Raw genomic sequence first — 57,671 nt, forward strand, 5'->3', positions numbered from 1 at the left:
GACCATTTAGCTTCGTATGTTATAATTTTCGGAAGTTCATCGGGCAATCCGTCGAATCGTATCTCTGAAATAGGAAGGATCTGATCACCGAGTATTGCAACATTCAGCTCCCGGCCTTCAATATACTCTTCAATAATTACTTCCTGTTTGTATGTAGAGAACAGGTAATGGAGTCTCTGCTTAAGCGATTCATGATTCTCTACAACAGAGAACTCGGAGATGCCGATACTAGCATCCTCGCGCGCAAGTTTTAATATTGCCGGGTATCTGAGTAATAATTCTTTTGGAGTGGGAATGTGATTTAATTTTGCTATGTAATGTCTCGGTGTTTTTATTCCGTGCGAATTCAGAATCTGTTTTGTCCTGGATTTTACCAGGCAATTGCCAAGACAGATCGGATTGTTTCCTGTATAAGGGATTCCTAAAAGATCGAACAATCCTGCTACATAACTCTCAAGATTCGAAACACCTTCAACTGATTCTACAAAATTGAGAATTACATCGGGTGAGTAATTATTTATTTTTTTAATTGCGGAACGGACATCGCTGTTTACCGGAAGTGTTTCTACACTTATATAACGTTTCGAAAGGATTTTCTGTATACTGTCGATCTGTTTCAGGAAATCGCGCTCGGAAAGATCGATGTTCTGATTTTCATCAGATATCTCCTTGCCGAGATAGTTGTTATAAAAACGGGTCGGCTCATTAAAACAGATTAATATTTTCCGGTCTACATTCATAATAAATTATGTCTCTTTGCCGCGGTTAAAAGAACTTTGTTTATCATCTCGTTGTATGTCATTCCGTTTGCGCGGGCAGCTTTCGGAAAACAGGAATTGTCTTCGGGCTTTGGCAGAATTCCCGGAAGCGGGTTAACTTCTATAATATTCGGCACACCTTTTGAATCCAGACGAAGATCTATTCTGCTCCAATCCCTGCATCTGAGAACCCTGTAAGTTTTGAGAGCAACATCTTTAATCTTCTTTTCAAGCTTTAAGTCGATTTTTGCAGGACATGTGAAAATATTAAGAGGATTCTCTCTTGTATCTACCACCCACTTGGCTTCAAAAGAATATATCGGCAGCAGGTTTCCGGGGAGCTGATCAAAATTGATCTCAACTATAGGAAGTACTTCAGTATCCGAATTATTTCCCAGTATGGCAACCGTAAACTCTCTTCCCGGAAGATACTCTTCAATAATAAATGGCTGATCGTATTCGGCTAGATTTTCCTTCAATCTTACTCTCAGGTCATCAATATTATTGATATATGACGAATTAAATATTCCTTTACCCGAGCCTTCAGAAACCGGCTTCATCATTACAGGAAAAGAGAGATTGAAATCCTTTAAGTCATCCACACTTTCAGCGAACATAAAACGGGATGTAGGTACGCCGTTATAAGCAAGCACTTCCTTCGTTCTCGATTTGTCGAGACAGGTGGTAAGAGTTAACGGATCCGAACCGGTGTATGGGATTGAAAGCATATCGAGCATAGCCGGTATCTGAGCTTCGCGGCTGATTCCGTTTGCACATTCGGCTACGTTAAAAACAATCTCGGGGCGCAACCGGCGGAATTTTTCGAATGCATCTTCGTTTGCTTCTATCATTGTTACATCGTGATGGAGTTCAAGAGCGTCTTTGATTGCGTTTATTGTTTCGAATGTATCCCACTCGGCATATGTATCGTTGAACTGAGAAGAATTTTTTGATTTAAGAGAGAGTTGTGCGGATTCGAAAGAGGATTCTTCCGGTTTGACATTATATGTAAGCGCTACTTTTAATTTTTTATTTAGTTCCAAGGAACTGATACAGAATTCCTTCCAATCTTTGCTTACTAATATAACTATTAAAAAATTTTTTGCAAGTTTGGGAGCGAAATTTTTTTTTGGTGTGAGATAGAGATGTCGTTAAAAAATTTTTGCGGATCTCGGGTTCATGCGATCTGTGACAGAAGAATGTTGCTCGAGAAATTTTCCCGGAGATTTTTTTTTATGACTGAATTTTTATCCCTGTCAAGTGTAGGATCGTCGTTTATAATTTCAAATGCAGTCTCGCGGGCGGAAACTAGAAGATCAAAGTCAGAAACAATGTTGGCATATCTGAATTCTGGAAGACCGCTCTGCTTCGTTCCGAAGATGTCACCTGTTCCTCTCAGCTTCATATCGACTTCTGCCAGATTAAAACCGCTTGAGTTGCTGATCATCGCATTCAGTCTGATGATCGATTTGTTCCTCTCTATCTGTTCCGGCGAAAGATAATCGAAGTTAAAGCTGAACTGACCTGTTTTTACTGCCAGATCATCCTTCGTAATTAAAATGCAGTAGGCCTGCTTATCGCTGCGTCCAACTCTTCCGCGAAGCTGGTGAAGCTGCGAAAGCCCGAACCTGTGGGCATCGTTAATTACAATTATGTTCGCATCGGGCACGTCGATTCCGACCTCAATAACAGTGGTCGAAACCAATACATCATATTTCTTTTCGGCAAATTCGGACATCACTTTTTCCTTCTGCCGCCAGTTCATCCGTCCATGTATCAAACCGATTTTTAATTCCTGGAGATGGTTCTGCTTAAGCTCGTTATAGTAAGTTTCGGCAGCTTTCAGTTCAAGCTTTTCGGATTCATCAACAAGCGGGTAAACCATGAACGTCTGGTATCCCGCACGGGATTTGTCGATTATAAAATCATATACATCATTTAATTTTTTCTCACCGCGTAGATAAGTCTTGACCGGTCTCCTGTTAAGAGGCATCTGATCGATAATCGAAACATCGAGGTCGCCGTACAAAGTCATCGAAAGGGTCCTTGGGATAGGAGTTGCTGTCATAACAAGTACATCCGGCTGGATCCCTTTTCTTATAAGTCTTGAACGCTGAACCACACCGAAACGGTGTTGCTCGTCGATAACCACCAGCCCGGGATTGTCGTATTCCACGTTCTCTTCTATAAGCGCATGTGTCCCGATAATTAAGTTGACTTCACCCGATTTAATCTGTTGCAGAAGTTTTTTCCGTTCGGATCTACTCTGTCCCCCTATTAGAAGTCCTACCTTCATTCCGAACGGTTCAAGCATTCCGGTAATCCGTTTATAGTGTTGATCGGCGAGAATTTCGGTTGGGGACATAAGAATTGCCTGGTAGCCATTTGAAATGGCTATAAAGATTCCAATGAGTGCGACGATCGTTTTACCGCTCCCAACATCCCCCTGCAGCAGCCGGTTCATCGGACGGTCACTTTCAAGATCCTTTCGGATTTCAGAAAGTACTTTTAATTGCGAGGCAGTCAGACTGAATGGTATTGAAGCAAGAAATTTTTTTAACGGTTCGCTGCGGACTTTAAAAGCAATTCCGTTCCCTTTTTTCTTTAGAAATGATTTTCGAAGAGCAACCATACATTCGAAATAGAACAACTCTTCGAATTTTATCCGTCTCCAGGCAGTTTCAAGCAGATCGGTACCGGAAGGGAAGTGAAGATTTTGTATAGTTGAATTTATGTCAGGAAGCCCTTTTGCCTGGATTAAATCTTCCGGAAGCGTTTCCGGCATGTTGCCGGAATAATTTTCTACGGCAAAGTTAATTATCCTCCTCAGACTGAAATCACCCAGGTTTGCTGTCCGTAGTTCCTTTGGAACGCGGTAGAAGGGAATAATTTTACCTGTATGTAAAAAATCCTTCGATTCCTTTTCGGCTAACCTGTCGAAATCAGGATGAACGAACTGAAGATGTCCGTATTTGGTAAGAACCGGTTTTGCAGAGATTGCATAGTAATCACCGGGATTGAATATGTCCTTAAAATATTTGATACCCTGAAACCAGACGCATTCAAAAAATCCGGATCCGTCTTTCAACCTTAATTTGAAGATCTGTTTTTTACCGTAGCGGATTAAATCTCTGCTAACTACTTCGCCGATAATTGTCACTTCACCTTCGTATCCTTCACGGATATGCTGAAGTACTTTAACACTGTTCAGAATTGTTGAACGGTCCAGGTATCTGGAGGGGAAATACATCAACAAATCCCTGATTGTATTAATGCCGATTTTGGCAAATGATTCCGAACGTTTGGGTCCTACCGATTTCAAATATTGAACGGATTGCGAAAGAATATCGGGCATATAGAAATTTTGTTTTGTTTCCGGTTAAATATAATAAATTAAACTTAAGGTGGGAAAAGGGAAAAGCAGATTACTCAAGCTCGGGTTTCATATCCCGGGTCATGAGTTCGTAGGTTACTTTGATCGGGTCTCTATCCTCAAATAAAATTTTATAAACCGCCGAACAGATCGGTGTGGGAATTTTATGCTCCTGCGATAACTGGTGAACAGACCTGCAGGTTTCAACACCTTCGGCAACCATCTGCATCGATTTGAGTACATCTTTAAGTTTCTTTCCCTTGCCGATCTGCTCGCCTACAAATCGGTTACGGCTGTGCTTGCTCATACAAGTAACAATAAGGTCGCCCATACCCGAGAGACCTGAAAAGGTTTCCGGTCTGGCACCGAGACCTATACCGAGTCGCGAGATCTCGGCTATTCCGCGGGTCATAATAGCGGCTTTTGTATTATCACCGAATTTTGCGCCGTCAATTATTCCTGCGCCCACAGCAATTACATTTTTAAGAGCTCCGCCATATTCAACCCCTAACAGATCGGTTGATGAATAAACGCGGAAATACGAAGTAATAAAAGCCGATTGAATCTGTTTGGCGGTATTTTCATCTCTGGACGCTGCAACTACAGCAGTAGGGATTTTACGGCTCACTTCTTCGGCATGACTGGGTCCGGAGAGGACTCCTACCTGCGAATCGCTTAAATGCTTAAGTTCGCTTTTAATTACCTGGGAGACAGTAAGTAGAGTCTCCTTTTCAATTCCCTTGGCCACACTTACAAAAGTCGTATTGCTGAAATCGTATCGTTTCATCTGGTGCATTACACCCCGGACAAACTGAGAAGGGACTGCAATGACGATCATGTGTTTGTTTACAGAACTCTCTTCGAGAGAGTGTTCTATATTTATTTCTTTAGGAATTTTAATACCCGGCAGGTAGATTTTATTTTCGCGGGAACGGTGGATTGTCTTAGCGTAATTTTTTTTGTATTCCCATAACGTAACCTGATGGCCGTTATGATGAAGAAGAATAGCTAAAGTGGTACCCCAGCCACCGGCTCCGAGAACCGATATTCTCATAGTCTAATTATTTCTTGTTGAACAAAGAGATCTTGCTTTCGCTTCCTTTAATAAGACGGTCGATGTTCTTCCTGTGTGTATAAAGCACAAGAAGTACCAGACCGACCACAAAAGGAAGAATAGTCTGGTATCCGGGAATTTCGACACCGAAAATATTCTCTCTTACCACCAGAATTATTGGTAGTGAAACTGCAGCCATCATTGAACCGAGAGAAATGTATCTGGATAGAGTAACTGTAAGAGTAAATACTGCCAGAGCTAAAAGCATATCAATTGTTATGAGTGTAATAAGGAATCCAAGTGCTGTAGCAATTCCTTTACCGCCTTTGAATCCTGCAAAGACTGTCCAGATGTGTCCTATTACTGCTGCAATACCACAAATTATCTGAACCAGAGTGAAATCGTCGAATGGAGTTATGTTACTGAATGGAAAACTATCAAGATATAGACGGGCAACAAGTACTACAGCGATGGCACCTTTAAAAGCATCGAGAATGATCGTTAGAACTCCCCATTTCCATCCCAAAACACGGAATACATTTGTACCGCCGGCATTTCCGCTACCGTGCTGCCTTATATCAATACCTTTTAATAATTTACTTAGAATTATACTCGTAGGAATAGAACCAACCAGATAGGATAAAACAACTACAAAAATTAAATTAAGCATTACTACCGCCAGAAATTTGTCGAAAAATTATACAAAATGTACTTTATAAACAATTAAAAAGAGCACACAGTTCACTCATTTTAGTATCTGACCGAAGAGTTTGAGATCGTCGTCACTGGTTATTTTGAAATTAAAACTCGATCCTTCTACTATTTTCACCTTAAAACCGGCATTATAGACAATCATCGACTCATCAGTCCCAAGGAAACCGTTTTTTTCGGCCTTTTTAATTGAGTCAATAAAAATATTGTATCTGAATACCTGGGGTGTCTGGACGTAATAAATTTGATTACGATCCAAATAAGAATCTACATCGCTGTTCCCTTTAATTAGTGTATCCTTTGCTTTAATAGCGACAACAGCGCTGCCAGATTCCATAGCGGTGTTAATCGAATTCTCTAAAATCTCTTCAGAAAGAAACGGCCTAACAGCATCATGAACAACTATAATATCATCTCCGGAGGCATTCAAGGATTTAACTGCATTAAAAACAGAATATTGTCTTTCACTGCCACCTTCAACCGGATCCCGCATTTTTGTAAAACCGTTTCGGATTTTTATTTCGTTTATAAGTGGAAAAAAATCCCGCTGTGCTGAAACTATTATTTCATCGATCATTTTTGATTGTTGAAAAAGATCGATAGTATAGGCAATAAGTTCCTTTCCCTTGAACCGGAGATATTGTTTGGGAAGCGGGCTTGAAGTCCGCAACCCTTTCCCTCCGGACGGTATTATCGCAAAGACTTTCATCAGACTATCAGCATTGCATCGCCATAACTTAAAAAGCGATATCCTTCTTTCATAGCTTTCTTATAAGCTTTCATAATAAAATCGTAATCAGCAAAAGCAGCGGCAAGCATCAACAAAGTTGATTCCGGCTGATGGAAATTGGTGATCAGCTTTTTAGTTATCTTAAAGTCGTACTGCGGGAAAATGAATTTATCTGTCCAGCCGAAATTCGGTTTGGAAAATCCTTCGGCAGTAACGCTGCTTTCAAGAGCTCGGCAGGTACTTGTTCCAACAACAAATACATTTTTCTTATCCTGAAGGGCCTTGTTAATAACCTTTGCTGTTTCATCGGGGACTTCGAAAAATTCCGAATCCATTTTGTGTTTTGTAAGATCTTCAACCTCAACCGGTCTAAATGTTCCAAGGCCTATATGTAGAATTACCGGGACAATTTTCGCGCCTTTCTTTTCAACCTTTTTAATTAGAGCATTCGAGAAATGGAGACCCGCTGTAGGAGCGGCAACCGATCCGTCCACTTCAGCAAAAATAGTCTGGTAATCATCCTTATCCTTTGGAGTTGTATCACGTTTAATGTACGGCGGCAGAGGGGTATGACCAATTTTTTCAATTGCTTTAAATATATCACCGGCATCCTCGTTGAAACGGACAGTCCTTCCTCTGGAAGTTGTGTTATCAATTACCTCGCACCAGAGTTTATCATTAAAATAGATCCGGTTGCCGATTCTAACTTTTCTGGCCGGGTCAACAATAACATCCCAGATATTCTCTTCCTTATTCAGTTCACGAAGAACAAAGACTTCTATTTTAGCATTTGTTCTTTCCTTTTTACCGAATAAGCGGGCCTGCATCACTTTAGTTTTGTTTACAACAATCACGTCTCCTTTGTTGATAAATTCCAGAACATCGGAAAAGATTTTATGTTCGATTTCGCCGGTTGCACGATTGAGCACCATCATTTTTGCCTTTTCGCGCGGGGAGACCGGGTGTTTGGCAATCGCAGTTTTAGGTAGATTATACTTAAAATCTGATAACTTCATCTATACTCCTTTTTTAATTTCTGATCGGTCCGTTAAAACGGAAACGAAGAATCTTCCAGAATTTATTTCAGATTCCTCGTCCTCCCGACCGAAGCCGGGAGGATTCAGAAGAACTTCATTATTTTTTCTTATTTACTTTTTTCTTTGCAACGGATTTTTTAACAGCGCTTTTCTTAACAGCCGGTTTGCCGGATTTCAATTCTTTAGCAACCGCCTGTGCGGCAGCTAAACGTGCTATCGGTACACGGAATGGAGAACAGCTTACATAATTTAGTCCAATCTTGTGACAGAATTCAACCGATTTGGGTTCTCCGCCATGTTCTCCGCAGATTCCTATTTTAAGATCCGGCCGGGTTGATCTTCCGCCTTCAACAGCTATCTTCATTAATTTTCCGATGGCATCTATATCAATCGATTCGAAAGGATCGCCAGGAAGTATTTTCTTTTCTAGATAATCCGGCAAGAATCCGCCGATATCGTCACGTGAGAAACCGAATCCCATCTGTGTTAAATCATTCGTTCCGAATGAGAAAAATTGAGCTGTTTCAGCAATCTTATCTGCAGTTAAACATGCTCTCGGAATTTCAATCATTGTTCCTGTAAGATGCGGAATCTTTTTCAAACCGAATTTTGAAGCTACTTCGTCATGAACTTTATTGATGATCTGATACTGATGATTAATTTCATTTATATGGCATGTTACGGGGATCATAATTTCCGGGAAAGGTTTTTTACCTTCTTTAAGGAGTTCAGCAGTCGCAACAAAAATTGCTCTTACCTGCATCTCGGTAATTTCAGGGTAGGTAATACCAAGACGTACTCCGCGGTGACCCATCATCGGGTTATTTTCATGCAGAGAATCGGCACGGTCGTTCAATTCCTCGATCGAGATCCCCAGGCTTGCGGCCAGTTTTTCTCTTTCGTCCAAACGTGTCGGAACGAATTCGTGAAGAGGCGGATCAAGTGTTCTGAATGTAACTGCATATCCGTCCATTGCATCGAGAGTACCTTTAACGTCTCTAAGAACAAACGGGAAAAGTTCGTCGAGGGCATTTCTTCTTTCGGCTTCAGTTTTAGAATGGATCATCTTACGGAGTTTGAACAACGGTTCTTCGGAATTTTTTCCGTAGAACATATGCTCTGTTCTGAAGAGTCCAATACCTTCAGCGCCGAATGCACGTGCTTTTGCTGCATCTTCAGGGGTATCGGCATTTGTTCTTACTTTCAATCTTCTTACCTGGTCGCAAAGTTTCATGAAAGCCTGGAAATCCGGATTCTCCTCGGCGGCTTTCTTCATTGGCAATTCACCAATGTAAACAGCACCCTTAGAACCATTTAATGTAAGCCATTCACCTTCGCGAACGGTTGTTCCGCCAGCAGTAAAATATTTTTCTTCATAATTAATTTTAATTGAACCTGCGCCGACAATACAGCACTTACCCCAGCCGCGAGCGACGAGAGCTGCATGGGAAGTCATACCTCCGCGTGCGGTAAGGATCGCCTGAGCGGCACGCATTCCTTCTATGTCTTCAGGATTTGTTTCTTCGCGTACAAGAATAACTTTCTTGCCTTCCTTTGCCCACTTAACAGCGTCTGCTGCGGAAAATACAACCTGTCCGCTTGCACCACCCGGTCCGGCGGGTAATCCTTTAGTAAAAGCTTTGGTAACTAATTCAGCATTCGGATCGATTATCGGATGCAGTAATTCATCGAGCTGCGAAGGATTCACACGCAAAACGGCTTCTTCTCTGGTAATCAGTTTTTCTCTAAACATATCGAGGGCCATCTTTACAGCAGCAGGACCGTTTCTTTTTCCTACGCGGCACTGAAGCATGTAAAGTTTTCCTTCCTGAATTGTGAATTCAACATCGAGCATGTCGCGGTAATGTTTTTCGAGTGAACGCTGGATTTTATGGAGCTGCTTGTAAGTATCAGGCATTCCGGTTTCTAATGAAGGGAGGTGAGAAGTATGATCGGTTTTACCGACTTCATTGATCGGATTAGGAGTTCTAATTCCTGCTACCACATCTTCACCCTGGGCATTGGTAAGCCATTCTCCGTAAAAATAATTTTCTCCTGTTGCTGGATTACGAGTGAAGGCAACACCGGTTGCCGAAGATTCTCCCATATTACCGAAAACCATCGACTGAACGTTTACAGCCGTGCCCCAGCTATCCGGAATTCCTTCAATTCTTCTGTACGAAATAGCCCGTTTACCCATCCAGCTCTGGAATACAGCAGAGATAGCTCCCCACAATTGTTCCATCGGATCTTCCGGAAATGGTTTCCCGAGAACTTCATTTACTTTTGATTTGTAAATCTCGATCAATTCTTTCAGATCATCGGAAGTCAGGTCGGTATCGTTATGAACACCGCGTGCTTCTTTCATTTTGTGGAGTTCTTTTTCGAGCTGGACTCGTACACCCTGGCCTTCAGCAGGTTCTATTCCGGCAGCCTTTTCCATTACAACGTCGGAATACATCTGGATTAATCTGCGGTGAGAATCGTAAACGAATCTCGGGTTAGCTGTTTTTGCAATTAAAGCTTCACGGGTTTGATTATTGAGTCCGACATTAAGAATAGTTTCCATCATACCGGGCATAGAAGCACGTGCGCCGGATCTGACTGAAACAAGCAGAGGATTAACCTTGTCGCCGAATTTCGCACCCATTTCTTTTTCAACTTTTGCAAGTGCGTCTTTAACCTGTTTGTCAAGTTCTTTAGGATACTTTTTGTTGTTTTTGTAATAGACTGTACAAACTTCAGTTGTTATTGTAAATCCTGCCGGAACAGGGAGACCGATATTAACCATTTCGGCAAGGTTAGCACCTTTTCCACCGAGAAGTTCTTTCATATCAGCTTTTCCTTCGGCTTTCTTCCCGCCGAAGTAGTAGACATACTTTGCCGTTTTACCTATTGCCATTTCTTAACCTCCAATTGATAATGTGATTTCTTATTTATTCGCTAATCTATCTTTTAGTAATTCTTCAAACTTTTCTTGGTTCTCGAGCATTAGTTTTATCTTTAGATAATAGATGTCTATATCGTCAAGGTCTTTTGAAAATTTGAAGAGTTTTACTGCATCCTTCTGTGTTGTCAGAACAGAATTAGCATTTGTATCGTAAAATCTTTTTCTTATTTCCTGAATTTCTTTCAATGTATAATTCTTATGATCAGGCAGAAGCATTTTATTTTTAATGTCGATCCTGTTGTTTTCAAGTATGCTCAGAAATGAATGGGGTCTGGCAATTCCGCAAACTACAAGACTCTTCTGACCCTGGAATTCTTCAAGAGCAAATTCATGATGACTCTTAACATCAAAAATTCCGGTAGCTATATAATATCCGTAGAAAATTGTTTTATTTCTGAAATATTCATTCAGTTTCTCAGGTATTTCAGCTCTTTCAGAAAATTTCCTGTTTATGATAACAATATCGGAACGGGACAGGGAGTCGAACGGCTCGCGCATTAGTCCTAAAGGAAGAATTTTTTGTTCTATGCTTCCTGTTTTCAACATGAATCTCTGATCAACCATAACAATATCTATATTTCTATGAATCCACCGGTGCTGGAAAGCATCATCAAGTATAATAGAATCAACACCGGAGTCTGCGATCAGTTTTCTGGCGCCGATTACCCTTCTTTCCGAAACAGCGGTGGCGGCTTTTGCTTCGTCGGATACCAGATACATCTCGTCTCCGCAGTCGTCAACAGTAGTAAGAATTTTATTCCCGTCGGAGACGAACAGATAGCCGTACGAGTTTCTGCCGTAACCTCGGCTTAAAATCCCGGGTTTTCTGTTGAATTTTTTCAGGAGTTCTGCCAGAAAAATTACCGCTGGTGTTTTACCGGAACCTCCTACAGTCAGATTACCTACTGAAATAACAAAAGCATCGACCCTGGTTATTTTGAATATGCCTTTGTCGAAAAGGTAATTCCGTACCTTTACTACGAAAGCGTAAACGATAGTAAGCGGTGATAATATAAGTCTGATTAAATTAAGCACTTTTCCTGTGCGTCCTTTTGAAGCCTGTTAAGTAATTCTTCACATTCAATTATTTTTAACGATGTATCTTCATAGCTCATATCTTTTCCGAAATAGATCGGATCGGAATATATTGCTGTTACCCTGCTGAAGGGGAGTGGCAATTCAAATTTGTCCCAGCTCTTGAAAACTATTTTCCTGCTGCAACCGATGCCTGCAAGTATAAGGGGGACATTCCCCTTTTTAGCTGTTACCACCGCACCGGCTTTCATCTTATGAATTGGCCCGGTCGGACCGTCCGGGGTTATTGCAAGCGAAAAATTCCGGCCGATCAATTGAAGCAGCATTTCGAGCGCTTCGTTCCCGCCGACGTGACTTGAACCCCTAACGACTTCGTACCCCCACTTTTTAAGAACGTGGGCAAGAACATCGCCGTCTCTGCTACGGCTTACAAGTGCCGAACAATTATTTTTCCTGTTCAAATACCATCCGATAACCATCGATCCATGCCAGAATGCAAATACAAAATTCTTATTACCATCGGCCAATCTTCGAACATTCACTCCGTTTTCAATATTAATTTTTACAGTAGTTAATAGAACATTAACCAAAAAACCGGCTGACCTGACACCGGCAATCCTTAGTATTTCTTTTACCGAGTTGCTAAGCTTCATTTAATTTAGAAAAAATTAATTCGGCTGCCCGTTTTGATGCACCAATGCTTCCGAGCCTGGATTTTATGCTGCCCAGTTTAGTTCTAATCGTTTCATATCTCGAATTATCCGACAATATTTCTTTACTCACTTCATATATTTTCTCAACATTTACTTCTTTCTGAATAAGCTCGGTTACCACCGTTTCCCCAAGAATAATATTAGCCATAGCAATGTTGTTTATTTTTACAAGCATTTTACCCAGGTGATAGGTAAGTGCATTTGTTGAATAGACAACAACAAAAGGGAGCTCAAAAATCCCGGCTTCGAGTGTAGAAGTACCTGATTTTATAATTCCGAATTTTGAATATTTCAGAAGGTCGTATCTATTCCCTTTAACAAGTTTAAAGTCCTTTATTTCCGATAATCCGTTAAAAACATGCTCGTCGATATTTTCCGCGCAGGCCACAACAATCTGCAGATTAAATTCATCGGCCAAATGCTTTGCCGCTTTAATAGAAACGGGAAAAAGTTTCTTTATTTCATGTTTACGGCTTCCCGGCATAAGGAGTAAAATTTCCTTTCCCTCTTCCAGTTTCAGCTTTTCGAATAATTCCTCTTTCGAAAGAAACTGATAACTGTTTATCTGTTCTATCAGCGGATGCCCGACATAGACAGCATCCACGCCGTTCTCTTTATACAGTTTCTCTTCAAACGGAAAGACAACAATCATTTTATCGATCAGTTCCTTAATCTTTTTAATTCTACCTATTCCCCATGCCCATACCTGCGGAGAGATATAATAAATAATTTTTTTCCCCGGTTGCTTTAGTTTTCCGGCCATTTCCAGATTGAAACCGGGATAGTCTATCAATACAACAGTGTCAATACTTTCCTGCTTAATTTTTTTCAGGATTTCAGTCTGAACTTTTCTGATAAACGGCAAATGCCTCAGCACTTCAATAAATCCGAGGAACGCCATCCGTTTAATATGAAATAGCGGCTGCATACCTTCTGCAATCATCCTGTCGCCGCCTATTCCGGATATCTTTAATTCAGGATCCAGCTTTTTTAATTCATGAATTAAAGATGCGCCGTGCATGTCGCCCGATGCCTCTCCCGCTATGATCATTAATTTTCTCAAGTTGTAATCCAGAAAAGAATTACCAGGATAATAACAGTTAACGAGATAGCCTGCAGAGTTCTTCTTTCGGATTTTAATCCCATATGAAGTTTAAACGGCGGTTGTTCCAATCCGGGATTATGATATTTTGTTAATGTAGGAATCCATCTCGGTACTTTATTGAAATAATCAGTATACATGCTGCCGAATTTTTCACTTAGAAATGATTCCTCCTCCCGGATAATATAATGATACTGAAAAATGAAAAAGAAAGCTGCGACAAAAAGCAGATACGGATAAAGAGCCATTGACATCACGCCGATTCCCGTATAAATAAGGAGATTCCCGAAATAAAGAGGATTCCTTACATGGGCAAACGGACCCGAGACAACAAGATAAGTACCTCCGACACCTCCGCCCGTAGTTCTTGTTTCGCTGCCGGCATAAGAGACGCCCCATAAACGGAAAAATTCTCCAATCAGAACAATTACAAATCCCACTATCATACTCGTGAGAGTCGCTTTCTGAAAAATTATCATCAGTAAAAGGAAGGGGAGCGGGGTATAACTCCTGTATTCAAAAATCTTTTTAGAAAACTCTTTCATATTTATCCCTGGATGTAAATTTCTTTTCTCTTAAGTTCTGCCTGATGACGTTTCTTCAGCCGCTTTTTGACTTTAAGCTGATCCATTTTTTTTATCACATCGCTGAAATTTCCAAAGGGGAAGTAGGTAATCCTATTCGATTCACAATATTTCAGAAGTGAATTCTTAGCAAAAATAAAATCGCAGAATTGAGCAGGACAGACATCTGACCACCCGTCGCCTATGTAAACAGAATATTCATCATCGGAGCTGAAATTTAAAATATGATTCCGCTTACAATTAGCGCAGCGATCGCATTCCGAATCGGTATGTGGAAATTGAGGAATAAGTTTTCCGTTCTGATTCGAAACCCTGTTTGAATATACTTCAAGGTGAGACAATCCTTCTCTCTTAAGAATATGATCGATGTAATAACTGAGTCCATCGCTAAGAATTCTGATCTCGAAATCATTTGATTTGCAGTAACCAACAAACTCTTTAAATGTGGTGTCAATATCCATTGCATTTAGAAACTCACCGAATTTTAATTCATCAAAACCGATTAACGTATCGCATAGGAGTTGCCAGCTCACCTTTGCGTTTATCTTTTCATTTATCCAGTCTTCAATAATTTCCCGTGCGCGTTCCGGATTACCGAATTTTAAAAACATTGCTTCGCCGACATCATTCTTTGTAATTGTGCCGTCAAAGTCAACAAATATTTTAAAAGTTTTGTCGTTCATTAAACTAATATCATTCCTGAGTATCGGGAATTTCTTCGAACCTTACACCCACCAGTTTAGATATCCCTTCTTCCTGCATCGTAACGCCATACATTGTCTCTGCAGATTCCATTGTTCTTTTATTATGCGTCACAATGATAAATTGTGTCCTGTTGCTGAATTCTTTTAATAGTTTTGTAAATCGATCGATGTTGGCATCATCGAGAGGTGCATCAACTTCGTCAAGAATACAGAACGGACTCGGTTTTACAAGATAAATGGCAAAAAGGAGAGCCGTTGCGGTAAGAGTCTTTTCTCCTCCGGAAAGTAATTCAATGGAAGTTGGTCTCTTTCCTTTCGGCTTTGCAATTATTTCAATTTTTGCTTCCAGCGGATCTACGTTTTCTTCAAGAATAAGATCTGCCTCATCACCCGGATTGAAGAGGGTCTGGAAAATATTTGTGAAGTTCTGCCGGATCTGATCGAATGTTTCTATAAACAGTCTCTGGGCTGTATCGTTTATTTCGTTTATAGTTTTGATAAGGTCCCTTTCCGATTCAATCAGGTCGTCTCTCTGCTTGTGTAGAAAATCGAGGCGTGTCCTTTCTTCCTCGTATTCGGAATATGCAAGCAGGTTTACAGGTCCGAGATTCTTAAGTTTGTCTTTAAGTGAATGGACCTCTTTTGATGTCTCTTCGAAATTGAACGAATCAAGATCGTCAAAATGTTTCAGGACTATTTCAATTGAATAATTTTCGTTGATATGCTGCTGAATGTTTTCCAGGCGGAAATTCAATTCATTAACCTTAATTTCAAATGAATGGATTTTATCGGAAACCTCCTGTCTTACTCTTCTAAGATCATTCAGCTGTTTCTCATATTTACCGGCTTCTTCTTTGAGTATTTTTAGTTTATTCTCAATTTCGCCAGCTTCATTTACAAGTACAGAGCGAACTTCATTAATTTTTTCAAGTTCTGTCCGGGTGGAATCAATAGAGACGGTGAGATTCTTTGTTTCACTGCTGTTAATCTCCAGATCCGATTCACGTTTTGTGATACCGTTATTTATCGAAATACTATCGTTCCTGGACCTGTTTATTGAATCGAATGTGTTTTTTATCTGTCCTTTAATACGTTCCAATTCGAGTCTAAGACTGTTTTGTGATTCAAGAATTACATTAAATTCCTGTTCCAGTTCCTGCAATGAAGTTTCGCTTCCGGAAATTTCTTCATCCAGGTTATCCTTGTTGTTCTTTAGCTCGGTTAATAGTGAAGTAAGTTCGTTTAATTGTTTATCGAGCAGATTGGATTTTTCTACAAACTCATGAATCTCTTTTTGTGAAGATTCAATTTCTTCATTTGCCTTCTTATGTTCAAATTCAAGCTGAGAAATCTGTTTGTCAATATTTGCAATATCATTAGAGATTAATTTTTCGCCGTCGCTCAGATTTTTGATATCTATTTTGGAAAGTTTCAATTCAGTTTCGGCTATAAGCGATTTAACCTTTTCCAGTTGAGATTCGTGCTTCGGATATTCTTTTTTAAGATTTTCGAGCATTTGTTTCCTGCCGAACAGGGTTTCATCCTGCTTGGGCATGGAACCTGCTTCAATAATTCCGCTGCTCTGAATTAGATCTCCATCTAGTGTCACAAAACCGAAATCGGGGTATTTATTTTGAAGCCTTATTGCGTCTTTCAACTCCGAAGCAATTGCAATTCTCGAAAGGACCTGATCGAAGTATCTTTTCCACCGATCATCAGTTTCAACAAAGTCTTTTGCCCACCCGATAAATGAAGCTTCTTTCTCGATTTTACGGATTTTTCTGCGGATCGAATAATCCGATAATTTTTCGAGTAAGGATTTTCTACCATTAAGGTTATTCTTCAGCAGGTAAAATGATGCTTTGCCTAGATCGTTATTCTTCAGATAGGTGATTGCTTCCTGTAATTCGTCTACGGTTTCAATTAGAAGGTTGTTAAGGACTGATTTTAATCCGGCTTCCAGCGCGAATTTGTATTTATCCTGAGTATTGCCGACGTAAGCAAATATATTCTTTTCGGAACTACTCCACTCTTTATTCTCAAGCAGGACTTTGGATCCTTTTGAAATTCCTTCAAGATTGGAGATAAGTGTCTGCAGGAATTCGATCTTCTCTCTAAGGCTTGTAAGTAGTGATTTTTCCTCAATCTCTTTTTCTTTTAATGAGTTAAGAACTGATTCTAATTCGGTTTTTTCTTTTTCTCTGAGTGCAATCTGAAGTCCTGCTTCAGTAAGTTTTTTCTCTGCTTCTGTTTTTTCATTAATTAGTTCTTCAACAAATCCAACCGTCTTAGCTATTCTATTTGTAATGTTCTGAATCTTTACATTAAGTTTTTCGATATTGGAAGAATGGGACTGAATTTCCTTCTCCAGTGCTGACTTCAGATTTTCCTTATCGGAAATATCCTTCAGGAAATTAAAACGTTCTTCAACAAGTTTTTTTAATCCGGCTCTCTTTTCTTCAAGCGTATTACGTTTCTGGCCGATCAGAGATTCGTTTGTTTCTATCTCAATTGATTTTACCGATTCTGTCTCATTTAGGGAGACGGACTCGTTCTCAAGATTTTTGATATCACCATCAATCTCAAGGAGCCGCTTTTTCAGCTCTTCAATTTCACTGATCAATCTGTTGTGATTGTTTTGAAGAGAATTAAATCTCTCTTCGGACACAGAGATTGTCTTCTGGGCCTGGTGCAACTGGTCCGTATTGGATGAAATTTCGTTTCGTTTGTTCTGGAGTTCTGATTCGATGGAATTTATCTGATTCCTGAAAACTATTAATTCATTCTCAATAGTCCTGATATTGCCGTCTGTGGTATCCTTTTGGGCAACCAAGCTTTCGATCTCACACTTCAATTCAGCATTCTTTCTGTTGTAAAGTGCAAACTCACGTTCGGCAAGGTCGATTTCCTTGTCGCGCAAAACCGATTGGATCTGGTTGTGTTGATCGGCACGTTTGGCCTGACGTTCGAGAGAGCGGACTGTTTTTTCTACTTCAGAAACTATGTCGTTTACACGTGTAAGATCAGCTTTAACATCCTCAAGTTTTTTTAAAGACAAACGTCTTCTCAATTTATATTTATTTACTCCTGCGGCCTCTTCGAACAATCTTCTTCTTTCCTCAGCTTTACTGCTGAGAATAGTTTCTACCATTTTCAATTCAATAACGGAATACGCGTTTGTGCCCATTCCGGTATCCATGAAAAGGTTGGTAATATCTTTCAACCGGCAGATATTTTTGTTAAGCAGGTATTCGCTTTCGCCGGATCTGAAAATTCTTCTTGTTATTGTTACTTCCGAATACTCGGTAGGAAGTATTCCGCGGTCGTTTACAAGTGTGAGAGAGGCTTCCGACATTCCCATCGGTTTGCGCTCGCGTGTTCCGTTAAATATTACGTTTTCCATTTTATCGCTTCGGAGAGTTGTTGTTTTCTGCTCGCCGAGCACCCAACGGATGGCATCCACAATATTTGTTTTGCCGCAACCGTTTGGGCCAACTATTCCTGTTATCCCGCGATTGAACATAATATTTGTTCTATTAGCAAACGACTTAAAGCCGAAGATTTCTAATTTTGATAAAAACAATTTATCCTCTAAAAAGAGATCAAATTATATTGCTTAATGGAATTGGTGATGTAGTAAATTGTAGAACTTGATAATTGGAAGTAAATTAAAGTCCCACCGATTATCACGACAAAGAGAATTAAACCGTAGAAATAAACCGCGAATCTTCTTACATCAAAAAGGATATGGATTCCCTTAAGCAGTCTTTGAAAAACCCATAACCAGAATAAAATTATGAAGAGTAATACAATCGAATTAAAACCTCCCGCAGTCAGAATTTTATAAAGAATCAATTCAACCGGAAGAAGAATTGTAAACGGTAGAATTGACCAGACGATCATAAAAAATATGCTGCTGAATTGTACTTTCGTTTTAATTAACAGCGAAGCTGCTTTTACAAATATACCTATCAGCAAAATCTTAATGATTATAACAAAAAACATGATTAGAAAACTCTTTTCGGGATTCCATGCCGCATAGCTGAAGCTTTGAAGTATATATGGTTCGCCGAAAGAGAGAAGTATCTTTTCAGCAAGTAAATTTGTCCTTAAATAGTAGAACAGAATTGTGAAAAGCAGCGAAATTGATCCCGCTTCAACAAGCAATAGAATAAAAGTATGAAGACCGGAAATAATTCTCCTATCCCGAATATCAGCAAAGAAATTATATGGTCTGAACAATGCTCTGGAGCAATCCTCCCGGAATTTCTTCCTGGTATTAATTAGTAAGGCCATCACAATCGATAAACCCAGAGCAATTAAAATAAAAAGTAGTTTATTCTCATCTTTAACACTTCCAATCGGTATTGTTACTTTACTTTTATTGTTAAGCCTGGAAGAAAGTACTTTGTAAACAAGGTTATTTGGATTGGGATTTTCGTTGAAAATTCCAAGTTTATATTTTGCCTCATCAGAATATCCGGAATATAGTGAAACGAAATCACCAGAATAATTGAATAGTGTGTTAATAAAAAAACCGGATGATTTACTTTGAAGGGATAACTCGACAATCCTGTCAAAATACTTAGCTTGAGATTCGGTTGAATTTTTAACCAGATAGCCGCCTGAACCACCGTAATAATTCGGATAATTAACTTCGGAAAAGAAATAGGTGTTTGAATTGTCCATTTCCGAAATATTTTTGAGAATATTTTCTACTATATCCGGATGAGTGGAATAAAGTTCTATCCCCGCAAGATTTAAACCTTCAATTTTCTCTTCCTGAATACCTAAGAAGGAGGCATAATAATAAGACGATCTTTTTCCGTTGATAATTTTTTCAAGAAAGTTACCTGTTATAAAAGAATTGGATAGATACGAACTACCTAAGCCGAAAATAACAGGGCTTGATTTATGAGAATAGGTTTCGATTAATTCCCGTAATCTGTTTGCAGCTCTTAATTGGAATTCTTGATTCTTTAAAATTTCTTCCGGGATTGAGTTTAACGGAAGCTCAACAAAAGCGAAGAGACCGAATTCCTGACACAACTCTATTGCGTAAGGATTTGGATATACCTTTGAAAACCTGACGGAATTAAAACCTGATTCTTTTATAAACTTTAAATCTCTCTGTAATCTTTCAAAATTACCTGTTCTGCTTAATTCATCTTCATTGGCGAGGTAGGTAATCCCCTTGAACTTGAAAGGAGTGTTATTGAGTGTGGTATTATTTTTTAAAAAGTCAATTCTAAAAAAAGACAGTTCCTTCTCAGCTTTATCAATAACCTGATTATTGTTCAGAAGTGTCAGTGTCGCAGTATAAACATTCGGAGTTTCGTTAGACCATAGCACGGGAGCAGAAATTGAAACAGATTGCTGAAAACTTGTTTCACCGCCATTGTTTGCCGGTACTTGTAAGTCATAAGAATATGTGCTGCCCGAAAAATTCTTAGGTACCAGTTGAAGCTTTAATTCCATCCCTCCTTTGTTCAAGGTTTCTTGAGCAATAAGATTCAGATTCTTAAGTGTAACGCTAAGTCCTCCACGGGCTGAGGAGAGTGTAGGATCGATTGAGTAATCCATTTTGAAAGAGGAAATATGCATTTTAGGAAGAATTTCAAGATAGATATTCCTTAATATTCCTTTGGTATTTCTTGGGAATAAAAATCGTTGATTTACCGGAATCGATTCATCTGAATTCAGTTGCGTGTCGATTTTGATTTGTAACTTATTCGGCAGATCGGACTTAATTATATCTTCGGGAAGATCCATTTCAAATGGAATCTCGCCACCGGATTTTTTAAAAATATTGTAACCGTTTAAGGAAATCTCAACAAAATAATTAATTCCCGCAAAGTGAAGCTTGAATACCGAATTCTCAATTTCAGTTTGAGAAAAGTATAATTCTTTTTCAAGGATAAGAGATTCCGTTCCTTCAAAAATAAAAGGAATTGTTGTGTTTATTGCCCCAGTTTCCTTTCCGCTTGAAAATACCCGCCACTCACTGTCTAACAGTTTAATTAAACGGGGTGAAGATGACATAACAAAAGCAGAGTCGATTTCCAGAGGATGATTAATCAGTGGTTTTATTCGAATTTGTGCGGTTGAAAAGGAGGAAATTAATAGAATCGAACAAAATAGGGCGAATCTTGTAATTTTTGTCATTTTATGGTGAATTATCCAAATAAACCCTTAAATATACTAAAAAAATGAGGGCATTTCAATTCAGGATTATTGGAAATTCGCCTGTTTTCCAATCATTTTAAAATATTATTCGGTTGATTCAATAATTTGGATAAAAGATTCAGCTTTTAAGCAAGCCCCTCCAACCAAAGCACCATCAATATCCGGCTGGCTCATTAAACTCTTTGAATTTTCAGGTTTAACACTTCCTCCGTATTGTATTATTAGAGATTCCGAATATTTTTTAGAATAAAGTTTTGCAATCAATTTTCTGATAAATTCATGTACTTCCTGTGCCTGTTCTGGAGTTGCATTACGACCGGTCCCGATAGCCCAAACCGGCTCGTAAGCGATGATGAGATTATGCAAATCATTTTCACTTATTTCCGCTAAACCTTCTACTATTTGTTTCTCGATAACAGAAAATGTTTTGTTTTGTTCTCTTTCTTCAAGACTTTCTCCTACACAAAAAATAGGATTCAAATTATTTTTTAAAGCTGCTTTTATCTTTTTGTTAATCAATTGATTTGATTCAGAAAAAATTGTCCTTCTTTCAGAATGCCCTAAAATTACATATTCACAGCCAACACTCTTTAGCATCGAAGGGGACACCTCACCGGTAAAAGCACCGTTTTCTTCGTAATGCATGTTCTGAGCGCCTAATAGAATCTCCGTATTCTTTACGAGTGTTTTAACAGTATCTAAAGAAATGAAAGCGGGACAAATTATAATCTTAGTACTAAATTTTTTTGTTCCAATTAGATTTTTAATCTCCGAAACCAACCGGATTGATAACTGAAGGTCGTTATTCATTTTCCAGTTTCCGGCCACGATTTTTTGTCTCATATCAAACCTGATTTAAGATTGATTAAAAAGCTGCTAGTTAACAGCTTCTACTCTTTTAATTCCGGGTACTTCACGAATTAGGGCTCTTTCTACGCCGGCGCGTAGTGTCATTTGCGACATCGGACAATTGACACAGGCACCTGTGAGTTTAACTTCAACAATACCTTCTTTAGATACATTAACTAATTCTACATCACCGCCGTCAGCTTTCAGATAGGGTCTTATTGTATCAAGAGCTTTTAAAACTTTTTCTTTCATCACATCAGTCATTATTCTCTCCTTTACAAATATCACATAGAGATTTCAATATTAGGGACTTTAGCATTAATATTATTGATGCTAATTTGGGCTGCCAGATTTTTACTTATCTCAATAATTTTCTGTGCTTCTTCGCTTTCAGGAGAATCGAAAACTATCGGTTTGCCGCCGTCTCCCCCGACACGAATGTTAGGATTAATAGGTATAGCCCCTAATAATGGAATAGAAAGTTCACTTGCCAACCGGATTCCTCCGCCTGTACCGAAAATATCATATTTTTTGCCTGTATCGGGAGCGATAAAATAACTCATATTTTCAACAATCCCAAGAATGGGTACGTTAACTCGCTGAAACATTCTGATTGCTTTTCTAACATCTATTAAAGACATATCCTGGGGAGTTGTAACAACAACAGCACCGCTTAAAGGAATTGTCTGAACTAAAGTAAGCTGGATATCTCCGGTTCCCGGAGGTAGATCGAAAACCAGATAATCGAGTTCTCCCCAGTGGACATCCGACATAAATTGTTTAATTGCACCACTTGCCATTGGACCGCGCCATATAACAGGAGCGTCGTCTTCAATCAGAAAGCCGATCGAAATAACTTTAATTCCATAATTTTCCAGCGGAACCATTTTTGCGGTTTGTGCGTCCTGAAATATTTGAGGTTTATCCTTAATACCAAGCATCAAAGGAATACTTGGTCCATATATGTCTGCATCAATCAATCCGACTTTTGCACCTAATTTTGCAAGTGCAAGGGAAAGATTAACAGCAACGGTACTTTTGCCAACACCCCCTTTACCACTTGCTACAGCTATAGTATTTTTTACTCCGGGCAATAAAGAATTTATTCTATTGTCGGAATTACCTCTTACCGATGCCGTCATTTCAATCGAAATTATATAAGAATCAGGAACAACATTTTTGATAGCCTCAATACAATCATCCTTTATCTTATCCTTCAATGGACAGGCAGGGGTAGTAAGCTCTACAACGACATGAATTTTGGATTTATCAACATTTATTTCTTTAATCATATTAAGTGAAACCAGATCCCGGTTTAAATCAGGATCGTTTACTTTCCTTAATGCGGTCAGTATGGTCTCTTTATTAACTATTGACATTAAGAACTCCAGAAAATTTGAACGTAAAAATAGGAATTTTTTGGCTTCCTTTACAGATGCAGAAATTTGTACGGATGATGACTGCTAAAAAAACATTAATGTGAGCTTGATTTTTTTTTTAAGTATACTTAAATTAAAAACAACAATTACTTAAATATATGTCTACAGTTTCAAAAGAGAATTATCTCAAGACTATTCTAAACCAGAGGATGACGATGGGAAACGGTGCCACTACATCACAAATGGCGACGGATCTATCGGTATCTAATGCAGCTATCAGCGATATGGCAAAAAAGCTTTCAAAGCAGGGTCTGGTCAATTATGAAAAATATAAGGGGATGGAATTAACATCCAAAGGTGAAAAAATAGCGCTGAAGATAATCAGGCGGCACCGATTATGGGAGCTCTTTCTAATGAAGGTGCTTGGATTAGGATTGAGTGAAATTCACGATGAAGCGGAAAAATTAGAACATTACAGCTCCGATTTTCTCATAGATAAGATCGATCAGTTTTTGAATTATCCTGATTTTGATCCGCATGGCCATCCTATTCCCAAAAAGAATGGAACTCTTCCTAAACTTCCCAACCATATAAAATTATCGGATACTGAAATTGGGAATAAATATGAATTTGTTAGTGTGAACGATAAAGACAGTGATTTGATTAATTACCTTGTTAAAGCAGGTCTTGTATTAGGTTCAAAACTCGAGGTAATTGATAAACTTAGCTTTGATAAATCACTGACCGTTAAATTCAACAATACAGAACTATCACTAAGCAAAAAAATTACTGATAGTGTTTTTGTAATCCTTATTAAAAAAACAGATTGAGTAATTTATGAGTCCAATATTAATCCTTTCGATCGGAGCCGCTTTCGTCCTGCTTTTAGTATTCTTTTTTTATCCGGGGAAAGGCTTGACCGACAAATGGAAAAGATTAAAAAGGCAGGATGAAAAAATGCTTCTTGAAGATGCATTGAAGCATTTATACGACTGCGAATACAAATCAGTCGATTGTTCGCCGAGCAGTTTAAGCGGTAATCTGTCAATTTCAATATCCCAATCAAACAGGCTTATATTTCGATTGGCCGAATCGGGTTTAATCAGTAGAGTAGGAGACAGGATTCTTCTTTCAAACGAAGGGAGATCCTATGCACTTAGAATAATAAGAATCCATAGGCTTTGGGAAAAATATTTGGCCGATAATACCAGCGTAAAAGAAACTGACTGGCATTCATTAGCTGAATTAAAAGAGCATGAATTATCAGTCGATGAGACAAATCTACTTGCTGCAAAATTAGGTAATCCGCTTAAAGATCCGCATGGCGATCCGATTCCTGATGAGTCAGGTGAAATTCCTGTTATCACCGGAATTTCACTCCCGGAATTGCAGGATGGTAAATTCGGAAGAATATTGCATCTTGAAGACGAACCAAAAGAAATATATTCCCAGCTTGTGGCTCAGGGTCTATATCCCGGAATGCTAGTACGAATTGTTGAAAAAAATAGAGACCGGATCAAGTTCGAATCCAATGGCGAAGAATCCGTTTTATCACCCATCCTTGCATTGAATGTTCAGGTTCAACCATTAAAAGAAACCGATGAAATCGATCAATCATTTGAAACTCTGGCCGATGTTTCGGAAGGGGAGGAAGCCGTAGTGGTAGGATTAAGCCGTGCCCTGAGAGGCCAACAAAGAAGAAGAATGCTCGATTTCGGTATAGTTCCAGGTACTTTAATAAGGGCACAGTTAAAGAGCCTGGGAGGTGATCCAACTGCTTTTGAAATCAGAGGTACTACTATTGCTCTTAGAAATAACCAGAGCAGCAAGATTTTTATTAGGAAAGTATAACATATGAATTCAAATGAAAAAATAAATTGCGCAACCTGTCCTGCACATAACATCAACAACCTTATTAAGCTTGGTGTTGATATGACTGACTATGATTTTGTAGTTGCACTTGCAGGAAATCCGAATACAGGGAAAAGTACGGTTTTTAACAGTCTTACCGGATTGAGACAGCATACTGGAAACTGGCCCGGAAAAACAGTCGGAAGAGCGGAAGGAGGATTTCTCTACTCAGAAAAGCGATTCAAAATTGTTGACTTGCCGGGAACCTATTCACTTCTTTCAACCAGTACGGATGAAGAAATTGCCCGGGATTTTATTCTATTCGGTCAGCCGGATGTAACCGTGATTGTTGTTGATTCTACAAGACTTGAAAGGAATTTAAATCTGGTGCTTCAGGTGCTTGAGATAACCGATAGAGCAGTTCTATGTTTGAACCTTATTGATGAAGCAAAACGGCATAAGATAGAAATAGACGACCGTACTCTCTCTAAAGAACTTGGAATACCCGTAATACCATGTGCAGCACGTCAGAATACTGGAATTCCTGAGTTACTAAAAAACATTTACATGGTTGCATCAGGGGATTATATTTGCCGGCCTCATCGAATAAGCTCGAAAATTAAAGGTGTTTCGCATGCAGTGGAGGATCTCAGTAAAAAAATCTCCGAGAGATTCCCCGGATTACCTAATTCAAGGTGGATTGCACTTAGGTTGCTTGAGGGAGATCAGACAATCATTGATGCTGTCCGTTCCGGAGATATCGGTCTGCTTACAATAAAAAATCAGTCTCAGGCTAGCAGGTGAATTTTATGAATGAAAAAGTAAATAACGATTTAATTCTGAAAAGAGCTATAAAATACAGATGGGAAATTGGTGATCATTTCCTCGATTCTGTTATGGAATCTATTTATAAGGATGCTGAAACGATTGCCGGAAAAGTCGTTTCAACTCCCGATAGTAAGTCGAACTATAATATGGATCGGATGATTGATAAAATAGTTACAAGCAAATGGACCGGATTCCCGATTATGCTGCTGCTTTTATCCTTCGTATTCTGGCTTACTATCGTAGGTTCAAATTATCCTTCCGGGCTTCTTGCAAGTCTGTTGGTTGAAACAATTCATCCGATATTAAAAGAACTGATTAATTCCACCGGTATTCCTTGGTACATTAATGGATTAATAATTGACGGGGGATATTTGTCAATGGCATGGGTTGTGAGTGTAATGCTTCCGCCAATGGCAATCTTTTTCCCTATGTTCACTCTTTTGGAAGATTTTGGATATCTCCCAAGAGTTGCATTTAATATGGATAATCTCTACAAACGTGTAGGTGCTCACGGTAAACAGGCACTTACAATGACTATGGGATTCGGCTGCAATGCTGCCGGAGTGATAGCGGCAAGAATTATCGATAGTCCACGTGAACGACTGATTGCAATAATCACCAATAACTTTTCTCTTTGCAACGGACGATGGCCCACTCAAATTTTGATTGCTACCATTTTCATCGGGAGCCTGGTTCCGCCTGTGCTGGGTGGATTGGTTTCTGCTGCCGCAGTTGTTTCAGTTGCTCTTCTTGGAATTCTTTTTAGCCTGGTTGTTTCCTGGATGTTATCCAGAACAGTTCTTAAAGGGGAGGTATCAGCGTTCAGTCTTGAACTGCCTCCATACAGGCCGCCCAGATTGTTACAAACTCTATACACATCATTAATCGATCGGACTATATTTGTCTTATGGAGAGCCGTCATTTTTGCAATTCCTGCGGGTATGGTTATCTGGCTGGTTTCGAATATTTCAATTAATGATGTAAGTCTGGCAGAATACTTTGTAAGGTTTGCCGATCCGTTTGCAATATTCATTGGATTAAACGGGATTATTATTCTCGCTTATATTATTGCAATACCTGCAAACGAAATTGTTATTCCGACAATTTTAATGCTTTCCGTTCTTGTTTTTGGAATCACCGATTTCGGTTCCGGATCCGGTGTGCTTTTTGAACTGGATAATGTTGGTGATGTTGCTTCCATATTGAAAACAGGCGGATGGACCGCCTTAACAGGTATTAACCTGATGCTATTTAGTTTATTACACAATCCATGCTCAACAACTATTTATACAATTTATAAAGAAACACGTAGTTTAAAGTGGACTCTAATTTCAACGTTGCTTCCGATATTTCTCGGTTTAGCAGTATGTTTTTTTGTTGCGCAGTTATGGAGAATTTTTATCGGAAATTAAAATGAGTAAAAGTGTAATTAAGAATATTATTATGTTATTCCTTTTCCCGGTCCTTGAATTATTTGCTCAAGGTAGTATACCTCCGTTGTCTACGGACAGACCGGATCAAACAGAATCGGCACAGGTTGTTCCTCTTAATTCTATTCAGATCGAGATCGGTTTCCTATTTCAAAAACAGTCACTTATTGAGAATAATGTTAGAATTGAAAATCAGAATTTAATTTTAGGAAGTACGCTTGTCAGATACGGATTGAGCGAGTCTGTCGAATTGAGGTTTGGTGCCGAGTATTTTTCCGGTAGATCGAAAATTGATGAGGTTGAATCTTCGATCAAGGGTGTACAGGGAGTATACTTTGGCAGTAAGTTCCACTTCAGAAAAGATCAGGATTTAATAACGAATGCTTCCTTACTTGTTAATTTTAACCTCCCTCACGGCAACCAGATGTTAAGGCCGGAACGTTTTGAATCCGGTATAGCACTCTGTTTAGAACAAAAACTTAACAGTCGAATCGACCTTGGATTCAATTTTGGATTTACTGATGAAAGTAAAATTAACCGGCTCATCTATTTCTATTCTGCTTCCCTGGGTTTCAATTTGAACGAGAGGATTGGATTCTTTATTGAATTGTATGGGGACTTGAATGGCAATTTAAACAATTACTACAATCTGGATGCGGGAATTAAGTTTTTACAAAAGGAGAATATTCAAATCGATTTTTCAGCCGGCACTCGATTAATACACGATAAAACAGAATGGTTCGGAAGCCTCGGTTTTTCTTTAAGGCTCCCGGAATAATTAACGGTTTTTTAATTTCTGCTGCTTTGAAATACCCGACTTCTTAATTGTATAGTCCATCATAAATTCCTGATGATTGAACTCATCCTCATTAAATAATGGACGGTTAAATACATATTTACCGGTAGGCAGCAATACACGTGCCTTAATATTATCGGCCATACAGGTGTCCAGTATCATCTCTTTCAAATAACGTTTATGGTCTTCATCATAAACAGGGAATGTTGTCTCTACTCTTCTATCCAGATTCCTCTGCATAATATCAGCGCTACTTAAGTAAAACTCCTCATTCCCGTTGTTATTAAAATAATAGATCCTGCTGTGCTCTAGGAATCTGCCGACAATGCTGATTACTCTGATATTCGAACTCAAACCCGGGACAGACGGAATTAAACAACAGACACCCCGCACAATCAAATCGATTTTAACACCCCGGTTCGATGCTTCGTATAAAGCTGCAATCAATAGAGGATCTACCAGCGAGTTCAGCTTGAAAATAATATGTCCCTTGCCGCCGGACTTTACATTTTTAATCTCTCTTTCAATCAATTCAAGAAAGCGCTGACGTTTATTAATAGGGGCAACGCAAAGTTTCCTGTAACTTTTTTGCTCGGAATAACCGGTGAGGTAATTAAATATTTCTGAAACATCTGCACATATATCCTCATCGGTAGTAAATAATCCTAGGTCTGTATATAATTTTGCAGTAGACAGATTATAATTTCCAGTACTCAAATGAACATACCTCTGAACTCCATCTGCTTCACGTCTAACTACAAGCGACATCTTAGCGTGGGTTTTTAAACCCAATAAACCGTAAACAACATGCACTCCAGCTTTTTCAAGTTCTCTTGCCCAGAATATATTGTTCTCTTCATCAAATCTTGCTTTAAGTTCCACAAGTACCGCAACTTGTTTTTTTCTCTCTGCGGCTTCAATCAGGTATTTTATGATAGGGGAATTCAAACCGACTCTATACAAAGTCTGTTTAATTGCTAATACATCAGGATCGCGTGAAGCTTCCTTTATAAAATCTTCAACTGGCGAAAATGAATCATACGGATGGTGAAGTAATATTTCTTTTCGCTTTATAAGAGAAAAGATGTTCTCCTCCTCTAAAAAAAGATCAGGAATAACCGGATGAAATGCCTTCTCTTTAAGATGCGGTAGTGGCAGATCATACATTGTCATTACATCACTCAGTCCGAGGTTTCCATCTATTATGTGAAGATCGTTCCTGTCGATTTCAAGATTCTCTATTAACGTTTCGATCATATATTCCGGCATTTGTTTTTCTACTTCGAGCCGGACAACAGAACCGAATTTTCTCTGTTTTATATTTTCTTCAATCAGCTGTAAAAGGTCATCTGCTTCGTCCTCCTGTATTTCGAGATCCGTATCGCGTGTAATCCGGAATCTGTATGCTTCTACAATCTCCATTCCGGGAAATAGTAGGTTCAAATTTGACCGGATTAAATCTCCGATCCAGATGTATTTGTAGCTGCCGTTGGATCCGCCATTACTATGTTTGGACTTTATCAGGGAATCTATCCTGAGCAGTCTGGGAAGGATACTCGGAACCTTAACCCTGGCGAAGTTTTTTTCTCCGTTAGGTCTTTTTACAAGTATCGCAAAGCTAAGACTAAGGTTCGAAATATAAGGGAATGGTCTCCCGGGATCGAAAGCGAGAGGTGTTAATATCGGATAGATCTCTTTAAGGAAGTATTTATTTAGTGAATCTCTTTCATCTTTAGAGAGCTGATTCAATTCGCAAATGAATATTTTATTCTCGTTTAACTGGGGAATAATCGTCTCTCTCCAGTAATCATAGATCTGTTTTAACATCGGCTGAAGAATTTTCTCAATCTGCCGGAGTTGTTCGTGGGGTGTTAATCCGTCTATTGATACGTCAAAAACGTTTGCTCTAATCTGTTCTTTCAGACCCGAAACGCGAATCATATAAAATTCATCGAGGTTTGAAAAGAAGATCGATATGAATTTTATTTTATCCAGAAGAGGAAGATCCGGATTAATAGCTTCTTCAAGAACCCGCAGGTTGAATTCGAGCCAGCTTAAATCGCGGTTAAAAAAATTATCCGCATTCATGTATTTTTTTAGAAATTCTTTGGAGTGCTGCATAATGTTTTCTCTGTATGAGATTTTTTATCAATCCCGCATCAATTAGTAAATAATCACTTAATTTTTTTTGCAGATGTAAATGAGTCCAGATCATAATGAATTAAATTATCGGGCATCGGAAGTCTTTTAATTCCCACTTTTGCTTTAGAGAAAAATTCCTCAGCTAGGGTGTCGTGATAATCAGAAAAAATAACAACCTGTTTTATTCCGGCGGTTATAAGAGCTTTGGAGCAATTTGTACACGGCATATTTGTTATATAGGCTGTTGCACCTTCTGTGCTTATTCCATGTGAAGAACACTGCAGAATAGCGTTCATTTCCGCATGGATAGTACGAATACAGTGATTGTCAACAACCAGGCAACCAATATCCTCACAATGCTGATCTCCGGGAATCGAACCGTTATATCCGGTAGATAAAATCTGTTTATCTTTCACAAGTACACAACCGCAATGCATACGCGGGCATGTTGCACGTTCTGAGACCAGCATTGCAACTTTTAAAAAATACTCATCCCAGGATGGACGCTTCTTTTTGTCCGGCATCGTAAATCCTTCTATAAGATGGAGCTAAATTTAATAAATAATACCGATTTATGAGTGGTCTTTTGTTGTGGTAAAGTCATTTGCGAACCGCACATAAAAAAACTGCTGTGGTCGAGGGCGCTTCCACAGCAGTTAGATTTGTATACAGAGGGTGCTTATGTGTAGTCAAAAAGTTGACCGCTATGTAAACAACAAAGATTATACCATGCGACTCAGTATTCTGTGAAATGAAACTCTATTGTTATAAGCTAGAAAAACAGCGAAAAAATGAAGAAATAATCTTGAGAATTGTCGATTCTAAACTATTAGGTGCTTAAAGCTGGGAGGTACCGGAAAAATCGTCAGGTAATATTTTCCGATTTCTTCAGAATAATCTTGAATGTTGTTCCTTCGTTGATGATAGACTGCTTAACAAAAATTTTGCCTTTATGATAATTCTCAATTATTCGCTTTGATAAACTTAAACCTAATCCCCAGCCGCGCCTTTTAGTTGAATATCCCGGTCTGAAAATTTCCCGGCGTCGTTTATGTTCTATTCCTTTACCGTTATCCGTTATTTCAACTTCAATCATTTCCTTGTTTGTAGTTAAAATAAAATCAATTTTACCATGCTTATTTTCTATTGCGTCAAGAGCATTCTTTATTAAATTCTCAATTACCCACTCGAATAATTCGGAATTGAGTCTGGATTTTACCGAACGATCTCCCTGTATAGAAATAGTTACATTATTCCCAAGCTGGGGTAGTCGTCTTTCAAAATATTTTATTACTCTTTCAATTGCCTCATATGGCGAGTCTTCTGTTAAATCTGGTTTAGAACCGATTTTTGAAAACCTCATTGTGATTTTATTTAACCGGTTTAAATCGCTTCCAATCTCTTCTACGCAATCGAGAACTTTATCCGGGTTGTTATAATTCATCTTTAAAATTTCATTCCAGCCAAGAAGACTTGATATAGGTGTTCCAAGCTGATGAGCTGTTTCTTTCGACATCCCGACCCAGATGTTACTTTGTTCACTCCGTTTGATATAACTGAAACTTGAGTAAGCAATCATAATAAACAAAAATGCGAAAAGAATCTGCAAGTAGGGGTAGTACTTTAATTGCCTTATTATGTCGGAATTCCCGAAATAGATTTTTTGAATAACTGTACCGTCGGGAATCTTAACATGAATCGGGTAATGAATTTCACTTAATTCAATTAGTTTTTCATTAAGAATTTTTTGCACTTCGTTTTTATTTTTCCCATCGTCAATTATGATGTTCTTATATCCTTTACCTTCCTCGTCAGATATAATGTTGTCATTCCCATCAGTAACAATCATAGGAAAATCGATTCTTCGAATAATGTTTTCAAAAATAAAAGTGAAATCGCTGCTTATATTATCGGAGCTTGCTGCATACTCGAGACTGTTGGCATAAAGTTGTACTATCTGGCGCTCTCTATCCTGAAGCTTATTTACGAGGCTTTGCGTGTAGAAAAGTGTACCTAATGAAATTGTTACACCGATTAAAAGAAGTATAATCTTGAGATTCATTGCGGCGGGTCCGCTGCTCAACTTCATAAGCACCTCAAAGGAATTGCTTGGTCTATAGAAAATTAATAAATCAATCAGGCAGTAAAAACGGAATAATTTTTACTCATTTCTATAATTCTATTGTCTGTAGTCTTCTTGGCCCGACCGATATAAAATTTATTTCAAATCCGCTTTGTTGGGAAATGAACGATAAATAATTCTTTGCTTGCTCGGGGAGTTCGTCGTACTCAGTTATAGAGGAAATATCTTTTTTCCATCCCGGCAACGTCTCGTAGACCGGAGATACCTGCATCATTTTATTTACATCGGTGGGGTAGTATTTTAATTTCTTTCCGTTAATCTCATATGCAACACAGACTTTGATTTCATCAAGGTAGCTTAGCACATCAAGTTTCGTAATCGCAACTCTCTCAATTCCGTTAATCATTCTTGAGTAGTTCATAAGGAATGCATCGAACCAGCCGCATCTCCTTGGCCGTCCCGTTGTTGCGCCGAATTCCGCGCCAACCTCTCTCAATTTATCACCCTCCTTATCGAATAATTCTGTTGGGAATGGTCCAAGCCCTACTCTCGTCGTATAAGCTTTTACTATTCCGATTACGGAGGAAATTTTTGTTGGGGGAATTCCTGAGCCAGTAGATGCACCTCCCGAAGTCGGATTGGATGAAGTGACGAATGGATATGTTCCGTGGTCAACGTCCAAAAGCGTTCCCTGTGCGCCTTCAAGTAGAATTGATTTCCCTTCGCTAATGGCGTTGTTCAAATAGCTCGGTACATCCGTTATATATTGATCAATTATCTGATCAAACTCGACATACTCTTTTATAATTTCATTTACATCCAGTTCGTCGTGATTATAAACTTTTCTGAGTATGTTGTTCTTTTCTTCGATGTTAAATTTTATTTTTTCTTCGAGAACTTTTTTATCGAGCAGATCGACTATCCGAATTCCTTTCCTGGCATATTTATCAATGTAACAGGGTCCGATCCCGCGGCCCGTTGTTCCTATCTTTGTCGATGTGTTTTCACTTATAGAATCGAGAAGCTTGTGATATGGCATAATCAAATGGGCATTCTGACTAATAAATAATCTCCCTTTAATATTTATACCGGATTTTTCGAGGATAGAAATTTCATCAAGCAATGCTTTTGGATCAATCACAACCCCGTTTCCTATCACGCAAATTACTTTCTCTCTTAATATTCCCGATGGGATTAAATGAAGAATATATTGTTTATCGCCAATTTGAACAGTATGACCGGCATTTGCGCCACCCTGATATCTTACAACAATATCGAATCGTTCACTTAGAATATCGACGATTTTCCCTTTGCCTTCGTCACCCCACTGGCTTCCCACAATAATGCTGACACTCATTTTAACCCCGATAAGTAAATGAAATTTTGGTAGGAATTATCCGGAAATACCCGAAAAGATTTTAGCAGAGGCAGGAGATTCTGATATTTCATTTAAAACTATGAATATTATCTATCTAAAATCTTTCCGAGAAAATCTTCCGAACTCTTATTTAAAACTGCTTACTGCTTCATCAACCGAATTAAAGTGTTCAAAGATCGTAATAAGTTTTGTGATTACAAGTAAACTCTCAATTTTTTCTGTTGCATTGGCCAGTTTTAAAGAGCCTCCGCCGTTTTTGATAGTTGTATAACCGCTGATTAGCATACCGAGTCCCGAGCTATTCATAAACTTGCAGTCGGCCAGATCAACTACAATATTCTTTTTACTTTCATCCAGTAATTTATGGAGCAGGGTGCTGAATTCCTGAGCTTCAGGCCCACCCATTACATTCCCCTTTAATTCGATGACTACTGCTCCGTATTTTTCTGATGTTTTGATTTTCATGTGCTCTCCTGAGAGTTTTCTAAAAAAATGTTTTGTATTGTGCGCAAATTAATATTTTTGCATTAAAAATGGTTATTGAATATTATTCTCTACAAATATTTATATTGGCAGATAAATTATTGAATCCTATGTTAAAAATAAAGTTTTTATTAGTACCCTTTCAGACAATTTGATTAATTTTACTTTTGGAACATAACCAAAAAAATATCGTCTAAAAGAATGGATTTACAAAAAGACAGGGAAAATTTAGAGCCGAGGGAAAACTCTGCAGAAGCCGACGAAGACTTCGGGCTGATCAGAAACTTTATAAATGGAGACGAAAGTACTTTCAGAACCCTCGTAATCAAGCATAAAGAAAAGGTGAGAAACCTTGTTTTTGTTACTCTGGGTGATACTGAATATGTAGACGATATTTCTCAGGACGTATTTATAAGTGTTTACCATAAGATTAGAGAATTCAGGTTTGAATCCAAGTTTACTACCTGGTTATATAGAATTACGGTAAATAAATGCAGAGACTATCTGCGCAAGAAAAAAGTCAGGAGTATTTTTGTCCCGATCGGAGATTCCGACAGGGAGTATCCAACCGGTCCTTCCGGTGAAAATTACGATATTCCTCAACTTGTTCAGAACGCCATTGCAAAGTTGCCGGAAAAACTTAGAGTGCCTTTGGTTCTTAGAGACATCGACGGATTAAGTTACAAGGAAATAGCCGACCAGCTGGGAACTGAAGTCGGAACTATTAAATCGAGGATTTTCCGAGCACGTGAAAGTCTGAAATTTCTATTGGAACCTTATCAAAAGGAATTAAGAGCTTGAGATGCAAGAATTAAATGAAAATAAAAACCTGAAAGAATACATCAAAAAATACCTCCCGGTTTCATCCCTCATTATTCTTACTCTATTCTTGATGATATTTTTCAGATACAACAAGAGGGACATAAACAGATTAATTGAAGAGGGAAAGAATAACCTTGTTTCATTCTATGCCCAGAACCTGAAACCTCTATTTGCTACAACCGAAATATCCAACGAAGACGTCTTTAATTTTGCTTTATACCAGAGCCTTCCTATCGATAAGGAAAATAACAGAGTCCTTCTGGTCTCCGATGAAATTAGCGGTAACCAGGTCTATGAAATAAAGCCGTCTACCTTTATCCCTAATACATACAATTATAATAACTATACCGATTTCTTTGAACTTTCACCCGGGGATAAATTGAAAGCGGACTCAATTTTAAATACATATAAAAAAGAAATTTATCTTTCAGTCCTCACAAATGAAAAAAATGCTCTTGCAATTAATCCGAAGTTAGGTGAATTACAAAAAGCGGTTCTCGCAGATCTTATTGCCTTCTCCGAACAGGTCAATTATGAAAAAGCCAATAAGCTTTTCCAGATGCAGAATAAATTACTTAGCGGCAAAAACCTGACTACTTTTACTGCTTCTGCCAAAGAATTTCCCGGTAACGATTATATCTTTATCACACCCGATACAGTTCTTCAAACTGAATTTGAATTCGACACCAGAGAATTTGACAAATTGAAAGATTTGGAACTGGATCTTAAACTTGCAGAAGATAAACTGAAGAATATTAGAATCCAATATGAACCTCCTAAGCCTGATAGACATCCGAAACGAACTGTAAAGGGAGAAAGAAGATTTGTCCATCAGTTCGATTCCAGTTTTGTTAAAGTCGTTATTCCTTTTGATGAAATAACCGCGTATAGTTCAGCTGTTTTAAGTGATAGTATAAAGGCAAATCTGAAAAAGGCAGCCAATAAACTTAGAATGCTCACGGTTAATTGGGAGGATCAGAAACATAATTACACAGGCAAATCTCCAATTCCTCCGCCAAAACCGCCTAAAAATAAAGAATCGCTCGAATTTCAGCTTAATTTTAATCCTCAGGCATTTGCCAAGCAGGCAATTGAAATGGTCTCGAAAGGTAATATTGAGGATTGGGAAAAATTCGGGGCCAGGATGGATTCGATTGCTAAAGCATTTGAAAAACAATTCTCTGATTCGGTTAAGAAACGGAAAGAACAATACCTGAATGAACCCTTGTCCAGAAAAATTAAAAACAAAGTTGTACCAAAAGATACATCCGGTAATAAATAGAGCTAATAAAAAAGAGTTTTACTTGAATTAATGAGTAATAATAATTCTAAAAACCTGATGCGCGCAAAAGGTCTGGAAAATGCAATTCTAACTTCCATACTTCTTTTCCTCTTTAATCTCGTATTTCCATCACACGACACTCTGATTCTATCCGTAATTAATGAAATACTTATTTTCCTGGTACTGTTTTTTGTTCTTTCTTATATCCAGCCGTTTCTAAGTTCAAAAACAGATTCACCTTTAACCCTGGTATTAAATGCCGGAATACTGGCCGCTTTAATATTTTTTATTATTTCTGTCTCGGATTCGATACTAGGACCATTGGCTCAGCCGGGTGCAAATCTTAATATTTTTAATTCTCTCTTTTCAATTCTGATAATCTTTGTGGTTATTGCTACTCTCGTTTATATACTTGCATCATTCAGAGAACTCTTTTTCTTAAGGCAGAAAAAGGATCCGCGCACATATTTCAATACGATGCAGGTTTTTTTCGCGCTTACGTTCTTTTCCAACCTTTTATTCAAAATAGACGAGAATTTCGACTACCCGTATAATGCTTTCTTTGTCGTTTCTATTGTCCTGATAAGCCTTAACTCACTTCGCGTTGCGTGGATAGCATTCCTCGTTAAAAAACAGAAGCTCTACCTTTTGATTATCTCAATTATTTTATCAATTCTTTTTGCCCTGAACTTCGGTTTGTTAAGCGATACTAATACTATTCGGCAGATTATCGTAAATTTTTCACCCGGTCTCTATTCAATACTTAGTCTTACCATGATTTACGGAATGATCTATTTCGGTGTAATCTTTTTTACAACGCTGTTTCATCTCCCCACTGCTGAGGCCTTCGACCGGAAAGCCGAAGAAGTCTCCTCCCTTATGGATCTTACTAAACTGATTACACAGGTTTTCGACTTTAAAGAACTTGCAGATACAGTTACTTCAATTACGACGAAAGTCTGTAATTCTTATTCAGCATGGCTCGTTACCAGAAATGAAAATGAGATGGAATTAAATTCCGTTAACAATATCGGTTATGTCGAAGCGGATAAGCTTACCAAAATTTTATTAAATTCGGATGATCAGGATCAGCAGCGCGTTCAGACAATTTACTTCGATTCAGTCAGCTCCGAACTTAAATCCGTGATGAAAGAATTCCGGTCGATTGCAATTGCTCCTCTCAAGCTTCAAGGTCAGGTGAACGGATTTCTGATTACTGCCCGTCATAAGGATGTTAACTTTGACGAGGATGAAAAGAGATCGCTTCAGGCATTTGCCGACTATGCTGCAGTAGCTCTTGAAAACGCCAAACTTATTGCGGAGTCGATTGAAAAAGAAAGACTGGAAAAAGAACTTGATGTTGCAAGGGATATTCAAAGAAAGATTCTGCCGGATCATGTCCCTGTATCACGCGACTTTGAAGTTGCCGCTCTGTTTGTGCCCGCATTCGAAGTCGGAGGGGATTATTACGACTTCTTTAAAATAGCGGATGATAAGCTTGCATTTGTTGTTGCTGATGTATCCGGCAAGGGGATTTCAGCAGCTTTTATTATGGCGGAAGTTAAAGGAATATTCGAATCGCTCTCCAAATTAATTTTGAATCCCCGGGACCTTTTAATTAAGGTAAATGAGATTCTAAAAGAGAGTCTGGATAAAAAGAGTTTTGTGACAGTTGTTTATGGTATTCTAAATCAATCTACAGGCGAACTTATATTTGCACGTGCCGGTCATCCTCCAATTCTTTTGTGTTCTGGAAACGGGGTAGAACGACTTCAGCCGAATGGAATTGGAATTGGTCTCGACTATTCCAGCGGATTTGCAAATACGTTAAAAGAAATGCAAATTGTATTGAAAAATGATGATATTATTGCGTTTTATTCGGATGGTATTCCCGAAGCCAAGAATTCGAACGACGAGGACTTCGGATACGATCGATTCGAACAGATAATCTTTCAGAATCGCGAAAAAAGCCTCGATGAAATTTCGAATATCCTTATGCATGATCTTACCATTTTTTCTAAAGATCATTCTCAGCATGACGATATTACATTAGTTTTAATAAAGTGGAATAAGAAGAATTAAAAACAATCGGAGTATTTAATGGCGGATTTCAATGTCAACTTACGGGGAGTCGGTTCCGTAAGTGTAATTGATGTAAATGGGTATCTTGATGCTCACACCGCGCCTGAACTGGAAAATGTGTTCAACAAACTGCTTGATGAGAAAAATTTTAGAGTAGTGGTTAATTTCAACGATCTCAAATATATCAGCAGTGCAGGTTTAGGGGTTTTCATGGCTTATGTGGAAACTATGCGGGAAAATAAAGGGGATATTAAATTCTCTAATATGAAAGAGAGTGTCTATAATATTTTCGACCTACTCGGTTTTCCTATCCTCTATGAATTCTATAAAGATGAAAATGAAGCCGTCCGGAAATTTAATGAGCAGGGCATATCTTGATTTACCCGAATAAAAAAATAGAAAAGGAGATTGTTGTAAAAAGCAGTACCGACAATCTTTCCCAGGTAAGGGACTTTACCAGGAAAGCAGCCGAAGAAAGCGGCTTTAATGAGGAAACTGTCGGCAAAATTATTCTTGCTGTTGACGAAGCATGCACAAATATTATTAAACACGCCTATAAATACTCACCGGATGGTAAAATAGAAATTTCTATAAAATTCGATTCAACCAGATTTTCAATTTCGATTGTTGATGAAGGAATTCACTTTAATCCTAATTCTGTACCAGAACCGAATATTGTTGAATATTATAAACAGAAAAAAGTCGGCGGACTTGGTATTTTCCTGATGAAAAAACTGATGGATGAAGTGAATTATTACACAATCGGTGGAAATAAAAATCAAGTTATTTTAGTTAAATATCTTACCCGATAGGGATGCAAACAACCGATCATAATGCAACCTTAAGGAATTTTTCAGCTCTTGTAGATTTCAGCAATCTGGTAAATTCCAGTCTCGATCTCAATTTTGCGCTTAACAATATTCTGCTAACCTGTTTCGGTAAATTCCATACTTCCAAAGGTCTAATTGCATTGTTCAACGAAGATGGAATTCTTGAAATCAAATCCCAAAAAGGACTCCTTAAAACAATAACCGAAAAATTTCCTTCCGTATCACAGGGCGAAATCAATACCAACCAGGAATTAAAAAATTTTATTGAAATGAACGGCTTTCCCATCTGTCAGGAGATAAAATCTTCTGAAGGGGTAAAAGGAATACTCCTCCTTGGTAACAGGTTGACAAACAGAAATTATGACAGCGAAGACGTCGATTTCCTTAAGACCATCTTGAATGTCGGGGCTACAGCAATTGAAAATTCTCTTACAGTTGAAAAACTGAAAAAGGTAAATCGAGATCTCGACGGAAAAATTAACCAGCTGTATTCATTATTCGATCTTGGTAAAGAGTTCAGCGGAATATTACAGGTTGAAAACATTGCCCGGCTGCTGGTTTATTCACTTATAGGACAAATGCTAGTTTCCAAATATTCGATTATAACATGCATCGACGGCACTTTCTCTATTCTTGAAAACCGTTTCGATGAATCGCGTCTTGCAAAAGCGCTAAAAGATTGTAACGCAGGCAGATTCAGCGGACCGCTGAATAGAAGCGACATGAAAGGAGATCTTCAGGTTTTTGCTGAACTCGGTGTGGATCTTATTGTACCCATGCAAATTAAAAATACAACTAAAGGACTGATCATTCTTGGAAAACGTAAGAACGATCTTGCTTATACTAAGTCCGACATTGAATTTGTTTCCTCATTAGGCAGCCTGGCGATTATATCAATTGAAAATGCAAGATTGTTTACTGAAGCACTTGAAAAGCAGAGACTCGAAAAAGATCTCGAAACCGCCCGAAATATTCAGAAAAATCTTTTGCCCAAGAAATTTCCTGTGTTTTCCAGCCTGGAAATTGATGCGTATAACGCTTCGGCCAAAATGGTTGGTGGAGATTATTATGATGTGGTAAAACTGGACAATAACCGCGTCCTTGTGGCTATTGCGGATGTATCCGGTAAAGGAGTTCCTGCAGCTCTGTTAATGGCAAATGTGCAGGCATTTCTTAAATCAATTTGCAAACAGAATCTTCCTCTTGCAGAAGCTACTAACCTGATGAATGACCTTGTTGCTGAGAATACAACCATGGGCAGCTTTATTACATTTTTCTGGGCCCTTTTTGAGAATGATACTAGAAAATTAACTTACGTTAATGCAGGGCATAATCCTCCTTTGCACGTCTATAATGGTAGAATTAATAAGTTTAAGAAAGGAGGTATGATTTTGGGAGTTTTACCTACAACAATTCCGTACGTCTCTGAAACTATTCAACTCGAATCGGGACAGGCTGTAGTTCTCTTTACCGATGGAATCACTGAAGCAATGAATAAAAACGGAGAGGAGTTTACTGACGAAAAACTTGAAAAAATTGTCTCGGGTATTTATAACGAATCCCCAAAATATATACTCGATAAAATTAAGGCTCAGGTTGAGGAATTTACCGCTGGAGCTGAACAGAGTGATGATATAACCTGCTTGGTTTTAAAGGTGAAGTAATGTTTAATGTAATTAAAATATTTCTCGCTAAACACCGGCTCAAATTTATTATAGCGGTTACGCTTATCTTTGCGATCATAAGTGCGGTTAATTTCATATTTGTTTACAGTGTCACTGCTCAATCGAATGATGAATGTCTCTGGTTGCCTAAGAAGGTAAGCATCGACTCTGTAGAAATAGTATTCAATCAAGTAAAGGAAGGAGGAGTGGCCTGGCAGGCTGGTATAAGAGACGGTGATATTCTAGTCGCTATAGACGGTAAAAAAGCCAAGGATACATTCATAGCTACCCAGATTCTGGATAAAGTTCAGAAGGGGGATTATGCTACTTATACCGTTAAACGAGGTAATGAAGTTTTCAATACTCCTCTTCTTGTAAAAAAACTTATAAATATTCAGGGACTCGCCTTTGTACTTCTTTCTTCAATCTGGTTAATTGTCGGATTCTTTGTTGTAATTGCAAAACCGAACGGAAGAACACAATCATTATTTTTCAAGATAGGGCTTGTCCTGGTCCTCAACGCCTCAGTCAGCATGCTCTATAGAGGTTATGTAGTGGATAACCCACTCTTCAGAAATCAATACATTCCATTAATAATTGATAATGTTTCGCAATTCGCTGCAATCTTTCTTCCTTTCATGCTGTTCAAATTCTTCTCGATCTTTCCGAAAGATTTTTTCTATGTAAGTAAAAAATGGTTTTCCTCAAGAATCTATATTATACCTGTAGTAATCTCGATATCCATTCTGATTATTAAATCAATATTTTTATATGGGTACAGCGTTGAAGCGGTATTTATAAAGATTAATTCGTGGCTTGGAATTTTCACCGGATCGGGTTTTGTCCTCGGTTTCATATTGCTGTTGATCGGTTATCTAAGGCTTAAAACAAGGCAGGAGCGTGTTCCTATCTTTTTTATCCTGATTGCCTACCTGGTTGGTGTTCTTGCTCTCATCTACTCAAATTTTCTGGCACCGTCTATCGGGGGATTGATATTCAATAACCCGGCCTATTTCACACCAATAATTTTAATTGCCCTTTTACCGGTTGCATTCGGTTATTCGATTTTCAGATATTCATTGATGGATGTAAGCGAGATTGTAAGAAATACAATCATTTATGGAACCGCTACGGTTTCTCTTGCCGGTATCTACTTCCTAATAATTTATGTAATAGGGCAGCAGGTTGGAGCGGCAATAACCGACGAATACCAGGGAATTGTTGCGGGTGTGATATTTGTCCTCTTCGCCATTGTTTTTCAATCAACCAAGGATCGATTCCAGGATCTTCTTACAGCAAAATTTTACCCGGAGCAATTTGCGTTTCAGAAAAATCTGCTCAAATTCAGCAATGAAATATCTGCTATTGTAGGGATGGAGAATATTCTTAACTCCACCGAGCAGTTGTTCGTTAAATCCCTGCGGCTCAACAATTTCGGAATAATGATCAATTACAACAATTCGGAAAAGTACTTTTCGCTGGTGCGGAACCAGGGTTTTTATAATACGCAACTGAAGATTTATGATGAAAATTCGGCGATCGAGAAATTTTTCCTGGCTGAGATTGCCATTGGGAAAAAACCGATAATAGAGAGACAGGACTTTAAACATTCGGCAGACGGAAGATTCTCAGCCCTTCTTGATGAAGAAATTTTTACAGTGGTTCCGCTTATAATAAAATCGAAAGTAATCGGACTTCTCTTATTCGGTGTAAAGTATTCCGGATCTCAGTTTACACTTAAAGAGGCGGAATTACTGATTGCGGCGGCAAGTCAAACCGCTATATCAATCGAAAGCGCACGACTCTATGAATCGGAACTTGATAAACATAAAATAGAAAGAGATCTCGAAAATGCCAGAAGAATTCAGGAAAGTCTCCTGCCCAAGTCCTTTCCTAAAATTTCCGGAATGGATGTCTTCGGAGCTATGATTCCTGCAATGCACGTGGGAGGGGATTATTACGACCTTATTAAGATTTCCGACGACAAACTATTTGTAGTAATCAGCGACGTCTCCGGCAAAGGATTAAGCGCGTCTTTTTATATGTCCAAGATTCAGACTATGGTTAAGCTCTATTGCACCGAGGGACGGACTCCGAAGGATATTCTCATTGAAATTAATAAGAGAATCTACAATGAAATTGAAAAGAACTGGTTTATAACTATTTCACTGGCACTGATCGATTTCGGCAAAAAGGAAATGACTTTCGCCAGAGCAGGGCATACCCCTCTTATTAAGATCAATAATAATATTTATGAATTATATCAGCCGGGCGGCGTTGGTGTTGGACTGGATAAAGGTGAAGTATTTTCCGAATCCCTTGAAGAAATAACCCTTGCAGTAAATTCGGGTGACCTGTTATTCTTCTTCTCGGATGGTATTTCAGAATTAATGAACAGCAGCAGCGAGTTATATGGTATTAATAGAATGAAAGAATTATTAAAGGCGAATAAAGAATTCAGTTGTAAAGAGATTGGCGGTAAACTTATTGAGGATCTTGAATCTTTCAGGGGAAATATCAACCAGTACGATGATATTACATTTGTTGTATTTAAGGTTACCTGATTTATTCTTATTGAATTGAAAAGGTAATAAAAAAACCGGCTGTTGCCGGTTTTTTTATTGTACTGAATTTGATTAGAACTGAATTTTTCGTTTTGTTCTGCCGGCAACTTCAAGAACGAGAGCGCTGGCAACGAAGATAGAAGAGTAAGTACCAACTATAATTCCCAGGAAGAGAGCGAATGCAAATCCTTTAAGAACCTCCCCGCCGAAAATCATAAGAATTAATACTGTTAATAAAGTCGTTATTCCAGTAATAACTGTTCTGCTCATAGTTTTATTAACAGCCTTGTTCATAGTCTCTTCTAAAGGAAGAGTTTTATGTATTTTTAAGTTTTCTCTTACTCTGTCGAATACAACCACAGTATCATTAATTGAATAACCCACAAGTGTAAGGAATGCGGCTACAACACTTGTGCTTATTTCCAGGTTAAATCCCGGGATTACATCGTAAAGAATTGCAAAGATGCCAAGCGTTATAAGTACGTCATGAAACAACGCAGCAACTGCACCTACTGCGAAGACAAACTTAAACCTGAATCCTAGATAAACCAGTATCACAATTAACGAGAGAAAAACAGCAATAACGGCATCCTGTTTGAGTTCTGCTCCGATCTTTGGCCCTACCTTTTCCTCTTTCAGAACAGAAAATGGATTGTCTGTAAACTTTTCAATAAGATTTTCTTTCAACCAATCCGCTATACCAAGACGCACAACAACACCGGTATTGGATGGCTCCTCGGAAACATTCGCAGTCTGGAAGCCGGCCTGATATAGCCTGTTACTAAGAACTTCCGCAACTGCTGAATCCGGGAATGAATATGTGATAGAATTTAGTGTTGAATCGATAACAGTTCTCTGTAATCCGGGGTATGTGTTCGAAATAATCGATTCAATCTTAGCTTTTACCTGGGGCAGAACGTCGGCAGGAATCTCCTGTAATTCGGTCCTCAAAAGAATTCCTGTAGAACCGCCGAAGGTCTTAACTTCTACATTTCCTAATCCAATATTTTCAACATGACTTCTGATTTCTCCTATCTCGATTGGCTTAGAAAACTCGATTGCAATTTCTGATCCGCCTTTAAAATCGATTCCAAATTGGAGTCCTCTTATAAAAATACTCACAACACCCAGAATGATAATAACAGACGAAACAAGGTAAAAGAAATGTCTCTTACCCATGAAGTCAATATTTAAATTCTCGAATAATCGCATTTATTCAATTTCTCCTAAAATTAACCGACTTGAATTTTATAACCTTTGTACGTCATATAATCAAATAGAACCCTCACAACAACAAGCGCGCCGAATAAGCTCGATACAATTCCGATCATAAGAGTTAATGCAAATCCCTGAATAGGGCCGCTACCGAATTGATAAAGAATAATTCCGGTGAAGAAAGTTGTTATGTTGGAATCGAAAATAGCAGAGAAGGATTGTTTGAATCCGCTCTCAACCGCAGCTTTTGCGGTTTTACCGGTTCCCAATTCTTCACGGATTCTTTCGTAAATCAGAACGTTGGCATCCACTGCCATACCCATCGTAAGTACTATTCCTGCAATACCCGGAAGTGTTAACGTTCCCTGGAATCCTGCGAGAACACCAAGTATTAAGAGGATGGTAACAACAACACCGATATCTGCAAGAGAGCCGGCTACTTTATAATAAATAATCATAAAAAGTGCTACAAGCAGATAACCCATCCACATGGAATTGAATCCCTGGCTGATTGAATCCTGTCCGAGTGACGGACCAACTGTTCTCTCTTCGATAATATCTATAGGAGCAGGAAGTGCACCTGCCTTCAGAACAATTTCGAGAAGCTTGGCTTCGTCAAGATTTGGAATACCGCTAATCTGAGAACTGCCTGTTGGAATTTTATTTTGAATTGTTGGCGCTGAATAGGCCTGTCCGTCTAGAACAATTGCGCATCTCTTACCGATGTTGGAGCCTGTTATTCTTGCCCATTCGCGAGCACCTTCCGAGTTCATTTCCATGGTTACAATCGGGGCGGAAGTCATAGGATCTATATTTGCAACAGCATTTACAATTACGCCGCCAGTTAATTCCGCCTGCTTATTAACCATATACATTCTGTAATACTGCGCGCCATCGTCGGCTATTTCAGGTTTGTTCTCGTAAATAAACTCAACATTGTCCGGAACAACTTTTTTGACTTCAGGCTTTTCAAGAAGATTGTTGAGAACGTCTCGGTCGGATTCTTTAACGAAGACGTCTGCAATTGTTCCTTGCGGATCGATTAAACGTGCAATTGCGAAGAACGGATGCTGTTTTGCAAATTCCTCTTCGGTTAATTGTCCGGATGTATCTGACGGAGTAGTCGAATTTGAATCTTTAGCGGCGAGAACCTCGTCAATTCTGTTCATAATTGGGATAGCGAAATCAGGGTCTTTAAGCAATTTGAACTCCAGAAGTGCTCGTCCCTGTAAAAGGCGTTTTGCTTCCTCTTCTCTTGAGACACCGGGCAGCTCAACAATAATTCTTCTGGAACCCTGTTTCTGAATACTCGGCTCCGAAACACCGTATTGATTGACTCTGTTGTTAATAATTTCGAGCGCACGGCTAACCGCGTCGGATTCTTGTTCAAGAAGTCTGGATTGAATATCCGAATCATCCTCTCTTATTGAACCGAAATAACGGCTTAAACGAATTCCTTTTGCCTGCATTTTCTGAGCAAGAATAGTAACGACGTTATCTTCAGATAATCTGGATTCCTTTTCAGCTTCATCAAGAAGTTGTTTGAATTGATCGTCGGGATCCTTTGCAAGCCGTTCAAGAAGTTTTGCAGTATTTACTTCCATAACAAGATACATACCGCCCTGAAGGTCGAGGCCGAGCTTCACGCGTTTATCGCGTGCTGTTTTATAATCCGGATTACTGGATAGAATACTGTCTTTTTTGTCCTGTATATATTCTTTCAACTCAACAGGTGAAAATTCCGGATTACTTTTTTGAATGCTCTGACTTAAATTCTCCAGTTCTTTTCCAACCTCTTTGTTATTCTGATAATCCTGGTAAGTAGGATAGAGGAGGTATAAGCTAAGAGCAATAGCACCGATTATTATTATCAGTCTAAATCTTATTTCTTTCATACCGAATCTTGATTTTTGTTAATGAAATTTTCAATTAAAGTAAAAAATAGAAAGCCGGGCACGCCGGCTCAAATCTATTCTCTTACGACCCAGGTTTTAATTGAGGCAGCAACGCTCGGATGAAGTTTTACAGATACAGTATAAATTCCAAGCGCCTTGATCGGCTCTGTAATATCAATTTTACGTTTATCTATTTCAAAGCCTTTATCTTTGATTGCATCTGCGATCATCTGGTGTGTAACAGAACCGAAAATCTTTTCTTCTTCACCAACTTTAACCGGAATAGTGATCGAAATTTTTTCGAGGTCTGAAGCCAGTTTCTGAGCAGAATCAAGTTCTTTAGCTTCTTTTTTAAGAAGTTGTTTTTTCTCTTCTTCCAGAGCGCGGATATTTCCGGCGGTTGCCTGATATGCAATCTGGCGGGGAATAAGATAATTTCTTGCATATCCGTCTTTAACGTTAACAACATCGCCCACTTTACCGAGCTGATCAAAGTTTTTTCTTAATATTACTTTCATTGTATCACTCCCTGTTACTTAACCGCTTCGGAAACGAACGGTAGAATTGCCAAATGACGGGCTCTCTTAATTGCAGTTACCAGTTCGCGGTGTTGTTTTGCGCTAAGCCCTGTTATCCTTCTCGGTATTATTTTCCCCTGGTCCGTAAGGAACCTCTGGAGCTGTTTAGAATCCTTGTAATCGATATAACTATCGATGATTCTTTTTACTTTTTTTTGTTTTACTTCTTTTCTCATTGTTTGTCACCATTTTTCATTAAATCTGATTCTTCATCAGTTAAAAATTTATCGAACGAATTGTCCTCGTAATCCGATTCCTCAACTGAAGAATCGACCGCAATATCAATCCCGTTTTCCTGATTCTTGCTGAATTTATTCAGGAACTGAATTCTCTTAGCTTTTATTTCAACAACCGTTCTGTTTTTACCATCTTCTGTTTTAAATGTTCTGCTTTGCAACTCGCCGTCTATAAGTACAGCGCTCCCTTTCTTCAGTCTGTCTTTGCAGCTATCGGCCAATTTATTCCAGGCCACAACACCGACATAACAAACATCCTCCTGCCACTGATTACTGCTGTCTTTGTATCTTCTGTTGGCAGCAATGTGAAAGTTCACAACTGGGGTATTATTTGAAGTTTGTCTGAATACAGGGTCCTTTGTCAAATTTCCCGCAACAATAACGCTGTTAAGTTCTGGCATCTTTAATTCAGCCATCGTGACCTCCATTACTTGACTAATTTAGTTTTCTTTGCTTTCGTTAGTACTAGCTTCTACCTCTATAACAACCGGTTCAGCGGCTTTAGAAGATTCCTTCTGCTTGGCGATTGCTTCGAGAGCATTTTTATCAAGAGCAATTGTAATGTAACGGATGATGTTTTCATCCAGGCGGTAATTACGTTCTAAAATTGAAATCAATTCGGTTGGAGCTTTGAAGCGGAGAACTAAATAATAACCGCTTTTAGCTTTCTTGATCGGATAAGCGAGGCGTTTTCTGCCCCATTTATCGGCTTCAATTATTTCACCACCGTTTGTAGTGATTACTTCAAGTATTCTGGAGATCGTTGATTCGATCTGATCGTCTTCGAGAGCCGCATTAATTAAAACGACGCTTTCGTAGTTTCTGGCTCGCATTCTTTTCACCTCCCTTTGGACTTTTGGCCTCCCGCATCGCGAGAATGGGGAAGCAGGGTTAATAAATTAGCTCGTAAAAATAAGACTATTTAATAAGCGGCGCAATAACTAAAGATACAACGGACATAAGTTTTATAAGGATATTAAGTGACGGACCCGATGTATCCTTAAACGGATCTCCCACTGTATCTCCAACAACCGCAGCTTTATGGGCATCCGAGCCCTTTACATAATTAAATCCTTCAATTTCAATTCCGCCTTCAATCAGTTTTTTTGCGTTATCCCAGGCACCCCCGGAATTTGATTGAAAAATCGCCATTAATACACCTGATACGGTTACACCGGCAAGCAGGCCTGCCAGCATTTCCTTGCTGGAGAAACCGACAACTACCGGAATAACAACCGCCATAAGTCCGGGAACAATCATTTCCCTTATAGCAGCTTTAGTTGAAATCTCAACACACTTTGAATATTCGGCTTTCGCAGTTCCTTCTCTTAATCCTTTAATCTCCTTAAATTGCCTTCCTACCTCAATAATCATCTGTTTCGCGGCACGCCCTACAGCTCCCATTGCAAGCGCCGAGAAAAGGAAAGGAAGCATCGCACCTATAAAAACTCCGCCCATTATAATCGGCTGAGCAATATCTATAACTTTAATTTGTGCCTGATGCATATAAGCGCTGAATAATGCCAGAGCTGTTAATGCTGCAGATCCAATTGCAAATCCTTTTCCTATTGCAGCTGTTGTATTTCCAACGGCATCAAGCTTGTCCGTTCGCTCACGGACTTCCTTGGGAAGCTCGGACATTTCGGCGATTCCTCCTGCATTATCAGAAATCGGTCCGTATGCGTCAACTGCTAATTGAATTCCGGTTGTTGAAAGCATTCCAAGTGCTGCAATAGCAATTCCGTAGAGATTGGCAAAATGGAATGAACCAATAATTCCAGCCGCGATAATAATTATTGGAAGAGCTGTAGACATCATGCCCACACCAAGGCCGGAAATGATGTTCGTTGCAACACCGGTTACAGATTGACTGGCAATTTCGAAAACAGGTTTGTTATCCGTACTTGTATAATACTCCGTAATAATACCTATGAGAACTCCGGCTGCCAGTCCTATTAATGTAGCGTAGAAAACTCCCGTACTGGTATAATTAAAACCTTCAAACGTCCAACTCTCCGGTAATAGATTTGTAATAATGAAATACGAAGCTATAATCATTAATCCTGCGGCAAGAAACTCACCGGTGTTCAGTGCTCTCTGGGGATTTCCGCCTTCTTTTACACGGACAAAAAATGCACCTACTATCGAGAGTACTATTCCGGTTCCTGCCAGAAGTAAGGGAAGTAATACTGCTTCAAGACCGATTTCAGGTACTTCCGGACTTGCAAATATTGCACCCAAAACCATAGTGCCGACAATCGCGCCAACAAAAGATTCAAATAAGTCAGCACCCATTCCTGCTACGTCACCAACATTATCACCTACGTTATCTGCAATCACAGCAGGATTTCTCGGATCATCTTCTGGAATCCCTTCGTATACTTTCCCAGCAAGGTCTGCGCCAACGTCTGCAGCTTTTGTATAGATTCCGCCTCCAACTCTTGCAAAAAGAGCAATTGAAGACGCACCGAGTGAAAAACCGGAAATTACATTTATTATTCTGCCTAATTCGAATGTATTATTCACATCCCATAAATATGAATAGAGTATAAGTAGAAGTCCCAATCCCAGAATACCGAGTCCAACCACATTCATACCCATAATAGAACCGCCGGAAAATGCTATCTGAAGCGCAGCTCCTAAACTTTTCCTCGCTGCATTTGTTGTTCTTACATTTGCTTTTGTAGCGGCCATCATTCCTAGAAATCCGGCAAGCGCTGAACTGAATGCTCCACCGATGAATGAAACTGCTATCAGCCATGAAGAATCGGCTCGTCCGTTATTAGAAATTCCGAGAAGCAGTGCAATTGCCAGGACGAAAAAGATCAAAACTTTGTATTCGGTCTTAAGAAATGCTATTGCACCCTCTCTAATATAATTAGAGATTTCAATCATTCTTTCGTTGCCCGGTTCCTGTCTGGAGATCCAGGAGTTCTTAAGGTAGGAATAGAGTAATGCTAGAAGTCCGAATACCGGAATTATATATATAAGCCAGGTCATTTTATTCTCCTAATTTTGCCCTTCGATTTTATCTGATTCCTGCTGATCAGACTTTTTCATTTTATTAAACCTGCTGAAATGGTCCATCATAGACTTGTAACCGCCTGCAATAAAATGATAAACCAGATCTACCGACAGATCAAAACCTTCTTTGATGGAATCTAATTCTTTTTCGGAAAACCGGTCAAGAACATACCCGGCCAATTCACCCTCATCGAACTTATTGCCAACACCAAATCGCAACCTTGGGAAGTTATCGTTCTGTAAATGGTATATTATGGATTTCAGACCGTTGTGGCCACCGTCGCCGCCGCTTTGTCTTAAACGTATTTTACCGAGTTCAAGGTTCACATCATCGGTAATAACAAGAAGATCATTCATCATGGTAGGATGATCTGAAATAAAATCAAGAACGGCAATGCCGCTCAAATTCATAAAAGTAGTTGGTTTAATTAAAAAAAAATCGGAAGATCGCAATGTACCTTCCGAATATAAATAGTCTCTTTTAGAAGACTTAAAAAACAACCTCTGCTTTTCAGCGAATGCATCAAGAATCAGAAAACCAATATTATGACGTGTCGATTCGTATTTTTTACCTGGATTACCCAGACCGATCACAGCACGCAAAACTCAATTATTCCTCTTCTTCAGTCTGCTTGCCTTTCGAGATCACTTCGGGTTCCATTTTTTCTTCTGCCAGAACTTCAGTACCCGCTGCAGGTGTTTCAACCTGTGCTCTCGGCATTACAACAGCAACAATTATCACTTCTTCATTGTGACGTATTTTAACTTTCTCGATTGCAAGATCTTTAACGTGTACTGCATCTCCCAGGCCGAGGTTTGTAACGTCAATTGAAATATGTTCAGGAATATCACCCGGCAGACACGAAACCTGTAGTTTATGCATCGATTGCTGAATAATACCACCTTCCTTAATTCCTTTTGCCTGTCCTGTAAGAGCAATCGGTACTTCGATATCAATTTCCTGATCGAGTGAAATACCGAGAAAATCGAAATGAATAACCTTATCTGTTACCGGATCAAACTGAATGTTTTTAAGAATGGATTTTCTTACTTCGTTGTCATCCACTTCCAGATTAATTATGTGGGTTTCCGCAGTATAAACAATCGGATGAAGTGACAATTCCGGAACGGAAATAGCAATCGGTTCAGTTCCTTTGGTATAGAATATTCCCGGTACCTCGCCATTTCTTCTTAATTTATTTACGGCTCCTTTGGTCGATAATATTCTTTTTTTCGCCTTGATACTTATTTCTGACATCTCTTAATAACTCCTGATAATTATTTTAAAACTATAATTTGTCTTTATCTATTTCGAATAAAGAACTGATCGATTCATTTCTATTCGATCTGATGATAGCTTCCGCAAAAAGTCCAGAAGCGGTTCTTACAACTATTTTATTGCTTCTATTCGATTTAAGCGGAATACTATCCGTGACATAAAGAGTTTCAATTTCGCTTTTTTCAAGTTTCTCAACGGCTTCGCCCGAAAGCAGAGGATGTGTAGCAACACCGAATATTTTTTTCGCGCCGTTTACTTTTAATGCGTTTATAGCCGATACAAATGTACCGCCTGTGTCAATAAGATCGTCTACAAGCAGAATGTTTTTCCCTTTTACATCTCCAATTATGTTCATAAATTCAACAACATTATGCTTGGGTCTTCTTTTATCTATTACAACAAAATCAGCATCGAGTTTATTTGCATAAGAACGTGCTAATTTAATCCCGCCGATATCAGGGGCCACAACAACCAGGTCTTCAATTTTTTCTTTGAACAAGACAGTAAATACAGGCGATGCATAAAGGTGATCGAAAGGTATATCAAAAAATCCCTGTATCTGCGCCGCGTGAAGATCCATTGTTATTACACGATCGGCTCCGGCAACGGTTATAATATTTGCAGCCAGTTTAGCTGAGACAGATACCCTGGGCTGATCCTTTCTGTCCTGTCTTGCATATCCGAAATACGGAATAACTGCTGTTACTCTCTTAGCCGATGCGCGTTTGGCTGCATCGAGCATGATTAACAACTCCATTAAATTTTCTGCGGGGGGATGAGTCGACTGAATTATGTATACGTCTCTTCCCCTAATATTCTCCTTAAATTTTACCCATATTTCACCGTCGCTGAACTTCTTGTAATCGATCTCGCCCTGTCTAATACCAAGATATTCGCAGATTTTGGCTGTTAACTCTGGATTAGATGTACCGGAAAATATTAATGGTTCTTGTTCCAAACGGATTATTTTTAGTTAATCACAAAAAACAGACGCCAAATATATACAATTAACAATGGTTAGTCAACATTGTTTTCTACTTGCAAGTCGATATAAATCAAGTACTTAGAGGTAAAATTCTATTTAAATCTTTTGCTGAAGACGTAAATAATCACAATAATCAGAACAAATAACGCGCTATAATAGATCCAGGATGGAGTTTCTTTCAGCTTAAAAGGCCTGTAAGTAGCGGTAATATATTTCCCTGTACCTATTTCATCCAGATAATACTGCCAGGTCAATTTGTTCCTCGAGATTTCGGTTGCGTTATGGCTCAGGATTTCGCCCGGCAGATAGTAAATGTATGAAAGCGAAAAATTTCTCGTTTTCATCCCGAATCCGGTTGCAATCGGGGCAATAAACTGCGAAAATATTTTCGTGTTATCTTCACCGTCTTTAATTGATAATTTAGAATCTCTGAAAGCAGGGAGCTGATTCAAAGAGTCGAGGCTGTTGAATTCAAAATCAACTTTACCGTGAATCGTACTGTCGGAAAAATCCCTGTAGACTTCTACATTTTTAATGGAACTGAATTCTGATATGAATTCATTATAAACGGAATCCTGATTGAATAAACCGAGCTGCTCAACTATTAGTGAATCACGAGAAGTGGTCCATTTCATCCAGTAGTGAATGAACATACTTCCGGATCCATCCGTTTTGATTGTTGTTACCTGATTATAATTCAAACACCCGGCGAGAAAAAGGAGAAGTAAAAAAGCGGAAAATTTCTTCATAGTATAAATTCGTATTTTTTTACATCATCAATATGCAAAAATATCGGATAACAAAATAGAAATTTGATTTGAAATACAAGCTTACTATTTTTGCACCGCTTAAATAATTTTTTACATAGAGGTATTATGCCGACATACGAATATAAATGTCTTGAGTGCGGAAACTTATTCGAACTTTTTCAAAAAATTACAGAGGAGCCGGCTAAAGAATGTCCTGTCTGCAAAGGACATGTTAAACGTCTTATTGGAGGCGGACTGGGACCAATTTTTAAAGGAAGCGGATTCTACCAGACCGATTACAAATCCAATTCTAAAAATGACAGTAAAAAGGAATCGAAAAAAGACTAGGTTTCCTGCAAAAAAAGCCCCGCATTAGCGGGGCTTCTCTTAAAAATCATATCCTATCGAGAGATAATATCTTGGCGATGAAAAACCCTGCACATTATATTTCCATGCAACATCGAAACGCCACAGGAACAGCAGATATAACCTGAATCCCACTCCTGTTCCTATCATAAGATCGTTTGTAATTGTATTGCCGAACTGATTCTTTGTGAACGGTTTCAATTTACCTGTATTCGACCATGCTGCGCCCGCATCCACGAATGCAACACCCAAAATATTCTGAAACAGAAGCGGCAGCGGTCCAGTAAGCAGGTAACGGATCAGAGGCATTCTTAATTCGAGGTTGACAAGGGAATATTTGGAGCCGATTTTTTCCGCGTAGTCGAATCCTCTTAACGGCATTGCGGGTGTGAGAAATGCAAAATCGGAGGCCGTTTCAATCGGTATATCCTGTGTTGCAAAAGTTCTGTTTATCCAGTTGTCGGTTCCGCCCATAAAGAATTTCTGGGGATTGGCACCGCCCGAGTAGCCGCCCGAAAATCTGAATACAAGTGAATTATCGAACCAGAAACGTAGATATGTTCTATAATCGAATACTAACGAATAAAAGCTCTGCTGCTTCCTGGTTATACCCGGATTGCCGAATAAAGTAAAATTGTATCTTGTCCCTTCAATCGGAGAAGTATATCCCCACATTACATTATCATGAATAAAGCTTACAGCAGGTACAATGTATGTCGCTTTATCGGACGGTACAGAAATATTATCGAGATTCTCTGAAGTTACGTTCATCAAACTTAATGATCCGTCTAACCGGTAGAATCTGTTTATTGGATAGCTTGCTGAAACTACTGCCCCGAAATTCCTGAACCTGTAGAGCTCCGATCCGAAGAACGAAGACCTGTATAGGAATCTTGCAGTATGGAATCCTTCAATTCCGAAATTCATCCTGTTTTCTAAATAGTAATATGCAAGTCCGTAGTCACTGTTTTTAATGTCAATCTGTAGTGAGGTAATTCCAATAAGCCGGTGATTGCCGAGAACGTCGCTGAACGAAAGTACGGTTGTTCCGAGCAGCCCGTAAAGAGAACTGTATCCTGCATTTGCATAGATGAGATCGGGGGAGAAATTAATCTTGTACCTGTTAACAAGAAAGTTTCCGTCCGGATCTAGTTTTTGAGCGAACAACTCATCACGGTTTATTATTCTCGTGCTGTCGGATGGAATATCCTCGCCGCCAAATACATATTTTCTGTAATTGTTAGTTACCGAATCGCTTTTCACTTCCTCGTCAGTAACATACTGGCCTACAAATATTTTTTTCGATTTTGAAACGGTTGTATCTGAATCTGCAGCAATACCGTTATTTACCGAATCCTTCTTTTCGGCGTAAGTTTCATCCGAAAATAATTTAGCCGGTCCAGTTCCTTTATTTACCAGACTTGCCATATAATTAGTAAGCTTAAGAGTATCTGAATCCAGTTTCATTTCGTACGGATTACTGAGCATAAAAATATTATAACCCATCTTGTAAAGTGATGTAAACGCTAGCTTTTTACCGTCGTATGATGTTGAAATCTGACTTATCTGACCGTATGAGTTGGTAATTGGAATTGCCTTTATATCTGTTAACTTCAATTCATCAGATGAATTGGCTCCTCTTATTTTCTTCCTGTAAATATTATCTATACCGTTTTTATCGGAAACGAATAAAATTTCATCTCCTTGATCTGAAAATGTTGCAAATCTTTCATTGCTGAATTCCCAATCTGTTAGTCTCTCAATTTTCCTGGATTCTACATCGATTATATAGAGATCGAGCTGGCCAAATTCGTGATTGTACATAAAGAAATTTTCTCCAACCGCGGAACCGTTAAGTATATCTTTCCGATCGGAGGCGAAGACAATTTTTTTACTGTCGGGCGACCATACGGGATCCGTATCACTGAATATATCGTTTGTAACATTCTCAAGCGCTCCGGTAGAAAGATCGTAAAAATAGATATCCGACTGAGTTGCATTATGAGCATTGAAAGAGATCCTGTTGCCATCCCGTGACCAGTTAACAGACTCGATACCCGGGAATTGAAAAGGGAGTTCTGTGCTTTCCTCGGTTTCAGTATCAATTAAATAAATCCTGTCGTATCCGCCGCTCTTAAGTGAAATCGCAATCCTTCTGTTATCCGGTGACCATGTGAGTGAAGGATGGAGAAGATTCAGTTCTTCGAAGTCGTTTGCTCTGCCGCTTTCTACAAGCTTTTTAAGGATCTTACCAGTGCTCGCTTCCATTATATATACATCAAGATAAATATCGCGGTCGGATATAAACGCAATCTTATCACCCTGAGGCGATAGGGCAGGACTTGAGTTATAAAATCCACCGTCTTTACGGTTATCGGTTAGTCTCTTGGCAAATTCATCCGGATCTTCCTTAACGGCAATGTCCGGCCAGTATTCTTTTTTAAGGCTTTTCTTCCATCTTTCATTTAATTCTTCCATACTGATTCCGATTGAGCCTTTTAAAGCGGCTTCAACGGAACCGAGCGATTTAATTTTATTAACAAGCTCGCCGATCTTCTGCCTTCCATAAGTATCAGCTATATATTTGAATACCGATTGCCCGCCTCTGTAACCGAGATATCCGGTAAGTCTTTCAATATCCGGTAACTGTTCGCTTATTATGGCGTTTCGTATAAACATGTCCGTGTTGGTTTCCCAGCCCTGAGACAAATATTCGGCGCTGCCTTCCATGAACCAGTGGGGAAGCTGAAGAGTAATTCCCTTTGAAATAATATTCTGAATTGTTCCGCCGTAGTAGAAATCCTGCATAATTGCATGGACAAGCTCGTGGAAAATTACATGGCGGAATTTTTCGTATGATCCTTCGAACGGAAAAACTACACGGTTTTTAAACGGTTCAGTAAATCCGCCGATTCCCTGACTTAGGTACTGATCGGTTATATTGGTTTCTATAAAATCATTATGGGAATTATAAACAATAAGAGCAACACGGTTATTGATCAGGTAATTAAAATCCATGTGAAGTTTATTAATTGCATCCTCTGCAACAGCGGCAGTAAATTCGGCTATTCTTTCACCGCCTTCGGCAAAATAAACATCGAAGTGTTTGGTCTGAATAAACAGCCAGTTATAGTTTTTATACTGAACTTTATTCTGTCCGAATTGGGCGGAGGCAACGCTTGAAAAAAGCATCAGACCTATAATAGAATAAAATATTTTTTTCATTGTTGTACCTTTCATGTAATTCTTTTAGTCAAGCAGAATAAAATCAATTTCTCTTTTTTCATTATCTACGCGGACCAATTTTACATTCACTTTATCTCCTAACCGAATTCTTCTTCCGGTCCTTTTACCGGTTATGGAGTAATTCTTTTCGTCGAACGTATAATAATCATCTTCCAGATCCCTGTATCTTATCAATCCCTCGGCCAGATTCTGGTTAAGCTCAATGAAAATTCCAAAGCTTGTAATTCCGGAAACAACACCGTGAAATTCAGTTCCTACTTTACCCCGCAAATATTCAATTTGTTTCAACTTCACGGAAAGGCGCTCGGCGTTTATAGCATTTCTTTCCATCGCAGAAGAATGATTGCAAATTTCTTCTAAATCTTCTATAGAAAAATTTTTCTCTGTATTATTCTTCAAATACCTGAAAATCAAATTATGAACAATAAGATCCGGAAAACGGCGAATAGGAGAGGTAAAATGGGTATAATGTTTAAATCCCAGACCGTAATGCCCTATATTATTTGTCGAATAAACCGCCTTTGCCATCGATCTAATTGCAATTTCATTTATAACTGCTTCCTCTTCCGTCCCTTCGCAGCTCTCAAGAAGTTTTTGAAACTGTTCTGATTTGCTTGCTGAGTTCGGATCAAATGAATATCCCAACGATTTAACGAATCGAGAAAATTCAATTATTTTTTCCTTATCGGGCAGATCAT

At 38.8% G+C, this 57,671-nt stretch carries 49 protein-coding genes (2 of these 49 cut by a window edge); 13 read left to right on the top strand and 36 right to left on the bottom strand.

Going from position 1 to position 57,671, the window contains the following annotated elements; translation table 11 throughout:
- The 18 genes from PLZ15_12660 to apbC form a co-directional block, all read right to left on the bottom strand.
- Positions 1-740: the 5' portion of an ATP-grasp domain-containing protein gene (locus tag PLZ15_12660; GenBank protein ID HOI30600.1), read on the bottom strand. It extends 319 nt beyond the left edge of the window; the window shows 740 of its 1,059 coding nt (coding positions 1-740); the start codon lies at positions 738-740; its stop codon lies beyond the left edge, outside the window.
- Positions 737-1,801 carry a D-alanine--D-alanine ligase gene (locus PLZ15_12665; protein ID HOI30601.1) on the bottom strand — a complete coding sequence of 355 codons (1,065 nt, stop codon included), beginning with the start codon at positions 1,799-1,801 and terminating at the stop codon, positions 737-739. Before PLZ15_12665 ends, PLZ15_12660 begins: the two co-directional genes overlap by 4 nt.
- A 134-nt stretch (positions 1,802-1,935) precedes the next feature.
- Positions 1,936-4,113 (bottom strand): ATP-dependent DNA helicase RecG, encoded by a 2,178-nt coding sequence (gene recG / locus PLZ15_12670; protein ID HOI30602.1) that lies wholly within the window; start codon positions 4,111-4,113, stop codon positions 1,936-1,938.
- A 70-nt stretch (positions 4,114-4,183) separates the two neighbouring features.
- Positions 4,184-5,185: an NAD(P)H-dependent glycerol-3-phosphate dehydrogenase gene (locus PLZ15_12675; protein ID HOI30603.1), complete on the bottom strand. Its 1,002-nt coding sequence runs from the start codon at positions 5,183-5,185 to the stop codon at positions 4,184-4,186.
- A gap of 7 nt (positions 5,186-5,192) precedes the next feature.
- On the bottom strand, positions 5,193-5,855 hold the full coding sequence (gene plsY, locus PLZ15_12680; protein HOI30604.1) for a glycerol-3-phosphate 1-O-acyltransferase PlsY: 663 nt from the start codon (positions 5,853-5,855) through the stop codon (positions 5,193-5,195).
- Between the two features lie 75 nt (positions 5,856-5,930).
- On the bottom strand, positions 5,931-6,605 hold the full coding sequence (gene ispD / locus PLZ15_12685; GenBank protein ID HOI30605.1) for a 2-C-methyl-D-erythritol 4-phosphate cytidylyltransferase: 675 nt from the start codon (positions 6,603-6,605) through the stop codon (positions 5,931-5,933).
- Positions 6,605-7,642 carry a tRNA preQ1(34) S-adenosylmethionine ribosyltransferase-isomerase QueA gene (gene queA / locus PLZ15_12690; GenBank protein HOI30606.1) on the bottom strand — a complete coding sequence of 346 codons (1,038 nt, stop codon included), beginning with the start codon at positions 7,640-7,642 and terminating at the stop codon, positions 6,605-6,607. Before queA ends, ispD begins: the two co-directional genes overlap by 1 nt.
- A gap of 118 nt (positions 7,643-7,760) precedes the next feature.
- Positions 7,761-10,565, bottom strand: coding sequence for a pyruvate, phosphate dikinase (ppdK, locus tag PLZ15_12695; GenBank protein ID HOI30607.1), 2,805 nt, complete (start codon positions 10,563-10,565; stop codon positions 7,761-7,763).
- A gap of 30 nt (positions 10,566-10,595) precedes the next feature.
- Positions 10,596-11,648 carry a tetraacyldisaccharide 4'-kinase gene (gene lpxK, locus PLZ15_12700; GenBank protein ID HOI30608.1) on the bottom strand — a complete coding sequence of 351 codons (1,053 nt, stop codon included), beginning with the start codon at positions 11,646-11,648 and terminating at the stop codon, positions 10,596-10,598.
- Positions 11,636-12,301, bottom strand: coding sequence for a lysophospholipid acyltransferase family protein (locus tag PLZ15_12705; protein ID HOI30609.1), 666 nt, complete (start codon positions 12,299-12,301; stop codon positions 11,636-11,638). The genes lpxK and PLZ15_12705 overlap by 13 nt, the downstream gene beginning before the upstream one ends.
- Positions 12,291-13,412, bottom strand: a complete 1,122-nt coding sequence (gene lpxB, locus PLZ15_12710; GenBank protein ID HOI30610.1) for a lipid-A-disaccharide synthase — start codon at positions 13,410-13,412, stop codon at positions 12,291-12,293. The genes PLZ15_12705 and lpxB overlap by 11 nt, the downstream gene beginning before the upstream one ends.
- A gap of 8 nt (positions 13,413-13,420) precedes the next feature.
- Positions 13,421-14,008, bottom strand: a complete 588-nt coding sequence (locus tag PLZ15_12715; protein ID HOI30611.1) for an isoprenylcysteine carboxylmethyltransferase family protein — start codon at positions 14,006-14,008, stop codon at positions 13,421-13,423.
- A gap of 2 nt (positions 14,009-14,010) precedes the next feature.
- Positions 14,011-14,730 (bottom strand): MtnX-like HAD-IB family phosphatase, encoded by a 720-nt coding sequence (locus PLZ15_12720; GenBank protein HOI30612.1) that lies wholly within the window; start codon positions 14,728-14,730, stop codon positions 14,011-14,013.
- A gap of 10 nt (positions 14,731-14,740) precedes the next feature.
- Entirely contained in the window at positions 14,741-18,334 is a 3,594-nt protein-coding gene (gene smc / locus PLZ15_12725; GenBank protein HOI30613.1) for a chromosome segregation protein SMC, read from the bottom strand.
- Between the two features lie 8 nt (positions 18,335-18,342).
- Positions 18,343-20,916, bottom strand: coding sequence for a glycoside hydrolase family 2 TIM barrel-domain containing protein (locus PLZ15_12730; protein HOI30614.1), 2,574 nt, complete (start codon positions 20,914-20,916; stop codon positions 18,343-18,345).
- A 105-nt stretch (positions 20,917-21,021) separates the two neighbouring features.
- Positions 21,022-21,780 (bottom strand): triose-phosphate isomerase, encoded by a 759-nt coding sequence (gene tpiA / locus PLZ15_12735; GenBank protein ID HOI30615.1) that lies wholly within the window; start codon positions 21,778-21,780, stop codon positions 21,022-21,024.
- Positions 21,781-21,813: 33 nt separating this feature from the next.
- Entirely contained in the window at positions 21,814-22,050 is a 237-nt protein-coding gene (locus PLZ15_12740) for a NifU family protein (protein HOI30616.1), read from the bottom strand.
- A 20-nt stretch (positions 22,051-22,070) separates the two neighbouring features.
- Positions 22,071-23,165: an iron-sulfur cluster carrier protein ApbC gene (apbC, locus tag PLZ15_12745; protein HOI30617.1), complete on the bottom strand. Its 1,095-nt coding sequence runs from the start codon at positions 23,163-23,165 to the stop codon at positions 22,071-22,073.
- 158 nt (positions 23,166-23,323) lie between these two features.
- On the opposite strand from apbC, the gene PLZ15_12750 reads away from it, so the two are divergent.
- The 5 genes from PLZ15_12750 to PLZ15_12770 are packed head-to-tail and all read left to right on the top strand — an operon-like array spanning position 23,324 to position 28,052.
- Entirely contained in the window at positions 23,324-23,995 is a 672-nt protein-coding gene (locus PLZ15_12750; protein ID HOI30618.1) for a metal-dependent transcriptional regulator, read from the top strand.
- Positions 23,996-24,002: 7 nt separating this feature from the next.
- A complete protein-coding gene (locus tag PLZ15_12755) occupies positions 24,003-25,016 on the top strand; it encodes a metal-dependent transcriptional regulator (GenBank protein HOI30619.1) in 1,014 nt (337 codons plus the stop codon).
- A 3-nt stretch (positions 25,017-25,019) separates the two neighbouring features.
- Positions 25,020-25,820: a FeoB small GTPase domain-containing protein gene (locus PLZ15_12760; protein ID HOI30620.1), complete on the top strand. Its 801-nt coding sequence runs from the start codon at positions 25,020-25,022 to the stop codon at positions 25,818-25,820.
- Positions 25,821-25,825: 5 nt separating this feature from the next.
- Positions 25,826-27,256 carry a nucleoside recognition domain-containing protein gene (locus PLZ15_12765; protein ID HOI30621.1) on the top strand — a complete coding sequence of 477 codons (1,431 nt, stop codon included), beginning with the start codon at positions 25,826-25,828 and terminating at the stop codon, positions 27,254-27,256.
- Between the two features lies 1 nt (position 27,257).
- Positions 27,258-28,052, top strand: a complete 795-nt coding sequence (locus PLZ15_12770) for a transporter (protein HOI30622.1) — start codon at positions 27,258-27,260, stop codon at positions 28,050-28,052.
- Here PLZ15_12770 and ppk1 read toward each other — a convergent pair whose 3' ends face one another.
- The 5 genes from ppk1 to PLZ15_12795 all read right to left on the bottom strand — a co-directional run bounded on the left by ppk1 (position 28,053) and on the right by PLZ15_12795 (position 34,138).
- Positions 28,053-30,191, bottom strand: coding sequence for a polyphosphate kinase 1 (gene ppk1 / locus PLZ15_12775; protein ID HOI30623.1), 2,139 nt, complete (start codon positions 30,189-30,191; stop codon positions 28,053-28,055).
- A 53-nt stretch (positions 30,192-30,244) separates the two neighbouring features.
- Complete coding sequence (locus PLZ15_12780; protein ID HOI30624.1) at positions 30,245-30,736, bottom strand: deaminase; 492 nt, start codon at positions 30,734-30,736, stop codon at positions 30,245-30,247.
- Between the two features lie 341 nt (positions 30,737-31,077).
- Positions 31,078-32,274 (bottom strand): HAMP domain-containing sensor histidine kinase, encoded by a 1,197-nt coding sequence (locus PLZ15_12785; GenBank protein ID HOI30625.1) that lies wholly within the window; start codon positions 32,272-32,274, stop codon positions 31,078-31,080.
- Between the two features lie 109 nt (positions 32,275-32,383).
- Positions 32,384-33,652 (bottom strand): adenylosuccinate synthase, encoded by a 1,269-nt coding sequence (locus PLZ15_12790; protein HOI30626.1) that lies wholly within the window; start codon positions 33,650-33,652, stop codon positions 32,384-32,386.
- 147 nt (positions 33,653-33,799) lie between these two features.
- Positions 33,800-34,138, bottom strand: coding sequence for an STAS domain-containing protein (locus tag PLZ15_12795; protein HOI30627.1), 339 nt, complete (start codon positions 34,136-34,138; stop codon positions 33,800-33,802).
- A 219-nt stretch (positions 34,139-34,357) separates the two neighbouring features.
- Here PLZ15_12795 and PLZ15_12800 point away from each other — a divergent pair, with 219 nt between their 5' ends.
- From PLZ15_12800 to PLZ15_12830, 7 genes are read left to right on the top strand one after another with little or no spacing between them, the layout of a single operon-like run.
- On the top strand, positions 34,358-34,957 hold the full coding sequence (locus PLZ15_12800) for a sigma-70 family RNA polymerase sigma factor (GenBank protein ID HOI30628.1): 600 nt from the start codon (positions 34,358-34,360) through the stop codon (positions 34,955-34,957).
- 1 nt (position 34,958) lies between these two features.
- On the top strand, positions 34,959-36,260 hold the full coding sequence (locus tag PLZ15_12805; protein ID HOI30629.1) for a hypothetical protein: 1,302 nt from the start codon (positions 34,959-34,961) through the stop codon (positions 36,258-36,260).
- Between the two features lie 30 nt (positions 36,261-36,290).
- Positions 36,291-38,342, top strand: a complete 2,052-nt coding sequence (locus tag PLZ15_12810) for a SpoIIE family protein phosphatase (GenBank protein ID HOI30630.1) — start codon at positions 36,291-36,293, stop codon at positions 38,340-38,342.
- An 18-nt stretch (positions 38,343-38,360) separates the two neighbouring features.
- A complete protein-coding gene (locus PLZ15_12815) occupies positions 38,361-38,720 on the top strand; it encodes an STAS domain-containing protein (GenBank protein HOI30631.1) in 360 nt (119 codons plus the stop codon).
- Complete coding sequence (locus PLZ15_12820) at positions 38,717-39,154, top strand: ATP-binding protein (protein HOI30632.1); 438 nt, start codon at positions 38,717-38,719, stop codon at positions 39,152-39,154. Before PLZ15_12815 ends, PLZ15_12820 begins: the two co-directional genes overlap by 4 nt.
- Before the next feature lie 2 nt (positions 39,155-39,156).
- Complete coding sequence (locus PLZ15_12825) at positions 39,157-40,836, top strand: SpoIIE family protein phosphatase (GenBank protein HOI30633.1); 1,680 nt, start codon at positions 39,157-39,159, stop codon at positions 40,834-40,836.
- Entirely contained in the window at positions 40,836-43,400 is a 2,565-nt protein-coding gene (locus tag PLZ15_12830) for a SpoIIE family protein phosphatase (protein HOI30634.1), read from the top strand. The genes PLZ15_12825 and PLZ15_12830 overlap by 1 nt, the downstream gene beginning before the upstream one ends.
- 72 nt (positions 43,401-43,472) lie before the next feature.
- Here PLZ15_12830 and secF read toward each other — a convergent pair whose 3' ends face one another.
- From secF to PLZ15_12885, 11 genes are all read right to left on the bottom strand, one after another.
- Positions 43,473-44,612 carry a protein translocase subunit SecF gene (gene secF, locus PLZ15_12835; GenBank protein ID HOI30635.1) on the bottom strand — a complete coding sequence of 380 codons (1,140 nt, stop codon included), beginning with the start codon at positions 44,610-44,612 and terminating at the stop codon, positions 43,473-43,475.
- Positions 44,613-44,632: 20 nt separating this feature from the next.
- Positions 44,633-46,510 (bottom strand): protein translocase subunit SecD, encoded by a 1,878-nt coding sequence (secD, locus tag PLZ15_12840; GenBank protein HOI30636.1) that lies wholly within the window; start codon positions 46,508-46,510, stop codon positions 44,633-44,635.
- 74 nt (positions 46,511-46,584) lie between these two features.
- The gene (rplI, locus tag PLZ15_12845) at positions 46,585-47,028 is read right to left on the bottom strand and encodes a 50S ribosomal protein L9 (protein HOI30637.1); all 444 of its coding nucleotides are present in this window, start codon (positions 47,026-47,028) and stop codon (positions 46,585-46,587) included.
- Positions 47,029-47,042: 14 nt separating this feature from the next.
- On the bottom strand, positions 47,043-47,264 hold the full coding sequence (gene rpsR, locus PLZ15_12850) for a 30S ribosomal protein S18 (protein ID HOI30638.1): 222 nt from the start codon (positions 47,262-47,264) through the stop codon (positions 47,043-47,045).
- The gene (locus PLZ15_12855) at positions 47,261-47,740 is read right to left on the bottom strand and encodes a single-stranded DNA-binding protein (protein HOI30639.1); all 480 of its coding nucleotides are present in this window, start codon (positions 47,738-47,740) and stop codon (positions 47,261-47,263) included. Before PLZ15_12855 ends, rpsR begins: the two co-directional genes overlap by 4 nt.
- Positions 47,741-47,764: 24 nt before the next feature.
- On the bottom strand, positions 47,765-48,157 hold the full coding sequence (gene rpsF, locus PLZ15_12860; GenBank protein ID HOI30640.1) for a 30S ribosomal protein S6: 393 nt from the start codon (positions 48,155-48,157) through the stop codon (positions 47,765-47,767).
- Between the two features lie 85 nt (positions 48,158-48,242).
- A complete protein-coding gene (locus PLZ15_12865) occupies positions 48,243-50,324 on the bottom strand; it encodes a sodium-translocating pyrophosphatase (GenBank protein HOI30641.1) in 2,082 nt (693 codons plus the stop codon).
- Between the two features lie 9 nt (positions 50,325-50,333).
- Positions 50,334-50,942: an aminoacyl-tRNA hydrolase gene (pth, locus tag PLZ15_12870; GenBank protein HOI30642.1), complete on the bottom strand. Its 609-nt coding sequence runs from the start codon at positions 50,940-50,942 to the stop codon at positions 50,334-50,336.
- Between the two features lie 16 nt (positions 50,943-50,958).
- On the bottom strand, positions 50,959-51,606 hold the full coding sequence (locus PLZ15_12875; protein HOI30643.1) for a 50S ribosomal protein L25: 648 nt from the start codon (positions 51,604-51,606) through the stop codon (positions 50,959-50,961).
- Positions 51,607-51,637: 31 nt separating this feature from the next.
- Positions 51,638-52,585 carry a ribose-phosphate pyrophosphokinase gene (locus tag PLZ15_12880; GenBank protein HOI30644.1) on the bottom strand — a complete coding sequence of 316 codons (948 nt, stop codon included), beginning with the start codon at positions 52,583-52,585 and terminating at the stop codon, positions 51,638-51,640.
- A gap of 119 nt (positions 52,586-52,704) precedes the next feature.
- On the bottom strand, positions 52,705-53,361 hold the full coding sequence (locus tag PLZ15_12885) for a hypothetical protein (protein ID HOI30645.1): 657 nt from the start codon (positions 53,359-53,361) through the stop codon (positions 52,705-52,707).
- A gap of 126 nt (positions 53,362-53,487) precedes the next feature.
- On the opposite strand from PLZ15_12885, the gene PLZ15_12890 reads away from it, so the two are divergent.
- On the top strand, positions 53,488-53,709 hold the full coding sequence (locus tag PLZ15_12890) for a zinc ribbon domain-containing protein (GenBank protein ID HOI30646.1): 222 nt from the start codon (positions 53,488-53,490) through the stop codon (positions 53,707-53,709).
- 39 nt (positions 53,710-53,748) lie between these two features.
- On the opposite strand, the gene PLZ15_12895 is transcribed toward PLZ15_12890, so the two are convergent.
- Together PLZ15_12895 and rnr are read right to left on the bottom strand one after the other, a co-directional pair.
- Positions 53,749-56,952: a biopolymer transporter Tol gene (locus PLZ15_12895; GenBank protein HOI30647.1), complete on the bottom strand. Its 3,204-nt coding sequence runs from the start codon at positions 56,950-56,952 to the stop codon at positions 53,749-53,751.
- A 24-nt stretch (positions 56,953-56,976) separates the two neighbouring features.
- Positions 56,977-57,671 carry the final stretch of a ribonuclease R gene (gene rnr / locus PLZ15_12900; protein ID HOI30648.1) on the bottom strand. It continues 1,405 nt past the right edge of the window, so only the last 695 of its 2,100 coding nucleotides appear in the window; its start codon lies beyond the right edge, outside the window — the gene reads right to left on this strand; it ends in the stop codon at positions 56,977-56,979.

It is taken from the genome of Melioribacteraceae bacterium, assembly GCA_035362835.1.
In the GTDB taxonomy this organism is placed as follows: Bacteria; Bacteroidota; Ignavibacteria; order Ignavibacteriales; family Melioribacteraceae; genus DSXH01.

Excerpts from the sequence above, each read along its gene's own strand:
- recG (HOI30602.1), bottom strand. The coding sequence starts at position 4,113 with ATGCCCGATATTCTTTCGCAATCCGTTCAATATTTGAAATCGGTAGGA.
- PLZ15_12675 (HOI30603.1), bottom strand. The coding sequence starts at position 5,185 with ATGAGAATATCGGTTCTCGGAGCCGGTGGCTGGGGTACCACTTTAGCT.
- plsY (HOI30604.1), bottom strand. The coding sequence starts at position 5,855 with ATGCTTAATTTAATTTTTGTAGTTGTTTTATCCTATCTGGTTGGTTCT.
- ispD (HOI30605.1), bottom strand. The coding sequence starts at position 6,605 with ATGAAAGTCTTTGCGATAATACCGTCCGGAGGGAAAGGGTTGCGGACT.
- queA (HOI30606.1), bottom strand. The coding sequence starts at position 7,642 with ATGAAGTTATCAGATTTTAAGTATAATCTACCTAAAACTGCGATTGCC.
- ppdK (HOI30607.1), bottom strand. The coding sequence starts at position 10,565 with ATGGCAATAGGTAAAACGGCAAAGTATGTCTACTACTTCGGCGGGAAG.
- PLZ15_12705 (HOI30609.1), bottom strand. The coding sequence starts at position 12,301 with ATGAAGCTTAGCAACTCGGTAAAAGAAATACTAAGGATTGCCGGTGTC.
- lpxB (HOI30610.1), bottom strand. The coding sequence starts at position 13,412 with ATGATCATAGCGGGAGAGGCATCGGGCGACATGCACGGCGCATCTTTA.
- PLZ15_12715 (HOI30611.1), bottom strand. The coding sequence starts at position 14,008 with ATGAAAGAGTTTTCTAAAAAGATTTTTGAATACAGGAGTTATACCCCG.
- PLZ15_12720 (HOI30612.1), bottom strand. The coding sequence starts at position 14,730 with ATGAACGACAAAACTTTTAAAATATTTGTTGACTTTGACGGCACAATT.
- PLZ15_12730 (HOI30614.1), bottom strand. The coding sequence starts at position 20,916 with ATGACAAAAATTACAAGATTCGCCCTATTTTGTTCGATTCTATTAATT.
- tpiA (HOI30615.1), bottom strand. The coding sequence starts at position 21,780 with ATGAGACAAAAAATCGTGGCCGGAAACTGGAAAATGAATAACGACCTT.
- PLZ15_12740 (HOI30616.1), bottom strand. The coding sequence starts at position 22,050 with ATGACTGATGTGATGAAAGAAAAAGTTTTAAAAGCTCTTGATACAATA.
- apbC (HOI30617.1), bottom strand. The coding sequence starts at position 23,165 with ATGTCAATAGTTAATAAAGAGACCATACTGACCGCATTAAGGAAAGTA.
- PLZ15_12750 (HOI30618.1), top strand. The coding sequence starts at position 23,324 with ATGTCTACAGTTTCAAAAGAGAATTATCTCAAGACTATTCTAAACCAG.
- PLZ15_12755 (HOI30619.1), top strand. The coding sequence starts at position 24,003 with ATGAGTCCAATATTAATCCTTTCGATCGGAGCCGCTTTCGTCCTGCTT.
- PLZ15_12760 (HOI30620.1), top strand. The coding sequence starts at position 25,020 with ATGAATTCAAATGAAAAAATAAATTGCGCAACCTGTCCTGCACATAAC.
- PLZ15_12765 (HOI30621.1), top strand. The coding sequence starts at position 25,826 with ATGAATGAAAAAGTAAATAACGATTTAATTCTGAAAAGAGCTATAAAA.
- PLZ15_12770 (HOI30622.1), top strand. The coding sequence starts at position 27,258 with ATGAGTAAAAGTGTAATTAAGAATATTATTATGTTATTCCTTTTCCCG.
- ppk1 (HOI30623.1), bottom strand. The coding sequence starts at position 30,191 with ATGCAGCACTCCAAAGAATTTCTAAAAAAATACATGAATGCGGATAAT.
- PLZ15_12780 (HOI30624.1), bottom strand. The coding sequence starts at position 30,736 with ATGCCGGACAAAAAGAAGCGTCCATCCTGGGATGAGTATTTTTTAAAA.
- PLZ15_12785 (HOI30625.1), bottom strand. The coding sequence starts at position 32,274 with ATGAATCTCAAGATTATACTTCTTTTAATCGGTGTAACAATTTCATTA.
- PLZ15_12790 (HOI30626.1), bottom strand. The coding sequence starts at position 33,652 with ATGAGTGTCAGCATTATTGTGGGAAGCCAGTGGGGTGACGAAGGCAAA.
- PLZ15_12795 (HOI30627.1), bottom strand. The coding sequence starts at position 34,138 with ATGAAAATCAAAACATCAGAAAAATACGGAGCAGTAGTCATCGAATTA.
- PLZ15_12800 (HOI30628.1), top strand. The coding sequence starts at position 34,358 with ATGGATTTACAAAAAGACAGGGAAAATTTAGAGCCGAGGGAAAACTCT.
- PLZ15_12805 (HOI30629.1), top strand. The coding sequence starts at position 34,959 with ATGCAAGAATTAAATGAAAATAAAAACCTGAAAGAATACATCAAAAAA.
- PLZ15_12810 (HOI30630.1), top strand. The coding sequence starts at position 36,291 with ATGAGTAATAATAATTCTAAAAACCTGATGCGCGCAAAAGGTCTGGAA.
- PLZ15_12815 (HOI30631.1), top strand. The coding sequence starts at position 38,361 with ATGGCGGATTTCAATGTCAACTTACGGGGAGTCGGTTCCGTAAGTGTA.
- PLZ15_12825 (HOI30633.1), top strand. The coding sequence starts at position 39,157 with ATGCAAACAACCGATCATAATGCAACCTTAAGGAATTTTTCAGCTCTT.
- PLZ15_12830 (HOI30634.1), top strand. The coding sequence starts at position 40,836 with ATGTTTAATGTAATTAAAATATTTCTCGCTAAACACCGGCTCAAATTT.
- secF (HOI30635.1), bottom strand. The coding sequence starts at position 44,612 with ATGCGATTATTCGAGAATTTAAATATTGACTTCATGGGTAAGAGACAT.
- secD (HOI30636.1), bottom strand. The coding sequence starts at position 46,510 with ATGAAAGAAATAAGATTTAGACTGATAATAATAATCGGTGCTATTGCT.
- rplI (HOI30637.1), bottom strand. The coding sequence starts at position 47,028 with ATGAAAGTAATATTAAGAAAAAACTTTGATCAGCTCGGTAAAGTGGGC.
- rpsR (HOI30638.1), bottom strand. The coding sequence starts at position 47,264 with ATGAGAAAAGAAGTAAAACAAAAAAAAGTAAAAAGAATCATCGATAGT.
- PLZ15_12855 (HOI30639.1), bottom strand. The coding sequence starts at position 47,740 with ATGGCTGAATTAAAGATGCCAGAACTTAACAGCGTTATTGTTGCGGGA.
- rpsF (HOI30640.1), bottom strand. The coding sequence starts at position 48,157 with ATGCGAGCCAGAAACTACGAAAGCGTCGTTTTAATTAATGCGGCTCTC.
- PLZ15_12865 (HOI30641.1), bottom strand. The coding sequence starts at position 50,324 with ATGACCTGGCTTATATATATAATTCCGGTATTCGGACTTCTAGCATTA.
- PLZ15_12875 (HOI30643.1), bottom strand. The coding sequence starts at position 51,606 with ATGTCAGAAATAAGTATCAAGGCGAAAAAAAGAATATTATCGACCAAA.
- PLZ15_12885 (HOI30645.1), bottom strand. The coding sequence starts at position 53,361 with ATGAAGAAATTTTCCGCTTTTTTACTTCTCCTTTTTCTCGCCGGGTGT.
- PLZ15_12890 (HOI30646.1), top strand. The coding sequence starts at position 53,488 with ATGCCGACATACGAATATAAATGTCTTGAGTGCGGAAACTTATTCGAA.
- PLZ15_12895 (HOI30647.1), bottom strand. The coding sequence starts at position 56,952 with ATGAAAAAAATATTTTATTCTATTATAGGTCTGATGCTTTTTTCAAGC.